Raw genomic sequence first — 57671 nt, forward strand, 5'->3', positions numbered from 1 at the left:
TGGTGATTTCTCCAATTGATTTTCCGGTGTAGCGGTTTCCGACGTCTCGGAAAACCAAGTAGTTCTCTCAAAGTTACTTTTATTAACGGCGCATGCCCTGTTTTCTTTAGAGAAAATTTTAGATTTTTTTGAAAATAATTCGTTTGGAGGGGTAATCGTGACAAAGCGGATAAAAAAGCAAAAAAACTTTCATTTTTCGCTAAAGCTTCTTTTCGAATTGTCGATACAGGCAGGTTTTGCGTTAAATTCGGGCAAGGCCGTTCATCAGCCAAGCAAGGTCAATGCTAGGTTTGGCGCTTGTTTTGCTTGCGCCAGAATAGAAGTACTGACCTGTTGTAAAATCTGCTGCTTCACCATTTGCGTAGTTTCTTTGGCATAGTCAGTGTCTTGGATACGACTGTTGGAAGCGGCTAAGTTTTCGTGGATATTATCTAGATTATTGATCGCATGATTGAAGCGATTTTGATATGCACCTAACTCCGCACGACTGCCATCTACCGTTTTCAAAGCATCATCTAAAATGCCGACCGCCATCTGAGCGCCACCGACCGTGCTAATATCAATACTATCTACCGTTCTATTTACGGTGACATACTTGCCAAGTTCTAACTCATCAGCCAGGCCACCACTGAAGGTTGGTCCAGGGTATTTTATGGCGTCCTTGTGGGACATGAGTAACTGCAGTTGCCCCTCTTCATTAACAGACGCTTTCACTTTATCGGTTTGCCCATTAATGTAAGTCGCGAGTTCTTCTATATCGTCGCCAGCTTTAGCTTCAATACGGATCTCCTGTTCTTCAAAATTGTTATCACGGTAGCTGATAACAATTTCATTATTTCCGTTTTGAACCGTCCAATCTGAACTGACTCTTTGATATGAGCTCATTGAAAAGCTACCTAAAGATTCCGGCTGCATGGTCCGCAGGCCAATTTGTACCGCTTCACCAGCCGTTGCACCGATTTGAAAAGACGATGTACCGAATGTGCCATTCAGCAATTTACGTCCGCCAAAGGAGGTCGTTTCTGCAATACGACTTAACTCATCATTTAAAGCAGAGACTTCTTCTTGCAGTGCAGTACGCTCCGCTTTGCTGTTTGAACCGTTAGCTGATTGAAGCGACAAATCACGCATACGTTGCATAATGTTAGTCACTTCATTCATCGCCCCTTCGGCGGTTTGCATTATAGAAATGCCGTCATTCGCGTTACGTACCGCGACATCCAAACCACGCATTTGCGATTGCAGACGGTTGGAGATTTGCAGACCCGCAGCGTCATCCTTTGCGCTATTAATACGCATCCCTGAAGACAAACGCTCCATGGATTGGTTCAGCATATCCGTTGCACTGGTCAAATGACGTTGTGCGACAAGTGCTGCAACATTGGTATTAACGGTGATCGCCACGAATAAAGAGTCCTAAAATTAAGGCTTTGAGTACTTATCGACCAAGTAACAGAAAAGTTTAGTGTTTTTTGAAAAGAGATTGGAATAGAAATAGAAAACAAAAGCCCTCCAATTGGAGGGCTTAAGAAATAAAGTCTGAGAACTTACTTGATGGCTAGCTCTGCGAGCATTTCTTGTGAAGGAGCGAAGAAGTACGCACCAGTTACCGCTTTTGTGAAACGAAGCATTTGGTCTGTTTTACCATCTGTCACGCCGTACATACTTTCTAGCATCACTTTAATGTTATGAAGTGTATTGCAGTAAGAAATAAACAGCAGGCCATGAGGCCCTGTTACCGTCCCGTATGGCAAGCTATGACGGACAATCTTGAGACCTTTTCCTTCTTCTTTAATATCAACGCGACCAACGTGTGATGCAGCAGGAACGTCTTCTAGCTCTATAGAGTCTGGTTTGGTACGACCAATCACTTTTTCTTGCGCTTTGACATTCAAGCGATTCCAAGCGGCAAGGTTATGTTCGAAGCGTTGAGCCATGACATAACTACCTCCAGCAAATGGGCCCTCTTTTACTAGAGCCACATCAGCGCGAGCCTCCCCTTTCGGGTTTTCTGTGCCATCAATGAAGTCTGTCATATCACGAGCATCAAGGTAACGGTACCCATATGTTTCGTCCACAATGGTGACATCTTGTGCCGTCTCTTCTAGGAACTTACGCAACACGTAAAAATGCAAGTCGTGACGAGTCGAGTGACAGTGAATCAGTACATCTACGTCTGTTGCTGGAGCAACGATGTCACCTTCGCCAAGTTGAGTAAAATCAATAAGCTCTTCTGGCGCGTCTACATTAAGGTGTTCCCAAAACGATTTTGTGAATGCGATAGAAAGCGTCAGCGCTGCACCCGGCTGGGTAATGTTTAACTCTTCCACCAACTTTGGCAGTGCTTTCAGTTTTTCTAATACGTTTTCACGGTTTTGGTTCACTTTGAGTTGAGTGTACAGTGCAAATGGCCCGGCTTCTGGCACGATCGCCGTTTGAGCTTGTGACATTGAGGTTTCCTCTATTACTTTGCCCCAGAGTGGGAAGTTATTGTTTTTAATTCTTTGAATGCTGCTGTTCATCGTGCGCTAATTGTGGCACATGAAAACAGTCTTTTACCCATCTTCCATTTAGAAGATAGATCATAAACCAAGCTAATAAGGTAATGGTAAGGGCGTTTGCCCAATTAAACACTCCATGTTCTAGGTACACATGATACATGGTCTGAGCAAGTTGAATACCGCACAAGATCAAAGTGATCTCGCGACCATAGCGAGTAATTCTGTTTACCCATCCTCTGTCGGGATGACGAAGCCCCATTAACCACATAAGAAGCAAACTTGGAATGCCCATCGCCAAACCTAAATACAACGTACTTGAATCTGGGTAAACAATAGCGAGTAGCTTACTGCCACTATCACGACTTACACCAGCCATGGCAAACACCACCCATGAACGCACAAGAAACATCCATCCCACCCATAAAATGATCGGCGCCTTTAAAAATCCATGGGCGTCATATTGGTCAAACGAATAGCGCACAACATCTTCTTCTTTATGTGATAAAAACGTCACTTTAACCTATCGTTTCAGAGTTGCAAGCCAACAAAGATGAGAACTGAAGTTCATTTCAGCACCTTACACAGGTAAACTAAACAAAGATTTACAGCGACGTTGATGAGAAACATGAAAAAAAGAACTCCTGCCACCCCTGTGCCTTCTCAAGAAACTCAAGCCGAAGCGATGAGAATTGCCAAATCTACGCAGAAACCGGGGCAAACCAAAGAGCAAACCAAGCTCATCGCTCAAGGTATCGAAAAAGGCATCGCGCAATATAAGAAACAACAAAAAGAGCGCAACCGCCAAGCCGATAAAGCGAAGAAAAAACAGCAACGTGAAAAACAACGTCAGCATGAAGAGATTATCGAACAAGACAATATCACCGACGATGCGCCAAACCATTCATCAAGCAAACTGCCTTGGACACTACTTGTCCTGAGCTGGATTGGCTTTGCTGCTTACATAGTATTGGGGAAATAGCTAATGAAACGCCTGTTACTTGGACTTTTTGTCGTGCTTCTAACGGGTTGCACGATGCCTTCTCACCTTACTCATGCTCAAAGTCAAGATGTTCATATTCGCATTGACGCGCAATTCGACCCTGAGCGATGCGAATACAAAGGCGAAGTCACCGGAAGTGAAGGCCATTGGTATAACTACATTTTCATGACTAATGACGCGATGATGCAAGGCGCGATGAACGATTTAAAAAACAATGCAGCGGCTATCGATGCGGACACCGTTTTTATGGTTTCCCCACAAGATTTTATCACTTCATTTAGCGTGCTGGGTTCCGCCTACCGCTGCAATGGATGAGGCCTGAATATGAAAAAAGCCAGCAATTGCTGGCTTATGCACGAAATCCAAGACTGCTAGCGATATCTCTCTCCCGCTCTAGAACCCATTGGCTATCAAAAGGCCCCCAATCTGAAAGTTGATAATAGCCGTCATTATGACGTCGGCCATCTTGAACGAATATGAGTTCAATGCCGATCCCAGGTAACGCCTTGAGTACATCTTGAATAGTACGACGAGGCCACCCCGTTTTTTCGATCAACTTTGGCACATTCGGCCTTTCTAGGTTTTCCACCAACAAGGCCAAATATAGCCGCCTTGCAAAAACAGGACTCAATTCCATTGACACCTCCTAAAATTGTGCTGATTCATTATTTCGTTTTTGCTCAGCGAGGTGTTGCGTTTGATCAATAACTCGACTTTTCCATTTGATTTAGACGAATTTTTATTCGATTTATAGCGCATTCATCGTAAATAAGTTATGTGACATTAGTTATCTCAATCTATCTGAAAATATTTTCCACCGCATTTTGTCAGTTTGATTGCTTCTTGATAGGATGCTTTAACAGCCCAAATCACTTAAGTGCGTCTTAACCGCGCCAGTGAAAAATAGAACAAAGAAAAAGGAAACACTATGTCGATTACCATGTTTGGTATTCCCAACTGCGATACGATCAAAAAAGCCAAGAAATGGTTAGAAGCCGAGGATATTGCTTACGACTTCCATGACTACCGTAAGCAAGGCATTGATGCAGAAATGGTAAGTGAATTTTGTCGCGCTTTAGGTTGGGAACAGGTGCTCAATAAACGTGGCACAACCTACCGCCAATTAGCGCAAGAGCAGAAAGACACACTTAACGAGGAAAACGCCATCGCTCTTTTGGTAGAAAACCCTGCGATGATTAAACGCCCAATTTTAAAAGTGAATGATCAACTTCATATCGGTTTTAAAGCTGATCAATACGCTAGCATTTTCAACTCTTAAATAAAGGAATACTCAAGGATGACAGACAGTCCAGTATTGGCACTTGCTAAAGATCTGATCAGTAGACAGTCCGTAACGCCGGAAGACGCAGGTTGTCAGGATTTGATGATCGAGCGCTTAAAAGCACTCGGGTTTGAAATTGAAGTGATGGTATTTGAAGACACCACGAACTTCTGGGCTCGACGTGGTTCAGAAGCGCCGCTATTTGCGTTTGCTGGCCACACCGATGTGGTACCAGCTGGCAAATTGGAACACTGGAATACACATCCGTTTGAACCGACCATTATTGATGGTTACTTGCATGGCCGCGGCGCAGCTGACATGAAAGGGTCGCTAGCTGCTATGGTCGTTGCTGTCGAACGCTTCATTGAAGAAAACCCAGACCACAAAGGCTCAATTGGCTTTTTGATTACGTCAGATGAAGAAGGGCCATTTATCAATGGTACCGTTCGCGTTGTAGAAACGTTGATGGAACGTGGTGAGAACATCGATATGTGTATTGTTGGTGAACCATCCAGCACCGACGTGGTTGGCGATGTAGTGAAAAATGGACGCCGTGGATCCATCACTGGTGATTTAACGGTAAAAGGAACACAAGGCCACGTGGCCTACCCTCACCTAGCCAGCAATCCAGTGCACGAGTCTCTACTCGCGATTCATGAACTCGCGACGACGGAATGGGACAAAGGGAATGATTACTTCCCACCGACCAGTTTCCAGATCCCGAATGTATCGGCTGGCACTGGTGCGTCTAACGTTATTCCTGGCGAGTTCCATGTTCAGTTCAACCTACGTTTTAGTACTGAGCTTAACAATGACGCAATTGTTCAGCGTGTTACCGAAACATTGGACAAGCATGAGCTGGACTACGACCTAAAATGGACATTCAACGGTGACCCATTCCTGACCGATACGGGCGCACTGCTAGACGCGGTTGTAGCTGCTGTGGCCGAAGTCAATGATACGAAGCCAGCGCTACTTACAACTGGCGGTACTTCTGATGGTCGTTTTATTGCTCGAATGGGAGGTCAAGTCGTAGAGTTAGGCCCTGTTAACGCTACGATTCATAAAGTGAACGAGTGTGTGAAAGTCGACGATCTTGAAAAGTTGACGGACATGTACGAAAACACGTTGAAACACCTATTGGCGAAGTAATCAGCGAGAACACAATGACACCAGAGCAACTCACCGGAATCACTGATTCTCATCTTCAATCCACACTAGTGGGGCAAAAAGCGTTTCTACTCCACCCTGAAGTGTCTGACGATCTGCTAAAGATGATTGAAGCGGCAACAGAAGCAGGTTTCAAAATGGAAATCGCCAGTGGTTTTCGTGACTTTAATCGCCAAAAAGCCATCTGGAACGGGAAGTTTTCTGGTGAGTTGCCAATTCTCGACATCAACTCCCGCCCTTTGAATAAAGCAGAGTTAAATGACGAAGAGAAATTGATGGCCATTTTGCGCTGGTCGGCATTGCCCGGAGGAAGTCGTCATCATTGGGGTTGTGATTTTGATGTCTATGCGCGCAATTTATTGCCTGCTGACACAAAACTCAAGTTGGAACCTTGGGAGTATCTCGAAGGCCACCAGCAGGCGTTCTACCAATGGTTAAAAGCCAACCTTGGTCGGTTCGGTTTCTTCTTTCCTTATCAGCACGATTTAGGTGGCGTTTCGATTGAGCCTTGGCACATTAGTCACCGCGCTGTCGGGCAGCAATGCCTCGAGCAGTTGACGCTTGATGTACTCAGAAGCCAGTTGATTAAACAAAATCAGACCGACAACATTGCAGGGATTGACGTCATACTGAATAATTTGGATAACGTCGTTGCCAAATTTATTCACAATATCACGCCGCCGGAGGCTCTATGATAGAAATACTAACCAATCCTTGGGTCATTATTATTGTAGTGTTGAGCGTGGTCATTGGTAATATTGCCGCACTCAAATATACCGCAAAAATGAAGTTTGGTCAGATGGATAAAAGCCGTAAGAACGATTTAGATAAGCTGAACACATTGGATAAACAGCGCTACGCTGAAGAAGATAAAAACAAAAACGAGCCTCGTTAGTTACTCACCAGCTTCATCTCGACACATTTAATCTAAACATCAAAAAAGGGACCACTAGGTCCCTTTTCTATCATTAAGTAAACACGCCGCGTTAAGCTCGCTTTGTTTACTGCTTCACTGTTGCAGCCAATACAGGCGCTAGTGATTTCAAAAACTCTTCTTCTACTGGCTTGCCAGAGGAGTCGGTGATATTGATAGACGTACGGTTGCCTAAATCACCAAGTAAGAATGTGTACTTACCAGCGGCTAACTCCACTGGTTTAACGCCGATATCGTTCCAGAATTCATCATCCGGAGATGCATATTTCGCAGTGATTGTGCCCTGAGACTGGCTACGCTCTTCAATCTTAAAGCCCATCTTAGGTAGAATATTAGGCAGACGCTGCCAAAGCATGTTGTATTGCGCACGCGCGATAATCACTGGAAGTCCGCTGCGGTCTTTACCCATTGTGATTGGGATCTGTTTAACCAACTCTTGCGCTTTACGCTGTGCTTCTTCACGCACTTCTTGGTCGTAGCGAGCGGTGACCAAGTTCGTCATGAACACATTGTAGCGCTCACGGTTGGTCGCCGTTACTTCTTTCACTTGATTGCCTTCACGCCAGTCAATAAGGCTCACCTTAAAGCCGTGTCGACCATTTGCTTCAGCGCGTACGATTTCATATCGGCTGCCAATTTCTAGCTCTTCATCTGGCGAATCCCAAGTCACCCATCCTGTCTCGATGCGAGAGTCTGTTTGGCTTTCAACTGGAATCTCGTTAGCCGCGACCATGTTTTGCACCGTTTGCCAAACTTTATCTAGTTCATCTTTACGAAGTAGCCAAAGTGTCACTTCACCATCACTACTGCGGTCTAGACGTGCACCGGGAATAAGCTCTAGGACTTGTTGAGGTGGACGAATGTCGACATCTTTACCGACACCACCAGCGTAGTTACCCTGAGGGATCTCGTAGTTAGGGTAAAACTGAGGCTGTGCACCCTGTGGGACATTCCACTCACCCAAATTTGGGGAGTTCAAATACTCGAAGTCATCTTTTGCTTGACGACGTTGATTGGCACCACCTGAACAGGCAGTCAATACGAATACAGCTAATGAACTTAACACTAACTGGCTTGAAAGCTTCATCTATACTCCTAAAACACCGAGGGCGCTTTGGCCCCCAGTATGAACTTCAATCCTAGTAACTCAATCTTAATAGCTCAATCTTAATAAATATGGGCGTCTGTTAGCGCCTGCTCGACGATCGGCTGCGATTTTTCAGAAAGCGTAGTTAAAGGAAGACGCAAACCACCTTCTTCAATCAAACCAAGCTTTTGCGCTGCCCATTTTACTGGGATAGGGCTTGCTTCGATGAAAAGGTTTTTGTGTAGAGTCATCAAGCGTTGGTTAATCGCTTCTGCTTCTTCGTACTTACCTTCACTTGCCAAATGGAACATGTCTGCCATGTCTTTAGCTGCAATATTGTTCGTTACCGAGATAACACCATTGCCGCCAAGTTTCACAAAATCCAGCCCTGTCGCATCATCGCCACTTAGTAAGATAAAATCTTCGCCACAAAGTTCACGATGAATTGCAATTCGTTCCAAATCGCCCGTTGCATCTTTTAGAGCCACGATATTATCAAGCTTTGACAAGCGTGCCACTGTTTCTGGCTGCATATCAACAGCAGTACGGCCTGGTACGTTGTACAAAATTAGAGGCACATCACTCGCTTCGGCAATTGCCTTGTAATGTAGAAACAAACCCTCTTGAGTTGGTTTGTTGTAATACGGTGTCACACTCAGGAAGCCAGCAATACCAGAATCAGCCAGTAATTTGCTAAATGTTACTGCCTCATGGGTTGCATTTGCACCCGTGCCAGCAATCACAGGGATGCGACCGTCGGCAAACTCAACAGTTTTATTAACGACCTTTACATGCTCTTCAATGGTCAGTGTCGCTGACTCACCTGTTGTGCCTACTGCCACAATACCGTCTGTACCCGCTTCAACGTGGTACTCTACTAGCTTTTGCAGACCGTCAAAGTCTACTTCGCCATCTGCTTTGAATGGCGTAATCAGCGCTACGATACTTCCTGAAAACATGTTTATCTCCCTCATTTAACTCTTTCTGCATGGTACTTTAATGCGATTGAAAAACACAAGAGCGTAAACTCGCTTACAAAGTACAAATGAATGAATAATTACCAGTTGTTAGAGGTCTAGCAACTTAATTGCTCTATTTGGTTTGATTAACGGCAATATTGATAATCGTGTTGGGCTTTCGAGTGACTTTAGAATCTATCAGTGATTTGGAAAATACTGAAGAGCACAAGCAAGGAAAATATACTCTTTGGTCTTGTTAGCCAAGTCAGCTCTAAGTGAATAAAACGGCCAGACAATAGGCGAGCGCATCATGCAAACGTTTTGTTTATCCTACAGCCTGCATTTACTGTTTATTTCCCACCACTCCCCTCAACATCCTCCTGCTTTTTATAGACTAAAAAAGAACTGGCTCGATATTTCTTCGCAATATCTGTGCTAACATCTCTCTATTGAAGAAAGGACAAGAAGCTCATTTATGAAGCAACATCTGGTACTTACAGCAGTTGGAACGGACCGTCCAGGCATTTGTAACCAAGTCGTACAGCTCGTTACTCAAGCTGGTTGTAACATAGTCGATAGCCGTATCGCTATCTTTGGCAGCGAATTTACGCTGATCATGCTCCTGACTGGGAACGCCAGCAGCGTGACTCGAGTTGAAACGCAATTGCCCCTGCTTGGCCAAGAACATGACCTTATTACGATCATGAAACGCACAGCGGCGCACGAACTGCTCGATAACAGCTACACCATGGAAGTGTTTATTGAGTCTGAAGACCGCCCTGGGCTAACTGAAAAATTTACTAAGTTCTTCGCTGATCAGCAGATTGGTTTAGACTCTCTTAGCGCGCAAACCATCAGCAAGTCGAAAATTCAACTCGATTCTGACCAGTTTCATATTGCGATTACTGCATCTGTAAGCGCGGATTTTAATTTGATGCAGTTACAAGAAGACTTCGATGAACTTTGTAAGTCGCTCAACGTACAAGGTTCTCTGAATTTCATTAAAAACACACTATAAAGTAAAGGAAATCAAAATGAATACGCTGACAGCAGGCTCGCCAGCGCCAGCCTTCTCTTTGCTCGACCAAGACGGAAATACCGTTTCTCTTGAAGACTTTAAAGGCAAGAAAGTACTTTTCTACTTTTACCCTAAGGCGATGACGCCGGGTTGTACTACACAAGCAAAAGGCCTTCGTGACATCAAAGCTGAACTCGATGCACATAACGTGGTGGTACTCGGCGTAAGCATCGACCCTGTAAAGCGCCTAGGCAAGTTCATCGAGCGCGATAATTTAAACTTCACTCTGCTTTCAGATGAAGATCATGCCGTTGCAGACCAGTTCGGCGTTTGGGGCGAAAAGAAATTCATGGGCAAAGTATACGACGGTCTTCACCGCATTAGCTTTCTGATCAATGAAGAAGGCGTGATCGAACACGTGTTTAACAAGTTCAAAACCAAAGATCACCACGAAGTCGTATTAAACTACTTAAACGAAAACGCTTAAACGCTATTGTTTTTCTACAAACAAAAAGCCCAGCAAACTGCTGGGCTTTCTTTTAACCATCGTACCTTTGGTAACAACTACTCTTGTTCGACAGGTTCGTTTTCTTCCGTGCTTGGTAATGCATGCCATACGGCTTTGACTAATGTCGCTAAAGGAATGGCAAAGAACACCCCCCAAAAACCCCACAGCCCACCAAAGACTAATACAGCCACAATGATAGCAACTGGGTGTAAGTTTACTGCCTCGGAAAACAGAACAGGAACCAAGACATTACCATCAAGCGCCTGGATAATACCGTAAGCAAGCAACAACCAATAAAACGGAGGCGTTAAACCCCATTGAAACAAACCAACGATGGCAACAGGCACAGTAACAGCCGCCGCACCGATATAAGGAATCAAAACCGATAGACCAACGGCTACGGCAAGCAACGCCGAGTAACGAAGATCTAAAAGGGCAAAAGTTACGTAGCTCACACCGCCCACGATTAAAATCTCTAACACTTTACCGCGAATGTAATTTGATATCTGCTCGTTCATTTCATGCCAAACTTTATTCGCCAATTTACGGTTTTTCGGCAGAATACCGCTTGCGATTCGCAGCATTTCTTCTTTGTCTTTAAGCAAAAAGAAGATCAGAAGTGGCACTAAGATCAAATATACCGCTAGCGTTGCAATGCTAACTAATGAAGCAAGCGACCCTTTGACGACACTTTCACCCAGCCCCAATGCTTGGTTTTTGGCGTTCGTCACCACGGTTTCTACTATTTCTAAATTGGCTAGTTCAGGGTGGCGCTCTGGCAATGTGACAATAAATTTTTGTAGCCCGTTGTACATGTTCGGAATATCGTTAATTAGATTACCGACCTGAGTCCAAATCGTCGGAACCAAGCCAAACAACGCAATTAACATTAACCCGACAAAGACCAAGATCACGATAATAACCGACAAAGTGCGCGGCACGCCCATACGACACATTTTGACAACTGGCCATTCAAGTAGATAAGCCAAAACGATCGCGACAAGTAATGGCGCAATCAAGTGTCCAAAGAAGTAAATGGTGATAAAGCCAAACAGCAAGATCGCGACGAGACTTACTGCGTGAGGGTCAGAGAAACGTCGTTTATACCAACGACTAACCATTTCAAACATCTTATGCGGATTCCTTATTGAAGACAGTCAATGTGTAGTGCTCTGATGTAGATTGGCAATCAACTGAGTACCCTTGGGCACTAAGATAGTTCACAATGTCTCGTTTAGAGCTGTTGTCCACCACTTGAATGACAAGTTGATGATACTGCTTTGCTTCTCCTTGAAAGACCTCAGCAGCATGACGCTTTGCAAGTAACAGTGCCATAGGACAACGTTGCTCACGCAAATCAAGTAACATGGATTCCATTGTATTGCTCTGCACTTATGATAGGGTTGTATTGTAACGGCTTTTTGAGCTGGTGCTAGCACTTCTGACATGATTTAACCACATGCTGAAATAGCTCGGATATAAAATAATTTACGAAACCAATTCATTTATTTCCGGTCTTACTGTTAGCTTATATCCTCACGGATAACCAAAACGTATGTGGCGCTGTTAATAGGCTCTCGACCTGTAACCACATGCTTATGTATTTTGGAGAACCTTTTAAACGTATGTTAAAACGCACTCGCTCGCTAGTTTGCTTATGTCTTGCTGCTGCCATCAGTTCGCCGACAACTTATGCCAATAGCATTGACTTGCCAGACATTGGCACAGCTGCTGGTGGTACGCTTTCAATAGACCAAGAGTTGATTTATGGCGACGCCTATATGCGTATGCTCAGAGCCAGTAAACCTATCGTTAATGACCCTGTCATCAATGAATATATTGACTCTCTTGGGCACAAATTAGTGGCCAATGCGAATGATGTAAAAACGCCGTTCCACTTCTTTATGATTCGCGACCGTAATATCAACGCATTCGCGTTTTTTGGTGGCTATGTAGCGCTGCATTCTGGGTTGTTTCTTCATGCTCGTTCAGAAAGTGAGCTGGCCTCTGTTGTCGCTCACGAGATAGCGCACGTCACACAACGTCACCTTGCTCGGAGTATGGAAGAACAAGCACGCCGCTCTCCGGCCACATTAGCCGCACTTGCGGGGGCACTACTGCTTTCAATTGCCTCACCCGAAGCGGGGATGGCTGCAATTACAGCAGCAACCGCGGGCAACATGCAAAGTCAAATCAACTACACTCGCGCGAATGAAAAAGAAGCGGATCGCTTTGGTATTTCGACACTAGCAAAAGCCGGTTTTGATGTTCAAGCAATGCCAAGGTTTTTTGGCCGTCTTGCTGATGAGTATCGTTATGCAAGTAAACCGCCACCAATGCTCCTGACTCACCCTCTGCCTGAAGATCGAATTACCGATAGCCGTGCGCGAGCAAGAACCTATCCTCCAATGCGTGTTGTGCCTTCAATAGACTATCATCTAGCTCGCGCGCGCATTGTGGCTCGTTACGCTGGCATTGATGGACAAGCCGCCCTGAGCTGGTTTGAGAGAACCCAAAAGAAAGCCTCTGCGGACATTACACCTGCTTTTGATTATGGTCGAGCACTCGTGCATTTAGACAATAAACGCCTATCTCAAGCGGAACCAATTTTGAAAAAGTTACTGGAACAAGACCCAAGTAACCCGTTTTACTTGGACGCTATGACGGATTTATATATCGAGAAGAAGCAGCCAGAAAAAGCGACCGAGATGCTCCGTAAAGCGTTATCTCGTAACCCTCAAAATAAAGTATTAACCATTAACTACGCCAATGCGCTACTTGAGGACAATAAAAACGATCAAGCCACGCGAGTTCTTCAAAGGTACACTCATGACTATCCTGAAGATACAAATGGCTGGCACCTAATATCGAAGAGCTACCACGCGCTAGGGCGTAGCGATGAAGAATTGGCTGCTCGAGCGGAAATTTTGGCATTGCGAGCAAATTGGAATAAAGCGATTCAATATTATAGTGAAGCAAGTAAAATGGCCAAGTTGGGCAGCTTAGAGCAAGCGCGATACGATGCCCGTATCGACCAACTCATGATCCAAAGAGATCGATTCATGGCATTACAATAACGAAATGGAGAAAACCATGTCAGTCGTGATTTATCACAACCCTCGTTGCTCAAAGAGCCGTCAAACACTTGAACTACTTGAGCAAAATGGTGTTACACCGGAAGTCGTCAAATACCTAGACACACCACTTAACGTGGATGAACTAAAAGCGCTGTACGCCCAGCTTGGCTTTTCATCTGTACGTGAAATGATGCGCACTAAAGAAAGTGAATATAAAGAGCTTGGCTTAGGCGAAGACTCCGTCAGCGATGAGCAATTATTCGAAGCTATGGCGAAAAATCCAAAGTTGTTTGAGCGTCCGGTTGTCGTTGCTAACGGCAAAGCAAAAATTGGTCGCCCACCAGAGCAAGTGTTGGATATTTTATAAATGGATTGCCAGATCCTTATTTTGTATTTCAGCCGTCATGGCTCGACAAAACAACTGGCAAGACAAATAGCAAGAGGAGTCGAATCGACTCCTCAATGCCAAGCAATTTTGCGTACAGTTGAAGAATTGTCACCTCACTCACACTCCCCTTCTGATCCAATTGTTACTCTAGAGGAACTAAAAACGTGCGACGGTCTAGCGTTTGGCAGTCCCGTCTGGTTTGGCAACATGGCTGCGCCTTTAAAGCACTTCTGGGATCAGACTACATCTTTATGGGTCAGTGGTGACTTAATCGATAAGCCTGCTTGTGTCTTTACCTCTTCGTCCTCAATGCATGGTGGTCAAGAAACAACGTTACAAAGCATGATGACCCCTTTATTGCATCACGGGATGATGGTTTTGGGCATTCCTTATTCCGAGCCAGAGTTACACACTACGCAGTCCGGAGGCACTCCGTATGGCGCCAGCAGTGTAGGCCATGAGGCAACCCTAAGCAGTGAAGAGATTCGCCTGGCACAACAATTAGGCAAAAGGCTGGCAACTGCAGCGTTAAAACTAAAAGTCTGTTAGTAAAATCAAGGATAGTTAATCGATGTCTGACTCTTTAGACCAAACACCACTCGGTACACAGGCTAAAACCTATCGTTACCTGGCTTTATTTGGCAACTTAGCCTTATTAGCCTGGGTCGCTATTTGGCAGCTTGCGTTATCCCCTCACCCTCACCTCAGCAGCACAACACTTGCTATTGCTTGGTGTATTCCGCTACTACTTCCGTTACCTGGTATTTTAGCTGGTAAGCCTTACACTCATGCTTGGGCTAACTTTGTTCTTATGCTGTATTTCTTGCATGCGCTGACCATCCTTTATGTGGATGGGGGTGAACGCTGGCTTGCGGCAGTGGAACTGATACTGACTTCACTCGGTTTCGCTGGCAATATTTTGTTTGCTAGAGCGAGAGGCAAAGAGCTAGGTCTTAAGTTGAAACGCCTCTCTCAAGTAGAAAAAGAAGAAAAAGCGAAATTCAATAAATAACGCCAATTGCAGTCAATCACTGATCATTGGTTCGAATACGAATTTAGAAAACAAAAAGAGTCGCTATTGCGACTCTTTTTTATGCTTACCACATTGGTCTTTGATCCTTGCGTTTCACGCCTGGAACGCTACGAAGGCGATTACGATGCCGAGCGCCACTCGTAGATCAAGTCATACTGTTCTCGGACAGGCTCCACAATCATCGGCTGAGTTGGCTGTGTTTCGTCACTTGCTTCTGCCACAACATTTACTGGTACTTCAGGCTGCGCTTCTTTTGGCGTCGCGGCGTCTTTTGCTTCATTACTCTGAACCAATGGCTCTTCTTCTTGAGTTGAAGCTGGGGCATCAACTTCACCTAAAGGATCTTCAAAAACCATTAATTGAGAAATAGAAGAAGCTTCTTTCTCAAAAGCTTGTTGTGATGCCAAAAGGTGGATGTTGAGCGTTAACTCGTCCCCTTGAACACGCTTAATCTCTGTACCCGCAACCGAATTAAGTTGTTTTAGCGCATTCTCTAAACGGAAGAAGTCCGTGGCAGAGGTTACATTAAGGACTTTCACTGCTAGCGCTTTTGAAGACTTTCCTGAAACCACAACTGCACTCTTACTTGCATAGTAGTCTGCGATGCCATCCACCATTTCTGCAATAGCATTAGCACCTGATGCAGACCCGCTACGCGGAGAACGTTGCGCCTCTACAATTCTCGTTGGCGACTGGTCGTAGAGTGTCCAACGAATTTGTTCACCTTGAGCTCGTACAACCAAAACGGCGTCAGCTGGGTAGCGCTGGCTAGCTTGACCAATTGGCTCAATAAAGCCGCCCCAAAGATCAGAGACATTAACACCGGTTACATCATCAAAATCCCCAACCGGGATAGTGATTGGTAGGCCTCTTAGTTTCGCTGCGCTACGAAGTGCTGCAACATTTGAAGATTCAGAATGTTCCCACGCAATGTTACGATCGTAACCCTGTTCTTCAACCATCCAAACTAAAATATTGGCACGATTTGGCGACCAAGATGGCAATTGTGCTTGTGTTAAAAGAGAGCTGATTTGGTCGTTGTTAAACAACATTTTTAAGCTCGCTTTTCCATCAACCTGCCCATAGCTCAGTTGAGAAATGTAACGCGCACTTGAGCTAAGTGCCTTTTTAATCACTGGATTGCTTAAAGAGGATTGAGAACCGGTCGCTCGAACAATCACATCCTGCATACCTTGTTGACGAGCCAAAGACTCACCGTCGTTCTGCTCACTGTCGATAACCACTTCGGCACGATAGATATCCACCTGAGTTAATGCATATACTGGTAGGGACAACCAACCTATCAGTAAGAGAGCTAAATAGCGCATAGTTTTTATAATCCTCTGAACAAGAACCCGAATAATAAGCAACTATCAAATCTTGAGCAAGGTAAGTACTGAGTAAATTGTCTGTATTATGACCAGCTTTGTTAACTCGGGCCTCAACCAGCGCTTCAGTGCTATTTTTTATAATAAACTCATTGCTTATTAAGCTATCTCAACAAGTTAGGCTGTCCATTTTTCATCTTCACGCAAGACACGTAAAAGAGGACAATTTGCAAGCAAGCAACTCTCAAAAGTGCTATTTATGGGAAAAATTCAATCGAAAGTTTGATCTATGCAACATTGCAAACGATTGCAAGATGATAGTATTCGCCGGATTTGTCTGCGTATCTTGAAAATAGGGAATTATTATGAAAAACGCGTTACAAGGCGCTCAAATGCTCTTTGTCGCTTTTGGTGCTTTGGTGCTTGTGCCGCTCCTAACTGGCCTTGATCCAAACGTAGCCCTCTTTGGTGCCGGTGTCGGTACTCTCCTCTTCCAATTAATGACTAAACGTTCTGTTCCCATCTTCCTTGCCTCTTCTTTTGCGTTTATTGCTCCTATTATGTTCGGTATCCAAACTTGGGGTATCGGTGCAACGATGGGCGGCTTGATGGCAGCGGGCTTAGTTTATGTGGCTCTAGGGGCGATGATCAAAGTGCGCGGTGTTGGATTTATCCATAAAATTCTCCCGCCTGTTGTCGTTGGCCCTGTGATCATGGTTATCGGCCTTGGCCTTGCCCCAACAGCAGTGAACATGGCGGTAGGTAAAACTGGTGATGGATCTGCACAGCTAGTTAATGGTGATGCTGCGATCATTATCTCGGCGGTCTCACTGCTCACAACCATTGTACTTAGCGTTTTTGCAAAAGGCTTTTTGAAGCTCGTTCCTATTGTTGGTGGTATTCTTGCTGGTTACTCTGTTTCTCTATTCTACGGTGTGGTTGATTTCACTCCCGTAGAACAAGCGGCTTGGCTAGCCATGCCAAACTTCACCGCGCCAGAGTTCAATATCAACGCAATTTTGTTCATGATTCCTGTCGCTATCGCACCTGCGGTTGAGCACGTAGGTGACATGCTTGCTATCTCAAACGTTACAGGTAAAAACTACCTGAAAAAACCAGGCCTTCACCGCACAATCGCAGGTGACGGGGTGGCAACTATCGCAGCTTCGATGGTGGGTGCTCCACCAAACACCACTTACAGTGAAGTAACAGGAGCGGTAATGCTAACCAAAGCATTTAACCCTGTGATCATGACTTGGGCAGCAATCACCGCAATCGTACTTGCATTGGTAGGTAAGCTAGGTGCGGTTCTTCAAACGATTCCAGTTCCTGTCATGGGCGGCATCATGATTCTGCTGTTCGGCTCCATCGCAACGGTAGGCCTCAACACACTGATCAAGAATAACGTTGATTTACATAAGTCTCGTAACCTAGTGATTGTTGCCGTCACACTTGTGTTTGGCATTGGTGGTATGGCTTTCGGTATTGGTGAGTTCAGTCTACAGGGTGTGAGCCTATGCGGTATCGTGGCAATTATTCTTAACCTTGTGCTACCAAACGATTTAGGTGAAAACCACGTTGTGGATAACGCACAAATGGAAGAAGAAAGCGCGAAATAGTTCGTTTGCGCCGCTTTATTAGGTGGCGTGTCTTACTCTTCTCCTCTTGTAGATACAAAAAAGGCTTGGTTTTCACCAAGCCTTTTTCTGTTCAGTCATAGTAATACATCAAAGAATTACTTAGTACCGAAGATCTTATCACCTGCATCGCCTAGACCCGGAACGATGTAGCCTTTGTCATTAAGCTTCTCATCGATTGCCGCAGTGTATAGCTCAACATCTGGGTGTGCTTTTTCTAGCGCTTCAATACCTTCTGGTGCAGCAACAAGTACCAGCACTTTGATTTGGTTACAACCTTTCTCTTTTAGGAGATCGATCGTAGCAATCATAGAACCACCTGTTGCAAGCATTGGGTCAACAACAAGCGCAATACGCTCCTCGATGTTTGAAGCAAGCTTGTTGAAGTAAGGAACTGGCTCAAGCGTTTCTTCATCACGGTAAATACCCACAACACTGATACGTGCGCTTGGCATGTGCTCAAGAACTCCATCCATCATGCCTAGACCTGCACGTAGGATTGGCACTACGGTTACTTTTTTACCTTTAATCTGGTCTACTTCTACCGGACCGTTCCAACCATCAATGGTCACTTTTTCTGTTTCAAAGTCTGACGTTGCTTCGTAAGTAAGTAGGCTACCGACCTCAGTCGCTAACTCACGAAAACGTTTTGTGCTGATGTCACCTTCTCTCATTAGACCAATTTTATGTTTTACTAGAGGGTGCTTTACTTCAACAACTTTCATGTCCATCTCCGGCTATAGTTGGCAATATTTAAACAAACCTTCAGATTATACATGATTTTCACAGGGATATCAGGATAAATCACTAAAGAAAAAAACAGACGCAAACGTTTGCCATCTATGTTTAAGCACTGTTAGAATAGCGCCGTTTTCATATCCAACTTAATACCGAGGACTTCCCTGTGAGTGGTAACAACTCTTCTCTTAGCTATAAAGACGCTGGTGTAGATATTGATGCAGGCAACGCGCTTGTGGATCGTATTAAGGGTGCGGTAAAACGTACTCGTCGCCCTGAAGTTATGGGTGGTATCGGTGGTTTTGGCGCGCTATGCGAATTGCCAACTAAATACAAACAACCTGTACTGGTTTCCGGTACTGATGGCGTTGGCACAAAACTTCGCCTAGCACTGGATATGAACAAGCACGACACGATCGGCATCGACCTAGTGGCAATGTGTGTAAATGATCTTATCGTGCAAGGCGCAGAGCCACTGTTTTTCCTAGATTACTACGCAACAGGCAAACTAGACGTTGATACCGCAGCGGATGTTGTTTCAGGTATCGCAGAAGGGTGTGTTCAAGCAGGTTGTGCCCTAATTGGTGGCGAAACTGCGGAGATGCCGGGCATGTATGAAGGCGAAGACTACGACGTAGCTGGTTTCTGTGTTGGCGTAGTAGAAAAAGAAGACGTGATTGACGGCACGAAAGTCGCTGCTGGTGATGCACTTATCGCTGTTGGCTCAAGCGGCCCACACTCAAACGGTTACTCCCTTATCCGTAAGATCCTAGAAGTATCTGGTGCAGATAAGAGCGAAGAGCTAGCAGGCCGCACTATTGGTGAGCACCTACTAGAACCAACAAAAATTTACATCAAGTCAGCACTTAAGATGATTGAGAAACACGACATCCATGCGATTTCTCATATCACTGGTGGTGGTTTCTGGGAAAACATCCCACGCGTACTGCCTGAAGGCACGAAAGCAGTTATCGATGGTAACAGTTGGGAATGGCCAGTTATCTTCAAGTGGCTACAAGAGAAAGGCAACGTCGACACACACGAAATGTACCGCACATTCAACTGTGGTGTAGGTCTAATCGTCGCACTACCGAAAGACCAGGCAGATGCAGCAGTTGCTCTTCTTAAAGAAGAAGGCGAAAACGCGTGGGTGATTGGTCAAATCGCACAAGCAGACGCGAACGAAGAGCAAGTTGAAATCCAATAATTTGCAAATCGAGCTCAAAAGATAAGAAGAATGAGGACACTAGATGACTAGGTCCTCATTTTGCTATCTAGAACACTAAAAACCATTCTATTAGTAGGTAGTTTAGAAGCTACATAACTCCAACCTACAATACCAAGGCGCTCTCGACATCATGAAAAACCATACCCTAAAAAACATTGTGGTCCTCATCTCGGGTAACGGAAGTAACCTGCAAGCTATCTTGGAAGCTTGCGAAGACAGCATGCCAAACGCACGAGTGGCAGCCGTGTTCTCTAACAAAGCAGATGCTTTTGGTTTAGAACGTGCAAAAAAGTTTGATGTGGACGGTCACTTTGTCGACCCTAAAGCATTCAGCTCGCGTGAAAGCTTTGATGCAGAGCTAATGAGTCAAATAGATGAATACCAACCAGACGTGATTATTCTTGCTGGTTACATGCGCATTCTGAGCAGCGCATTTGTTTCTCATTACATGGGTAAGATGATCAATATCCACCCTTCTCTTCTACCAAAATATCCTGGGCTACACACACACCAGAGAGCAATTGATGCTGGCGATAAAGAACATGGTACGAGTGTGCACTTTGTAACGGAAGAGCTTGATGGTGGCCCTGTCATACTGCAAGCAAAAGTTCCTGTGTTCGAAGACGATGATGCTAGTGTACTTGCGGCACGTGTTCAGGCGCAGGAGCACCGAATCTACCCTATGGTGGCTAAGTGGCTGGTAGACGAGCGGTTGATCATGAAAGATGGTAAAGCCTATTTAGATGGCGCAGAACTTGGCGCACACGGCTACGCCTCCGATGAGTAGTCCTGAATACCAAATTCCAAACACAAAAGAGCAGCCTGAAAGCTGCCTTTTGTTATTTTGAAACATATAAAACTGATTCAAGAAAACCATGGTGAGACTAGAAACCTAAAACCCAACATTCTAAAAAGTCCCATAACCACTTGAGTAACATAACACTCGGAAAGTAGATTCTGAATCTGGTTCGTTCTTCACCGTTCAGACTGACGAGGTGTTTTATGAGAAATTTCTATCAGTTACGTCTTTACAGCAAGCCTTAGCGAGACTAGGACTCTACTACCAGCACTCTAGAAAGTAAGAATGCTCATCCGTATCCGCCCTCGGTTTAAAACGCATAAAAATAAAGCTCGCGATTAAGCGAGCTTTATTTTTATATTCAGAGTAAGAGACCATCACTCTAACGGTTCGGTTGGCGCTTGATTGCCCGGCTTAGCCGCCGCAAAAGGCACATTTACCAGTTCAGAGGCATTATTTTTGACTAGTTCACCTAGGTGAAACAAGCCGTATTCGCCAGGTTTCATACGCTGCCAAGCTTCGTTGCCCGTCAAAGGTTGAGTTGCGATCACAGAAACGATGTCATGTGGCGTGGTTTCTTCTTGGAAGTTAATTTCCACATCTTCATCAAGCAAAGCAGCTTTTCCAAACGGTGCGCGTCTTGTGATCCAATACAAATGATTGGTGCAATACGTCATTACATACTCACCATCACTCAGAAGCATGTTAAATACACCCTTCTCTCTTAGCTCATCACAACATTTAGCAACATATAAGAATACCGACTCCATATCCTTTGGTGGCTCAGGATATCGATCTTCCATTTGCTTCAATAACCAGCAAAATGCCAGTTCACTATCTGTTTCACCGACAGGTCGATGTCGACCTGTATGCAAGTCTTGATAGCCAGAGAGTTGACCGTTATGCGCAAACGTCCAATACCTACCCCACAGCTCACGTGTAAAGGGATGAGTATTTTCTAAATTAACACCACCACGATTCGCCTGTCGGATATGACTAACGACCGCACGACTTTTGATGGGATAATTTTGTACCAACTCTGCTATTTTAGACTCACAACTTGGCTTGGGATCTTTGAAGGTTCGAAAGCCCTTCCCTTCGTAGAAGGTGATCCCCCATCCGTCACGGTGTGGGCCAGTTCGACCTCCACGCTGCATGAGCCCAGTAAAACTGAAACAAATATCTGTTGGAACATTGGCGCTCATACCGAGCAATTCACACATGGTTTAAAAAACTCCCTAACAACACAGCTCGAAACGGTGGCCGTAAAACGATTATTCCATCTCTTTTTCAATCAACTGGATGATGATATGAATAATCTTAATATGAATTTCCTGAATGCGGTCTGCATAACCAAAGTGTGGCACGCGAATTTCAATATCTGCAAGGCCTGCCATTTTGCCGCCATCTTTGCCTGTTAGCGCAATCGTCTTCATGCCTTTCGCTTGTGCTGCTTCAATCGCTTTCAGGATGTTACCTGAGTTACCTGACGTCGACAGACCAAACAGTACGTCACCTTTTCGACCAACCGCTTCTACATAGCGTGAAAACACGAAGTCATAACCAAAGTCATTACTCACACAAGAAAGGTGGCTTGGATCTGAAATAGCAATACCAGCATAGCCAGGACGATTTTCTCGGTAACGGCCTGTTAGCTCTTCGGCAAAGTGCATTGAATCACAGTGAGAACCACCGTTACCACATGACAATACTTTACCATCTTGCTTGAATGAGTCAGCAATCATTTTCGCCGCTGCTTCGATTTGCGCAATGTTATGGTCATCGCTTAAAAATTTGTTGAGCACTTCAGCAGCTTCGTTTAATTCACTTCTAATCAGATCATGGTACATAAGACGTTCTCTTTATTATTTCGGCTTCAGTCAGCTCTTGACTCACTGAGCAAATTGTTCTGATACCAATTTGGTATCGGACATTTCATAAACCTGAACTCGGGTTTGATTACTCTGAGTTTACCCACAAACGAGAATTAGTGTCGATAGTGAACCAACAGATTTAGATTAGTGATGGTAATAAACTTGTCAACTTGCTCATGAAACCATCACTCAAATCTCAACTTTAGAATTTTAACTCTACTTAGATCACTTTTTATCCAATCTTATGTTTTACATTTCCTTAATATTTTGATTACACTTAAACCAACTGGTTAGACCTCTTACCTAACATACAGACGTACAAAACTTATAAAGTCTGAAAAGGAAAATACATATGGACATCTTGCTCTCAATCATCACGATGGCGATCGTGCTAGGCATTACGCTCTACCACCGCATGTCTCTCGTGAAATCTATTAGCTTACTCACCGCAGCCATGCTGGCTCTTACAGTAGCTGGTACTGTCGGCGTTATTGGTTGGGCTATTTACGTTCTCGCCGCAGCTGTGCTCGCGGTTCCTGGCGTACGTCAGTCTTTAATTAGCCGCAAAGCGTTAGTACTTTTCAAGAAAGTGCTGCCAGCTATGTCTCAAACCGAAAAAGAAGCGTTAGACGCAGGTACCGTCTGGTGGGAAGCCGAACTATTTAAAGGCAAACCAGAGTGGCAAAAGCTACACGCAATTCAAGCACCTAAGTTAAGTGCGGAAGAACAAGCCTTTTTAGACGGCCCTGTGAATGAAGTGTGCGCCATGGTGAGTGATTTCCAAGTGACCCATGAACTCGCGGACTTACCGCCAGAAGTTTGGCAATACCTGAAAGATCATAAGTTCTTCGCCATGATCATTAAGAAAAAGTACGGTGGTCTGGAATTCTCAGCATACGCGCAATCACTAGTACTACAAAAACTAACGGGTGTTTCTGGCGTTCTATCGTCTACCGTTGGTGTTCCTAACTCTTTGGGCCCAGGTGAGCTACTGCAACACTACGGTACTGAAGATCAGAAAAATCATTACTTACCGCGTCTAGCTGAAGGTAAGGAAATCCCTTGTTTCGCCCTAACAAGTCCAGAAGCGGGTTCTGACGCTGGATCTATTCCAGATTACGGTGTGGTCTGTAAAGGCGAATGGGAAGGAAAAGAAGTACTGGGTATGCGCCTGACTTGGAACAAGCGCTACATCACCCTAGCGCCAGTCGCAACGGTACTAGGCTTAGCATTCAAACTTCGCGATCCTGAAGGTTTGCTAGGCGACAAAGAAGATCTTGGCATCACTTGTGCGCTTATCCCAACTGATGTCAAAGGTGTTGAGATTGGTAACCGACACTTCCCACTCAATGTGCCATTCCAAAATGGTCCAACGCGCGGTAAAGACATCTTTGTTCCTATCGATTTCATTATCGGTGGCGAAAAAATGGCGGGCCAAGGTTGGCGTATGCTGGTTGAGTGTCTGTCGGTTGGACGTGGTATCACGCTACCTTCAAACTCAACAGGTGGCATCAAAACTGCGGCAATGGCAACCGGTGCTTACTCACGTATTCGCCGTCAGTTCAAACAGCCGATCGGCCATATGGAAGGAGTTGAAGAACCATTAGCACGCTTGGGTGGTAATGCTTACGTGATGGATGCAGCAAGCAACTTAACCGTTGCGGGTATCGACTTAGGTGAAAAGCCATCAGTAATCTCAGCTATCGTGAAGTATCACTGTACGCACCGCGGCCAGCAAAGCATCATCGATGCAATGGACATCGTAGGCGGTAAAGGTATCTGTATGGGACCTTCTAACTTCCTAGCTCGTGGTTACCAAGGTGCGCCAATCGCGGTAACGGTTGAGGGTGCTAACATTCTAACACGCTCAATGATCATCTTTGGCCAAGGCGCAATCCGTTGCCATCCGTACGTTCTTGAAGAAATGAACGCGGCGTATTCTGAAGCAAGTAATGCTGTCGAGAAATTTGACAAAGCGCTTGCTGGTCACGTGAGCTTTACAATGAGTAACCTAGTGCGCAGTATCTGGTTTGGTTTGAGCGATGGTCTGGGCTCTTCATCACCAACCAAAGATGCAACCAAGCGTTACTACCAACAATTGAACCGTTACAGTGCAAACCTTGCTCTGCTATCGGATATCTCAATGGCAGTGCTAGGTGGCTCTTTGAAGCGTAAAGAGCGTCTATCAGCGCGTCTTGGTGACATTCTAAGCCAGCTATATTTGAGCTCTGCGACGTTGAAACGCTTTGAGCAAGATGGCCGTCCTGTTGAAGATTTGCCATTAGTACAGTGGGGCTTGCAAGACAGCTTGAAGCAAACTGAAGCGGCAGTTGATGAGTTCCTAGCGAACTTCCCGAACAAAGTGATTGGTCGTGCACTGCGCGTGTTAATCATGCCATTTGGCCGCGTACGTAAAGCACCAAGCGACAAGCTAGACAGCAAAGTCGCTCGTATTCTACAAACGCCAAGTGCAACGCGCTCGCGCATTGGTCGCGGTCAATACCTTGAACCAACCGAGCACAACGCAGCAGGTAAGATTGAGCTTGCGCTGTCAGTCATTCTTCAAGCTGAACCTGTGTTTGACAAAGTATGTAAAGCGCAAGGTAAGCGTCGCCCATTCTTACGTTTGGATATGATTGCTCAGGAAGGGCTAGAGCAAGGCTTTATCACGCAAGAAGAAGCCGATCTACTCAGAGAAGCGGAACAGCATCGTCTAGATACAATCAACGTTGACGATTTTGAGCCGGAACTGCTTGCCGCAAAGCCGCTATACCCTCAGATGGATAGTGTCGCGTAACTCTAGAATCTGAGACCACAAACGGGAGTATCAGCTCCCGTTTTTTATTGCTTCCAGAATCGCATTCATAACACCTCACACCACGAAGCCCCTGCGCAATCGCAATAAAAGCCACGCACTCCAATCTTTCCCCCGATTTCCAGTGATAACTAACTCACAGACGTTCCAACTAAGCGGTGTATACTTTAAGTAACTCACTCACATATATGGTAAATCCGTTGGCTAAAATATTACTCGCACAGTGGTTCCCAGGGCTTGTTCAGCTTAAGCATTATCAAAAAGAATGGTTTGTTAACGACTTTAGAGCCGCCTTTTCTGTTGTCGCGGTTGCACTGCCAGTTGCCATAGCTTACGCACAGTTAACTGGTGTATCCGCAATTGTCGGTCTGTATTCGTGTGTACTGCCAATGTTGGTTTACGCCATGATGGGCACATCTCGACAACTCATTGTCGGACCCGATGCAGCAACCTGTGCAGTGATTGCTGCTGTTGTGACACCACTTGCCGCAGGTGACCCCACAAAACATTGGCAGTTGGTTATGACCATGACAGCGATGACGGGGATTTGGTGTGTACTGGCAAGTCGTTTCAAGCTAGGGGTGTTTGCAGATTTCCTTTCTCGTCCGATTCTTTTGGGTCTACTCAACGGTGTTGCTCTCACAATTATCGTTGGTCAGTTTGCGAAAGTAGTCGGTTTGAAATACGAGCAACGTTATTTACTGGAACGTTTATGGGAAGCTCCACAACGATTAACCGAGCTTCATTGGCCTACTGTAACTCTGAGTATCGTGACAGTTGTCGTTTATTTGCTCACCAAACGCTACCGACCAACTTGGCCTGCTGCCATGCTGGCGATCCTCGTAACTACGGCGTCAGTTTGGTTTTTCCATTTACAAGAGATGGGCGTATCGGTTGTCGGACTCACTCAAGGTGGCTTCCCTCAGTTTCAAACTCCGGAATTTGAGCTAGGTGAAGTCCGTGAACTAGTGGTCCCGGCGCTCAACCTTGCGATTGTCAGTTTTGTTAGCATGATGCTCACCGCCCGCAGTTTCGCGGCTAAAAACGGTTATGATATTGATGCTAATAAAGAGTTTCAGGCGTTGGGTTTTGCCAACATTGCCTCAGCGTTTTCGCAAGGTTTCGCGATAAGCGGCGCTGACTCACGCACAGCCGTCAATGATGCAAATGGCGGTAAATCTCAATTAGTTTCGATTGTCGCCGCAATCACCATTGCCATTATTGCGGTATTTATTTACGAGCCTTTACAGTTCATCCCTATCGCTTCACTTGGTGTTGTATTGATCATTGCGTCCCTATCGCTGCTCGATCTTAAAGCAATTTGGAAATTAAAATCTCGTGACAAAGATGCATTTTATCTGGCCATCATTACTTTTATTTCTGTGTTGATCGTGGGTGTAATACCGGGGATCACTTTGGCGGTATTGCTAGGGCTGTTTCAATTTTTACGTATTGTCATGCGGCCGAGTGATCAGCTACTTGGCTTGGATGAAAAAGGCACCATTCGGACCATCGACGACTCAGGAAAAGCTTCGCCTATTCCTGGAATGGTGATTTACCGCTTTAACTCACCGCTAACTTACTTCAATGCTCCTTACTTTAAACGTAGAGTGTTAAAGCAGGCAGAGCATCACAAAGACGCAAGTTGCGTTGTCATCGACGCCGTATCGAGCTTTACTCACTTGGATCTCAGTGTGATGGCCACTCTGGCAGATATTCACAATACTTTGAAAAAGAGAGGCGTACGCTTAATCCTCGCAGGAAGGAAACGACGTCTTCGTCAATGGTGTGAGCTTACTGGTATCAGCACCAGTGAAGGAGGCATCTTACTGCGAGCTGATATGTACCTTGCCATTAAACTTAGTGGCTGTTACATCAGTGCTGTGGGTGAGGGACAAATTCCTACTGTTCAAAAAGAGCCTGATTTAGAGCAGCCACCCAAACCAATTCCAGAAGTGGCTTAAATACAAATTTAATATAGAAAACAGGAAATTAAACTCCTGTTTTCTAGTGCTTATCTTCACAGCTGAATACGTGTTACGCCTTTGGCTTAAACTTTTTTGTCATCCCTTGGCTTTTAGGAGCCACCAGCCTATAACCAAGCTTTTCGTAAAAAACTGGTTCATCAGCAATCATAGAAACGTAAGAGCCTTCAAGTGCAACAGAAGAAAGATAACCGTCGATGTATTCCATGACTTTTCTACCTAAACCGTTGCCTTGATAATCAGAATCAACGGCAACGTCGACAATTTCGAAGTTACACGCCCCGTCACCAACAACCCGACCCATTGCAATGAGCTTTCCTTCATCCCGAACAGATACGCCATATAACGAATTGGGTAGACCAATTTCAGCAGCTTTCAACGATTTGGGTGATAGCCCGGCTTTGACACGCATATCACAGTATTCTTTCGGGCTTGGCACATGCTCTTCATATCTTATTGTCATTATGTACTACTCCTTTGTATCACCTTGGAGCTTACATAACTAAACTGTATGAATAAACAGTTAAACGTTGGAAAGATGTTCCCATTAAGCACACAAAGTATCAGGTCTAGAAAAGAAGCCACCGACAACTCTGACGCCATAATAGATATAAGTTGCTCTGAAGCTAGACATTCCTTTTTCTAAACATGTTTCTCTCAACAACGTATCCGCATGCTTTCGAGCACTTTGTGGCAACACCTCTTCCCTCATGAGTTGGTAAAGAGCATCATGCACTAAAGAAGCTTTCATAATGTTTTTTGTGTCTAACGCTGGCCCACTCGCTCCATCCCATGCATAGCCCTTTTTAATCGTTAACACGCCTTGTTTGGACAAACTAAGAAAAGGGCTGTCATACGCGTTACTCACTGAAATGTGAGTCTCAATCTTTTCTTCAGAATGGAGAGTGTATTTATACTTCTGACGCTTTTTGTATTTCATAACCTAACCGCCTAACTAACTTCAGTGGGAGGAACGGAGATGACTCTCAAATTAGAGTTTCTCAGAGAGTTTTTTCAAGTAGGACTTAGCAAGCTCATGGTTATCTCTGCTCAACCACTTAATACAATCAAAGAGTTCCCAGATCAGGCCTTGATCACCACTGGTATAAACTGGGAAATCTTCATGCTTTGGCGCAGGTTCATCAGTAACCATGCCCGCAATCACATCAGCTTTATCAAATAAAGTCTTAAATGGCTTAGAAAGTTTGAAGGGGTCACAGAGATCTAAACAATGAATCTCTGCACTGGTTAGGTCATTAAAAATGTATTTTTTGAAACACGCATTTTCGTTGTGCTCTCCCTCAAAGCGATAAAAAATGTCTTTATTAGCTTCAAACTGGGTAAAGCAAGGCTCTGAGGCTTTATGGAAGTTGTTTTGAGTAAATACAACAACATCAGCGTCCGAAATACGGTCACCTTGTCCTGATGACAAGGAGCCAAGCAATACCGCGGCAACAACGTCTTTTTCAGAATAAAAGGCATCATAAGCTGACTCAACCAAGGCCTTTTGTCGTGGTAAATGTTCTAGTCCTAACTCTCCAATTGTCATAACTCACTCCGTCTATACGCACTAAAATCAAGTCGAAACGTAAAGAGTATCATGCGAGCTTTATTATGATTAATCAACGTTAAATCATGGTGTTACTTTAAAATAAAATGATTAATGACCATGAGAAATATCAAATTTTGTCTCAAACTTAAACTGAAAAAAACGGAGCCGATTGGCTCCGTTTCTCGCTTTATGTGTTACTACTATTTCTTTGGCACTTCTAACTGCATCTCTGGCATGGCATCGCGCTTCGCTTTAATTTTGCGCCAGACTATCCATGCAATGATCACAATCAGCAGCATTATCACGTTACCCACCGCGATAATAATCATGCTGCGCTTACGCTCAGCCTCCCGCTCAGCGATAATTTGCTTTTCCATTTCAATACGGCGCTGCTCGGCTAATTCAGCTTCTTTTGCAATTCGAGCAGCTTCTAGATCAACTTCATCAACAACACTGAAGGTTTGCTCTGGAATAGGAAACACCAACGGACGCTGGGTTGCAAAATCAGTGGCAAAGATCTCGCCGCGCCATGCGTACTTACCAAGCTCAGCATCGTTATTGAGGTTCAACGTAACTCTCATTCCATCTTTAGAGACCTGTCCTTGGCGGTAACTAATGAAACCATCGGGAGCGTCCTTTTTCACTGTGACTGCAATAGAGCCTGGTGCAATCATACCTTGCTCGCCACTCACCACTAATTGGTGTGGCTTATCGGGATTACGAGCCTGAATAAAAGTACGAGAAATTGGGTTCGGATAAACCAAGATGACTTGTTCTTGCGCTCGTAAGAATACGCCATTGCCAGACGTGATGCGCGCGCGGTACTTACCAGGCTCAACGTCTATTGGGAGCTGAACCGTAAACACACCATCCCCTGCTTTTTCATCCAAGCCGCGGCCGTCATCAGAAAACTCACCCACAACCATCGGCACTGGACGAGCTTCTTTGATCAGCTCATCTTCATTTTCGACAAACTTGGTAAATGTCACGCGCAGATTCACGCGATCAAGGAAGTCGCGCAGTACAAGAGGTTTGCCGTCGGAGGTCAGGCGAGCTGTAAACTTAAGCGCTTCCCCATTATATAATCGGTTTGGGAACAGGTCCGTACTGAGCTTTAGGTGAGAAATTAAGCGGATGTTATTTTTAGGCGTAACTTTCCCCACAGCCTGCCATGGACCTGGCATCGGGTTATCAACGGAAATAATATCGAGTGAGGCTTCTTGATACCAACGTACATTGTCGTAAGAGCCCCAAGCATAGTATTTTTTACCGTCAGGACGGACTAAAACAACTGGCTGAGAACTTTGCTCACGATAAACCAAAAACGTGATCTGCTCGATGGTTGGATCAACTCGAAAGCGATTGTCTAACAAAGACATTGTAGATTCACTAGCAGCACTCGAGAGACTACTCCATATCGCTAAAAACGCGACCAACAAAGCCCTCAACATAGCTTCTCCTATTGATGCCAAATACAGTCGTTCACCAACTCTAATCTTTTTTGGTGAGCTTCTAGTTCATCGGCACTTGCGCGCAAAACCTTTAGCGCTTTTCTTCCTTCAATACGACGAATGGTTTCTACCCCACCCTCTTGTTTATTCGCGTTAAATTCTAGACTCGTTTGACCACCCGTCATAAAGAGGTAAACGTCGGCTAGAATCTCCGCATCAAGCAAAGCTCCGTGGAGTGTACGGTGCGAGTTATCAATACCGTAACGTTCACATAAGATATCAAGGTTGTTTCGCTTACCAGGGAAGATTTTCTTCGCCATAGCAAGGGTATCGGTCACCTTGCAGTAGTCGTCCGTTTTGCCGATGTTAGGATCGAGCATGCCAAACTCGTAATCCATAAAGCCGGTATCGAAGGGCGCATTGTGGGCAACAAGTTCGGCGCCTTTAATAAACTCAAGAAACTCTTGGTGCACGCTCGCGTATTCCGGCTTATCAACCAAGAATTCATCCGTAATACCGTGAACTTCAACCGCTTCTGGTTGGATTTCACGATCGGGTTTTAAATAGACGTGGAAGTGACGACCAGTCAGCTTACGGTTGATGATCTCCACGGCACCGATTTCAATAATGCGGTGTCCCATGTAGTGAGGACCACCCTCGCGGTTCATACCTGTGGTTTCGGTATCGAGAACGACAATGCGGTTATATTCAGAATTGCTGCTGGTATTCATAAGGTTATGTATGTCAGACTATGCTTTATTAAATGTTTCGGCTAATAGTACCAAAAAATATGACCAAACACGTTGAGATTTTCACTGACGGTTCTTGTTTAGGTAACCCAGGACCAGGTGGTTACGGCATTGTATTGCGTTACAAAGACGTAGAAAAGACGCTTTCCAAAGGCTACACGTTAACCACCAACAACCGCATGGAAATGTTGGCGGCTGTCGTCGCGCTACAGACGTTAAAACAACCTTGCAAAGTCACTTTAACGACTGACAGTCAATATGTGCGCCAAGGTATTACTCAGTGGATCCATAACTGGAAGAAGCGTGGCTGGAAAACAGCGGATAAAAAACCCGTGAAGAATGCCGATCTATGGCAAGCTCTAGACAAAGAAGCCGCACGCCATCAAGTTGAATGGCACTGGGTAAAAGGCCACGCTGGTCATCGTGAGAATGAAATTTGTGATGAGCTAGCCCGTACCGCCGCAGAAAACCCAACCGAGGAAGATACTGGTTACCAACCCTCTTAACGAGATTCTTTCCTCATAGTATTGCCCTCTCGATTCATCACCCCTAGTGGTGTGAGCTTTTTCTTCAAACGCCAATGCGGTTTGATAGGCTTGAGAGGGTATGTTCGTTTCCGTGCCACAATGTAATACAAACTCCCTGCAGGTGACGCCCAATCACCGAGACTGTTTTCCAACCATGTCCACATCGTGCGGTAGCGCTTCATCGGAAACAGCGCGTAACGATCGCAATGAATCACTTGATAATTAAGTAACCCTAACCAGTCGTTGATGCGGTTCGACGTAAACATTCGTCCACTCCAAGGCAAATTATGTTTACGCCAAGGAAGCAAACTCGCTAATCCAGTCAAACTTAGTGGGTTAAATCCAGTGATTATCAAATAACCATCATCCATCATCACTCTATCGACTTCCCGTAGCAAACGGTGTGGATCGCTTGCATAGTCGAGCTGATGAGCGAGAATCACAACATCAAAGCTTTTTTCCAAAAAGGGTAATTCGTAACCATCTGCAATCACATTATGCAACGGGTTCTGGATATCTACGTTGACTTGGTGTTGAATGTTACAATTACAGCTGGTTAGCTCACAGCTCAACCCGCCCAGTTTGAGCATATGGTAACCGAAGAGTTTCGGACACCATTCATCAAGTCGGGTCTGGATTGACTCAAGCACCCACGGACCGTTGTTCATTGCTGACCAAGTCGACGGGTGTGGTATAGTTTTGTTGCTGAGTGCTGGTTTCATTAACCACCTGACTAAAATGGGTGACGGAGAACGAATCGTGTTAGAGATCAAAAGCATACCCGCATTTAATGATAATTACATCTGGCTGATACAAAATAGCGATAAGCGTTGCGCAGTCGTTGATCCGGGCGATGCGAAGCCAGTATTAGAATTTCTGCAGGCTAACGAATTAACTTTAGAAGCGATTTTAATTACGCACCACCACAACGATCACATTGGTGGCGTTCCAGACTTAGTGCGTGCATTTCCTAACGTCGCCGTTGTGGGCCCAAAATCAGAGCCAATTCCAACCCTAACGACACCAATGGAAGAAGGCGACAAGCTAGAGTTGTTTGGTGAGATTTTCTTAGTACTTGGGTTACCCGGTCATACTTTGGGCCATATCGGTTACGTTGGAGACGGAAAACTGTTTTGCGGTGATGTGCTCTTTTCCGCTGGCTGTGGTCGTATTTTTGAAGGTACGCCTGAGCAAATGTTTGAATCACTGAGTAAACTAACGTCTCTACCAGAAGAAACTCAAGTCTTCTGCGCACATGAATACACGGCGAGTAACGTGGCGTTTGCTCTAGCGGTTGAACCTGACAATGAGCAACTTCGCCAATATCGCGACGATGTAAACCGACTGCGAGCACTCAACATTCCGACACTTCCAACAACAATACGCAAAGAAAAGTGGATTAATCCGTTCTTGCGAACCTCTAACCCTGACGTGGTTCAATCTGTTGCTAGTCGCATTAAAAATAGCGATCCATGCTCGGTTTTTACTGCTTTACGCGAGTGGAAGAACGAATTTTAACCATTTTCTGCTTGTAAGTTTGCAAGACCCCAGTATTATCAGGGGCTGATTTTTCGAGAAGCGCCACTGGCGCTTCTCTTACGTTTGGGGTTGATATAAATCTATTTGAATTTCTCCCCATTGCATAATTAGAAGCTCTTTGCCTCTATAAATTAGTTAGTGTTTAAAAGATGTCTATTATCTTGCGACTGCCACGCACATTACGTTGCGCGACAGGCAGGTGAAGATAAACAGGCCCTAAATAGGCTGAATCCATGCGTTTGAAGTATACTTGGGCGTTGGCGTTGTTATTATCTGGCTGTCAATTGACTCAGTCAGATTCAACGTCTTCTACACCAGAAACCAATAAATCTGAGCAGACTGCAAAGCAAAATGCAGTAAAAGCTCAACCGGGCAATAAATCGTCACTAGCAAAAAAATCCGCTAACGACGCGCCTAAAGTTCTCTCCCCCCAAGAACAAGAAGATGTGTGGCAACGTATCGCCATGCAGCTGGACATGGATATCCCAAACCACAAGAAAGTGGACTACTACCGTACGTGGTATTTAAAGCACCCAAATCACCTTTACACGGTATCTAAGCGTGCGACTCCTTTTCTATACATGATCACAAAACGTATCGAAGAGCGCGGACTCCCAATGGAGCTTGCATTACTTCCTGTAGTGGAAAGTTCATTCGATGCCTTTGCCTACTCACATGGTAGCGCGGCTGGGTTGTGGCAATTTGTCCCAGGCACCGGAAAAATGATGGGATTAGAGCAAAACTACTGGTATGACGGTCGCAGAGATGTGGCAGCAGCAACGGATGCAGCGCTGGACTACCTAGTACAACTAAACGAGCGTTTTGATGGTAACTGGGAACATGCAATCGCCGCTTATAACAGCGGTGGAGGCCGAGTTTCTAGCGCAATTCGTAAGAATAAAAAGCTCGGTAAACCTATCGATTTCTTCTCATTAGACTTACCAAAAGAGACCAGCAGTTACGTTCCTAAGCTATTGGCCTTGGCTGACGTTATCGCAAACCAAGACAAGTACGGACTTAATATTCCTGCAATTCCAAACAAGCCTGTTCTAACGCTTGTTGATCCAGAAGAGCAGTTAGATCTGGCTATTGCCGCAGATTATGCCGGCATTAGCGTAAAAGAGTTGCAGAGTTACAACCCAGCATACAACCAGTGGTCGACAGCGCCTGAGGGGCCGCACCAACTTTTGATTCCCGTAGAGAAAAAAGAGACTTTTCTCACCAAGGTGGAGAAAAATCGCGGTAAAGGGATGAAGGTCGCTCGCTACAAGGTGAAATCTGGCGACTCTTTAAGCGTGCTAGCTAATAAATACGGCACAACCACGAAAGTCATTCGACGTGCCAACGGCCTATCGAATAACAATATTCGTATTGGTCAATACCTGTTGATTCCGACATCAACAAAAGACGATGCAAAATACGCATTAACGGCACAAAACCGATTAAACAAGACTCAATCTCGTGCTCGTGGTCAACTCAAGCTCACCCATGTCGTTCAGTCTGGAGAAAGTTTGTGGTCAATCGCACGTAACAATAAAGTGTCGTATAAATCGTTAGCTAAATGGAATGGTATGAGCCCTAAAGATCCATTGCGTGTGGGTCAAAAGCTAGTGATATGGAAGGACTCAGACAAAGGTTCTGTGATCCGTACCGTTTTCTACAACGTTCGCTCTGGCGACACCATTAGCGGCATTGCAAGCAAGTTCAAAGTAAAAACGAACGACATCGTGAAATGGAACTCGCTACACAAGAAAAAATACTTACAACCAGGTCAAAAGCTTAAGTTGTACGTTGACGTAACGAAGGTAAGTGTATGAACCCATCAAGCAATCCACTTGTGATGCTGTTGGACATTTTTCGTTCTCCAACATCTTGTTTTCTCGCGCTTTATCAACGCGGTGGATGGGGATGGCAACCGTTCATCTTCCTGATGCTTAGTCCGTTTTTATTCTGGGGTGCTTACTTTTCGAATGTCGATTTCACGTGGCTCAGTGACCAACTTGCTGCGCAATTTCAGCAAATCGACCCGAAGCAGATTGAGCTATTAGAACCAAACACGCTAATGGCAAGCGCGATCATCAATGATGTATTCAACCGCTTTGCCACCTTACTATTGCTCGCGCTTTGGTTCTTTCTTGCAACAAAGGCAAGCAAACAACAATACGGTTACTGGAAATGGTTTGCCGCATCGTGTGCTATCTTATTCCCAGCAGTATTGGGCGATGTAGCAAGTTACGCGAGCTTGCTACTCAAGCATGGTCAGGTAATGACTTACGCTGCCGATTTAAATAGCCTCAATGGTCTATTAAAGCTGCCTCTTACTAACGAATGGTCTCATTTCGCTAGCTCGTTACCTTTGCTTCTGCCTTGGTACATTGTGCTCGGCTACGGCGTTGTACTGACGTGGACGGAGTTTGAACGTGGCCAAGCTTTGGTGATTGCAAGCCTGCCATGGGTATTCTTCTACGTTATTTGGGCACTTTATATTGTGGTAACCTAAGCTAGTCATTTAACGTAAATGACAATAACAATGGGTTATGATCGGAAGCGTCGCTCTGCGGCGCTTTTGCGTACTTAAGCGTCAGACCTCGGTAAAACACATGGTCCAGTGGTAACCCTGTTATAAATTGGACTCGATGATCCGGCAAGAACGTCACCTCTTGTAAGTCCGCAGCCTTTAAGGCCTGCCTCATCGCATTAACGCGAGATTTACTCCAGCTATTGAAGTCTCCAGCAAATAGAATTGGCCCCACATGATGCTTTAAAAGCATTTCAAGCGCCGTTAACTGAGATATATACTCTTTTGTACCTACGGTGAAGTTAATCGCATGTACATTCACCACTGCGAGTTTCTCGCCATTACTCAAGTGATACTGGCTATATAATGCAGACTTAGGTAAGCGAAGCCACGGCTCTTTAGAGGTGTAAGCGCAGGCTTTTTCTGGTTGCCCTTGAGCAATACTAATTACACCGGCACCGCTACCCAGCGCCTTAAAAGCACTCACTTGATTACTAACCCAGCGACCATCCACCAACCACTGTTTAAATGATGGTGTCATGCTGGCTTCTTGCAATAACAGCAGCTGCTTATCAGCAGAGAATTCATTGAGTGCACTTTGCCAATTCGTTCGGTTCTGTTTGTAGATATTCCAGACAAGTACATTGATTTCACCGCCCTGATCCAGAGCTTTTGAGCCGCTAAATTCGATACACCTAATATCCTGCGTCAACTCTGAGCCTGTTTGAGTAATGATTTGCGGCTGATCTGGTACGGTGAAAATAACCTGGAAGCCGACCAATACCGCCATAATAAGAAAAGCTAACGCCAGAAAAAAACGCTTAAACATACGACAAACCTGAATGTAGGCACCCGAAATCTAGAACAACCAATCTCGGGTTAAATGATTTCACTAATAAGCAAACAACAAAAAAGGAGCCACTTGGCTCCCTTTTAGCATAATAAATACGAAACAGGTGACAAGAAACCTTAGATCGCGTCTTCGTCTTCTTCACCAGTACGAATACGAACCACACGCTCAATATCAGTGACGAATATTTTACCATCACCAATCTTACCAGTTTGCGCGGTTTCAATGATTGTCTCTACGCATTTATCAGCCACATCTTCCGTTACAACGATTTCGAGCTTCACTTTAGGTAGAAAGTCCACCATATACTCTGCACCACGGTAAAGCTCTGTGTGACCTTTTTGGCGACCAAAACCTTTCACTTCAGAGACGGTCATCCCTGTAATGCCAACTTCAGCTAGCGCTTCTCGAACATCATCCAGTTTAAATGGCTTGATAATCGCTTCAATTTTTTTCATGTTCATCCCTTAAGCTTCAATCGATTGCGCTTATTATCGTTTAGCGTTTCGCAACATTCAATGTTTGTCTCTGCTCCACCAGCGAAAATCCAGGCTGAGCAAATTAACATAGCGAATATCGTGAGTTGATAAAACCCAATGAGGACTGCTCAATGCCCAATCGTCCAAGCTTTACTTCAGGCTCACGTTTACTTCAAACTTGCGTAGTAAGCCGCTAGGTTAGCGATGTCTTCATCAGACAACAATGAAGCTTGAGCTTGCATCACAGCAGCAAGTCCACCTGTTCGCTCTTTATTTTTATAAGCTTTAATTGAACTGATAATATATTGCTCATTTTGCCCTTTCAGATTTGGGTAACCCGGAATGACAGCAATACCATCAGCGCCATGACACGCAGCGCATACTCCCGACTTTGCTTGACCTGCTGCAGCATCTCCCGCAGCTAGAGCTTGCCCACTGAACATGGTTAGCGCCACCATTGCGCCCATGATTGTTTTCTTCATTGCTTCACCTAATCAATTATTATTTAAGGATTTTTATATTTTATAATCGACATTGTGGCATGAATTTTCATTACCTGCGCCAAATAAGTTCACAATCTTGACCATTAAACGCCTGATCAACGAACAGATCTGCCACAGCAACGACTCGGTCTTGATACATCAAAATCGGAATTTGACGACGCAGCCAGCTTGGCACATTGTATTCTTGGAACAACTTCTTCAGTTTTCGACTGTGATTACGCGTGGTTGGATGCGCTGATAAGCCTTCCGGATTAAAGGTCACGCGAAGCAATTCTGGCTGACTCGGAAGCGCAATCGTTGCGTTGCTAGAACTCGTCGTTAAGGTCAGCTCCCCTAGCCGCTCTGGAAGCGATAAAACGGTATCGACTTGAATCGTACTTTGCCACTCAGTGACGTCAGCGATTTCCGTTACCCAATAGAGACGATTTCGAAAACGGCGCACTTCACCTTGTTTAAGTTGTAGTTTGGGGTTGGCATCTTGCTGAGCTAATGCGACTTCATTCCAGATAAGATTGAGTTGTACCTGAGTCGGCATACTAGTATTAAGCTTAGCCAGCCACATACGAATCAAGCGCGCACGCGCTAATCCACTGTGCTTAGCCAGTTCTTCAATACTCAAACTTAGATCCGTTTGTAAAGCGCGTTCAAACACCGCGCTCAATAGTTCATCCAATAGCGCTTCTTGTTGAGCACATAAACTTGCACTGCGCTGAACCGCTTGATGGATACTCGGCCAGCGACCAGACAATTCAGGAATAACACAATGACGAAGAAAGTTACGATCATAACGGGTATCTTGATTGCTTTCGTCTTCCACCCACTCCAAGCCTAATTTAGTAGCGGCTTCTTCGATGGTCTTCCGCTTGATAGTAAGCAATGGTCGAACTAGAGATCCGCAAGAAAACGGCATACTCTCCGCCATCGAAGATAACCCTTTAGGCCCGCTGCCGCGCTTAAGCGCAAGGAGAAAAGTCTCTATTTGATCGTCGGCATGTTGACCAGTCAACAGTATATCGCCTTCTTGAATGTACTTAGTTAAGGCTTGGTAGCGAGCTTCACGAGCAAGAAGTTCAATACTTTCACCATTGCTGATGTCTAAGCTCACTCGCTCGATCGAGCACGATATCCCCACTTGTTGTGCCCAAAGTAAGCATTTATCGGCCCAATTATCGGCATTCGAGCTTAAACCATGGTGCACATACACAGCGTGACACTCTACAGGGTGCGCTTGTTGGTAGCGACTGAGTAATTCGAGTAAAAGACGTGAATCCACTCCTCCGCTAAACGCCAAGACAACCTTAGTGCCTAATTGATAGTAGCGGCCGAGAACTTGAACAAAATGCGGGTAAAGCGATTCCATAAGCGATCCGATAGGTACAAAAAAAGGGCTGGACTCTCATCCAACCCTTTCTATTTTAACTGTTATCACTTGAGATATCAGCTAACGCTTAATAGCAATCACCGAAATTAACAGTAACCGTAGCTCATTAGACGCTGGTAACGACGCTCACGTAGCGTCTCTTCATCCAGTTGTTCTAGATCTTCTAGCTGACGAAGTAGTGTCGCTTTCATATTCGCTGCCATTTGAACATGATCGCGATGAGCGCCGCCTAGTGGCTCTTCAATGATTTCGTCGATCAGTTCAAGCTCTTTAAGACGCGGAGCAGTTAGACCCATTGCCTCTGCCGCTTGTGGCGCTTTGTCTGAATCACGCCATAAGATTGAAGCACAACCCTCAGGAGAAATTACTGAGTACGTAGAGTACTGAAGCATGTTCACGTAGTCGCCTACACCGATTGCTAGTGCACCACCAGAACCGCCTTCACCGACAACGTTACAGATTACTGGTACTTTAAGACCAGACATCACTTTTAGGTTTTTCGCGATAGCTTCAGATTGACCACGTTCTTCTGCGCCCACACCTGGGTATGCGCCAGCCGTGTCAATAAATGTGATGATCGGCATGTTGAAACGCTCTGCCATTTCCATCAAGCGTAGAGCCTTACGGTAGCCTTCTGGTTTCGGCATACCAAAGTTACGTTTCACCTTTTCTTTGGTCTCACGACCTTTTTGGTGACCAATGATCATCACAGGGCGGCCTTCAAGGCGAGCCATGCCACCCACAATCGCTTTGTCGTCTGCAAACGCGCGGTCACCCGCTAATTCATCAAACTCCTCAAAAGCGTGTTGGATGTAATCCAGCGTGTAAGGACGTAGTGGGTGACGAGCCAGTTGAGCTGTTTCCCATGCGCCTAGGTCACTGAAGGTTTTTTTCTTCAGTTCTAAGCTTTTCTTCTCAAGCTGTTCGATTTCTTTATCCAGGTCAATCGCAGAATCACCACCGTGACGAGAGACATCACGTAATGCTTCAATTTTCGCTTCTAGTTCTGCAATTGGCTTTTCAAATTCAAGAAAGTTTAGGCTCATCTATGAATCCTTGTTTACTCAGCGTCTAACATATTGCGCTGAATTTTTAGTTAAATTCGAGTTCTACCTGGCTTTTGCCAAGCAACTGTTTTAAATCGTCGAGTAATGTATCACTTGGCGTAACTCGCCACTCGGTGCCCAATGTTAACCGCGCTCTGGCGTCGGCACGCTGGTAGTATACATTGACGGGTACGGTTCCGGCTTTGTGCGGTTCTAAAATACGGCTGAACTGCTCAAAAAACTGATCGTTGATCTGATTTGCATCTATCGATACCGACAAACCACGAGCGTATTTCTCGCGCGCACTGCCGAGATCCATAACTTCACGCGCCGACATTTTAAGGCCACCGTTGAAGTCATCAAAGCTGACCTGTCCAGAAACGACCAAAATTCTGTCTTTTTCGAGAAGTTCAGCATATCGATCCAGCGCATCAGAGAACAACATCACTTCCATGCGGCCACTTCGGTCATCCAGTGTCATAATACCAATTCGTGTACCACGCTTGGTCGTCATTACACGAGCGGCAATAACCAGTCCGGCTACCGTGACAGATTGATCACGGCGAGTGGGCGTTGCGTCTTTTAGTCGACAACTGGTGTATTTGTTTAGTTCCTTTACGTAGGCGTTAATTGGGTGCCCTGTCAAATATAGACCTAGGGTATCACGCTCGCCCTCTAACCACACTTTTTCTGGCCAAGGCGGAACCTGCGTATACTTATGCTCTACTTCTTCAGGCGCATCCGTTAGCACACCAAACATATCCGTTTGACCAAACGCTTCAGCTTGGTGATGTTGACTTGCTGCTTTTACCGCATCATTGAGTGACGCCATCATCGCCGCGCGGTGTGGGCCTAGTCGATCCAACGCGCCCGCGTAAATCAGCTTCTCTATCACTCGTTTATTGACGCGTTTTAGATCAACTCGAGCACAGAAATCAAACAGGTCTTTAAAGTGACCACCTTTATTTCTCGCCTCAAGAATCGCATCGATAGGGCCCTCACCAACCCCTTTTATCGCACCAATACCGTAAACAATTGCGCCATTTTCATCAACATTAAAGCGATATAGGCCAGAGTTGATGTCTGGTGGCAGCACGGTAAGCTTCATACGGAAACACTCATCGACCAAGCCAACGACTTTTTCCGTGTTATCCATATCGGCTGTCATTACCGCAGCCATAAATTCGGCAGGATAATGTGTTTTCAGCCAAAGAGTTTGATAAGAAACCAATGCATAAGCAGCAGAGTGCGATTTGTTAAAACCATAACCGGCGAACTTTTCTACCAAGTCGAAGATTTTCATCGCCAACTCGCCATCGATACCGTTCTTTATCGCACCTTCTTCAAAGATAGCACGTTGTTTTGCCATCTCTTCTGGCTTTTTCTTACCCATTGCACGACGGAGCATGTCCGCACCACCTAGCGTATAACCCGCTAAGATCTGCGCAATCTGCATTACCTGCTCTTGGTACAGGATGATGCCGTAGGTTGGATCAAGCGTCTCTTTTAGCGACTCGTGTTGCCACTTTTCATCTGGATAAGAGATCGCTTCTCGACCATGTTTACGGTCGATAAAGTTATCTACCATGCCCGATTGCAAAGGACCCGGACGGAAGAGTGCTACCAATGCGATAATGTCTTCGAAACAGTCTGGCTGAAGTCGTTTGATCAGCTCTTTCATGCCTCGAGATTCAAGCTGGAATACTGCTGTCGTTTCAGAGTTTTGCAACAAACGGAAAGAGGCAGGGTCTTCTAACGGTATGGATTCAATTTGAACCGGTTCTTTCCCTTCTCGCTCTAGGCGTGGGTTAATCAGTCCTAACGCCCAGTCAATAATGGTTAAGGTACGTAAACCCAAGAAGTCAAACTTAACTAGGCCAGCGGTCTCAACATCGTTTTTATCAAATTGAGTAACCGGAAAGTGACCTTCAGCGTCTGCATAAATTGGCGCAAAATCGGTAATTGTCGTAGGTGAAATTACAACACCACCAGCGTGTTTACCGGCGTTTCGCGTACAGCCTTCCAAAATATGACACATGTCGATGAGTTCTTTAACTTCCTCATCGGCCTCATACAATTCAGGTAGTGCAGGTTCAGCTTTAAACGCTTTATCTAGCGTCATACCTGGATCGGGCGGGATCAGCTTTGAAATACGATCAACAAAACCAAATGGGTGGCCCAATACGCGGCCAACGTCACGGATTACCGCTTTTGCCGCCATGGTACCAAACGTGATGATCTGAGACACCGCGTCACGACCGTACATTTCCGCAACGTGGTCAATAACCTGGTCACGTTTATCCATACAGAAATCGACGTCGAAATCGGGCATCGAAACACGTTCTGGGTTCAAGAAACGTTCGAACAGCAAGTCGTATTCTAGTGGATCCAGATCGGTGATTTTTAGTGCGTAAGCCACCAAAGAACCAGCACCGGAACCACGTCCAGGACCGACAGGAATTCCATTATCTTTTGACCACTGGATGAACTCCATTACGATCAAGAAGTAACCAGGAAATCCCATTTGGTTGATAACATCTAGCTCTATCTGAAGACGTTCATCATATTCAGGGCGGCGACGTTTTCTCTCTTCCTCATCTGGAAATAGGAACTCTAAACGCTCTTCCAACCCCTCTCGGGATTTCATGACTAGGAACTCAGTCTCTTTCATCCCTTCGGTTGGGAAAGCTGGTAGGAAGTACTCACCTAAGCGCACAGTCACGTTACAACGCTTCGCTATCTCGACACTGTTTTCTAACGCTTCAGGAATATCAGCAAACAGCTCACACATTTCTTCTTCTGTACGAAGATATTGCTGCGGACTGTAGTTTTTTGGCCTACGCGGATCTTCTAATGTGTAACCATCGTGAATCGCTACGCGTATTTCATGAGCATCAAATAGGTCTGGACTCAGGAATACAACTTCATTGGTCGCCACTACTGGCAAGTCTTGCTGCTCTGCCAATTCAACCGCAAAGTGAAGATAAGTTTCTTCATCTGGACGACCGGTACGAAGTAGCTCAAGATAAAAGCGATCTGGAAAATGCTGTTTATAAAAATCAACACACCCCTGCACTATTTGACGGTTGCCTTTCAAAAGGCCGCGACCAATTTCCCCGCTTTTACCGCCGGATAATACAATCAAGCCTTCAGACATTTCAGCCAACCAGGCTTTATCAATCACTGGGTGGTGTTGAACATGTCCACGTAAGTACGCTTTTGATATCAATAACGTCAGGTTCTTATAACCTACATTATCCGCCGCAAGCAAAGTCACTTGTGTCAGCTCTTCACCAAACTCGTCCGACTGCATTTTAAAGTCAGCACCAATGATCGGTTTAACACCACTGCCATGCGCCGCACCGTAAAACTTCACCAAACCACATAGGTTGGTAAAGTCGGTCAACGCCATTGCGGGCATACCGAGCTCAGCAACTTTCTTTACGATTGGCGGAACTTTGTTGAGGCCATCCACCATCGAGAAGTCACTATGAACACGCAGGTGGATGAATTTGGGATCTGACATTAACAGGTACCGTGTAACTCTATTTTGTTGGGGATTCTAACCTAAAGAGGTTGGGTTTATAACACCAATTAGATCGTTTGATTATTCTATGCCTAACGCTTTTTTTACTGGCTTGAAACTCTTGCGGTGTTCACTGATCACTCCGTGTTGCTCAATCGCTTCAAAGTGCGCTTTAGTTGGGTAACCTTTGTGCTTCGCGAAGCCAAATTGTGGATGAAGTTTATCCAACTCTTCCATCTCTTGGTCACGCACGACTTTGGCAATAATTGAAGCCGCACTGATTTCGGCAACACGTAGATCGCCTTTTACTACAGCTTGAGTATCCATAGGCAGCTCCGGACAACGGTTACCATCAATCAACACCAAATCAGGTTGAACCTGTAACCCCGCCACTGCACGCTGCATCGCAACCATAGTCGCCTGCAAAATATTTAGTTGATCGATTTCTTCAGGAGAACAACGCCCGACCGCCCACGCCAATGCTTTTTCTTTGATTTCAGGAAGCAGCGCCATACGTTTCTTTTCGGTCAATTTTTTCGAATCGTTCAACCCTTCAATAGGATTGTTAGGATCAAGGATAACCGCAGCGGTGACGACGTCTCCTACCAAAGGGCCACGTCCTACCTCGTCGACTCCGGCCACAAGCTGATAACCTTGCGGATATTCAAACGGAGGGAGTTCAACTTTGGTTTTGGTCGCTTTTGGTTTAACAGCCATGATAAATCTCTATTTCTCAATCAGTTTTAGAACCGCGTTTGCGGCTTGTTGGTCCGCATCTTTACGAATCCAATGATGCATTTCCGTAAACTTATCTAACATCGGTTTATTGTCGCTTTCCAATAAGCGAGAAACCTCAGTAAACAAATTTTCTGGTGTGCACTCATCTTGTAGATATTCTTTGACGAGCTCATCATCCGCCAAGATATTCGGCAATGACACATACTTCGTTTTCAATAGACGTTTAGCTAAAAAAGCAGTAAATGCATTCACACGATAACCCACCACCATTGGACGCTTGAGAAGCATACACTCCAACGCTACGGTACCGGAGGCCAACATCACGGCATCGGATGCGGTGATGACGTTGCGTGCGGTATCATCAACTAACTTGAAGTCCAACTCTGGCGCTAGCTCTTTCCATGCATGTTCAAACTGCTCACGGCGTTTTTGATTAACAAGCGCGACAACAAACCCCAGCTCTGGAAATTTTTTATGGAGTAACTTGCAGGTTTCAATAAATGGCTCTGAGAGCATTTTTAACTCGCTACCACGACTGCCTGGCAGGGCAGCAAGCCACTTTTTATCTTGTTCTAAACCAAGCAACTCACGTGCAGGCGCTTGTTCTGATTCTAGTGGGATGGCATCAGCCAAGGTATGACCAATGAACTCGCAAGGTACATTAAATTTGTCGTAGAATGCTTTCTCAAACGGAAGAAATGCTAGCACCAAGTTCGTTGCCGCTTCTATTTTAAAGATGCGCTTCTGACGCCAAGCCCAAACAGACGGACTCACGTAATGAACGGTTTTAATGCCCGCTTGCTTGAGGTCAAGCTCCAAGCGTAAGTTGAAGTCAGGAGCATCGATCCCTATGAAAACATCAGGCGGATTCTGAGTAAAATACTGAACGAGCTCAGCTTTCACTTTAAGAAGTCTCGGTAAGCGGCCTAAAACCTCGACTAATCCCATCACCGCAAGCTCTTCCATATCAAACAGAGACTCGCAACCTTGGGCTATCATTTTCGGACCGCCAATGCCTACGAACTCTGCGTCTGGATATTGCTGCTTTACTGCTTTGATAAAGCCTTCACCTAGCGTATCGCCAGACAATTCTCCGGCAATGATGCCAATACGTAATGGTCTTTCCATATCTACTTCGCTATTTTTCCTGTGCGCTATGGATAACGGTTTGCCTTATCCATAAAACACAAAAAGATCGTAACCTCAAATTCGGTCACGATCTTTTTATTTATTGGTTCATTCGCCAATTAACGAATAATGCCACGTTCCGTCGTTTCCAGAATATCTGAGAAACGCTTCACTGCTGGCCACTCTTGAGCCATTTCAGCTAGAATAGGCTTCACTTCTTCTAGCGTCTTACCTGAACGGTAGATTTCTTTATACGCTTTTTGTAGCGCACGAATCTCTGGTTTCTCAAAGCCATTACGCTTCAAGCCAACAAGGTTCAAGCCGAAAGGTGTGGCGTGGTTACCTTGCGCGAGTACGTAAGCTGGGACATCTTGCACCACTGCTGAACAGCCGCCAATGTACGCGTAAGCGCCCACTGTACAAAACGGATGAATCGCAGACAGTGCCATCACACCGGCATAATCATCAACAGTAACGTGACCACCAAGAATAGAGTTATTACCGATATGAGTGTGGTTACCAATAACAACATCATGCGCAACGTGTGCATTCACACACAATAAGTTGTCATCACCAATGATCGTGGTTGCTTTGTCTTGCACTGTGCCGCGGTGAACTTGGACCGCTTCACGAATGACGTTACGGTCACCGATAACCACAGTTGTGTCTTCACCACCGTATTTTTTGTCTTGGTTTTCTTCACCAATGACAGCATGTGGGAAAATACGGTTATCTTTGCCAATAGTTGTGTGACCTTTGATCACAACGTGAGACATCACTTCTGTGCCTTCACCAATTTCAACCGTAGAGGTGATGTACGTAAAAGGACCTACTGTTACGTTAGCACCAATTTTGGCGCCCTCTTCTACCACCGCTGCCGGGTGGATTTTAGCGGTTTCATGAATCATATTAAAACTCTCGACGAGCACACTTCAGTTCTGCAGAACATACCACTTCGCCGTCAACTTTTGCTACACCGCTAAATGCAGCAATGCCGCGACGTTCTTTCAGAAATTCTACCTCAATAACCAATTGGTCGCCCGGAACCACTGGTTTACGGAATTTCGCGCCGTCTACGCTTGCAAAGTAGTACAGTTCATTTTCTGTTGGTGCACCAAATGATTTAAATGCAAGTAAGCCTGTTGCCTGAGCCATTGCTTCTAAAATCAAAACACCTGGGAATACTGGTAGTTGAGGAAAGTGACCTGTGAACTGAGGTTCGTTAACCGACACGTTTTTAATCGCGTGAAGGTACTTCTCTTCTTGGAAGTCTATCACTCGGTCGATCAATAAGAATGGGTAGCGATGAGGTAGTAGCTCTTGAATTTCAGAGATGTTCATCGTTTTCTTTTCAGTAGTCAAAGTCGTCTTCCTATATCAATTTTTTGCCGCCAAGATGGCAAACGTGGCAACAGGTCGTAAAGCCGAATCGCTTTGCAATATACTAGCAAAATACGCACCATCTTGGAGTTAAATCTACTTAGAGCGCGTCATTATAGAAGAAAAAGACCCGCATTTCGCGAGTCTTCGTACAGAATATGGAACTAGAGCCTGTTAGCTTTCACGTTAAATACAGAGCGAAAGATAACTTGTTCTAAATTTCTTCTTTCTGTTCCAGCTGTTTTTCAACCGCTTTCAGGCGCTTATTCATCTCATCAATACGGTGAACTCGAGTTGCAGTTTTACGCCACTCTCTGTTCGTTTGTAGTGGAATACCTGATGAGTAAAGGCCTTTTTCTTCGATACTGCGCATTACCATGCCCATACCTGTAATCGCCACACCATCTGCGATAGTGATATGGCCATTCAGAACAGACGCGCCGCCAATCTGGCAGTACTTACCAATTTTTGTACTGCCCGCGACAATAGTACCACCAGGCATCACGGTACCATATCCGATCTGCACGTTGTGCGCGATTTGAAGTTGGTTATCCAGAATGACATTGTCTTCAATGATAGTATCTTCGAGTGCACCGCGGTCAATCGTAGTACAAGCACCAATCTCAACGCGGTTACCGATACGCACTGAACCAAGCTGAGGAATTTTAATCCACTCGCCTTTGTCATTCGCGTAACCGAAGCCATCAGAGCCAATGACGGTACCCGATTGAACGAGACAGTAATCACCCAATGACACTTCATGGTAGATAGTGACATTAGCCCAAAGCTTGGTGTTATTCCCTAGCTTGGCGTTCTTACCGATAAAACAACCAGCACCAACACTTACGTTGTCGCCGAGTTCCACGCCCGTTTCAATCACAGCGTTAGCGCCGATTGTAACGTTCTCACCCATCTTAACGTCAGCGGCAATCACAGCACTTGGTGCAATATCGTCTGCCGGTTTTGGTGTGGTATCCATCGCTTGGACCACACGAGCAAATGCGACATAAGGGTCTGAAACCACTAGCGCATTTCCAACGCATTGATCTTTATGCTCAGCCTTTACCATAACAACGGTAGCTTGGCACTCAGAAAGGTGTTTTGCGTATTTTGGGTTAGACAAGAAGGTTACGTCACCTTCTTGTGCTTTATCCATTGGAGCAACACGGCTTACAACGAGAGACTCGTCACCAAACAGCTCACCCCCGGTAATTGTCGCCAATTCGGCTAATGTTAATGTCTTCATAACTTCTTATTTTAGAGCTTTAATTACGTCTTCAGAGATATTGTATTCTGGCTTGCCGTACTGCAAAGCAGAGATATCAATCACAAGATCGTAACCATTTTTGTCTGCGACTTTCTTAACTGCATCTTGAATCGTTTTGAAAAGCTTCGCTTTTTCTTCAGCTTCACGACGCGCACTTGCTTTTTCAAGTGCTTGTGCTTTCACTTTGTACTCGCTGTCGAGCTTCGCGATATCGATACGTAGCTTTTCAACTTCGTCTTGACCCAAAAGCTCGCCGTCACGTTGTAGCTTCTCAATCTTTGTTTTAGCTTGTGCTTGGATTGACTTCAGTTCATCAGCTTTGCTTTTGAAGTCTTTCTGCATTTTTTGTAGTACAACTTCACGTTGAGGAAGAGCTTGAAAAACTTGAGCTGTATTTACGTAAGCAATTTTCTGTGCAGCTTCTGCCGCATTTGCAAACATTGAAGAGCTCAGTACAAGAAGGCCAATCCCAGCCGCTTTGATCATTTTATTCAAAATATTTTCCTCTTTAGAAAGTTCTACCGATAGTGAATGTGAAGAACTCTTCATCATCGCCATCAAATTTCTTAATTGGTTTCGCTAGTGAGAATACTAGTGGCCCCATTGGAGACATCCACTGCAACGCCGCACCGTAAGAAGAGCGGTAGTTGGTTGGGTCTGAGTAATCGTAGTAGTAACGGTCACCATATTCCGCACCTGAATCGCGGTAGTCAAACTCCGTATCCCAAACACTTGCCATATCAAAGAAGATACTGGTACGAATTTGGTTTTGTACTTCTTCTGATGCAAATGGTGTTGGGACAATCAACTCAACACTTGCTAGCGCTACGGCGTTACCACCAACAGAGTCATCTGTTGCTGTATCTGCGCCATTGTTTGAACCAGATGTATCACGGTAAACCGCTTTAGGACCAACAGAGTTTGAGCCAAAGCCACGAAGCGATGTAAAGCCACCTGCGTAGTAGTTTTCGTAGAATGGGAACAAGTTATCGTTACCATCCGTTTGACCGTAACCATTACCGTAACCTAAGCGGCCACGGAACAAGAGGGTAAACTCGTGCTTTTTAGTCAATGGCACATACTGGCGAACATCGTACTGCATTTTGAAGTATTGAACGTCAGAGCCAGGTACGGTCATTTTATAGAATGCACGCTGATGGTTACCTGCCGTTGGGAAGTAGCCACGGTTTAAGTTATTACGTGTCCAAGAGATATTGAAGTCGAAGTCGTTTGTGTTCAACGCTCCACTAGAATCAATGTTGTCTGCTTGTGCTCGTAAGAACTGCTCTACCTGCAAGTAAGGCGATAAGTTACCGATCTTGTTGTGCGTATAACCGACACCGAATTCAAAACGGTTCAACTCATCGAATGGGAAGCCCCACGTTAAGCTCGCGCCATAGCTTTCGTTGGTATAGTCAACGATATTGGCTTCTTTCGCTTCAAATTCGTTATAGAAAACCTTACCACCCAAGCTTACACCGTCTAAGTTCCAGTACGGATCACGGTAATCAAGACTGATGTTTTTCTGGTAGTCATTCATCATCGCGTTGATACCAACACGGTTACCACTACCAATGAAGTTATCTTGTTGCAGGCCAACCTGGAAGCTCACACCCGATTCTGTGCCGTAGCCAACACCGAAGTTAACGCTACCAGAGTTTGCTTCTTTGACAGAGTAAACTAGGTCAACTTGATCATCACTACCAGGAACTCGAACCGTCTGTACTTCAACATTTTCAAAGTAGCCCAACCGATTTAGACGAGTTTTACCCGTTTCAATCGATTTCGAGTTCAACCAACTGCCTTCCATCTGACGCATTTCACGACGAAGGACTTCATCTTTGGTTGAGTTATTACCCGTGAAGCGAATGTCACGAACATAAATTCGGTTACCCGGATCTACGTTAACGACCAAAGAAACTTCTTGATTCTCGTCGTCAAACTCAGGAATGGTATTCACTTGAGGATAAGCATAACCGGACTCACCAAGCACACGCTTAATCCCTTCTTCCATTGAAGTAACCAACGAGCCGTTGTATGTCTCATTGTCTTCAAATGGAACAAGTCTTTCGAACGTCGCTTCCTCACCAATCAAATCACCGCGGAACTTCACGTCCTTAACGGTGTAAACCTCGCCCTCTTCTAGACCAAGAGTAATGTATACCCCTTTCTTGTCAGGAGAGATTGCAACTTGTGTCGAATCAACGTTAAATTTTAAGTAACCACGATCCAGGTAGAATGATTTGAGTGCTTCAATATCACCTGCAAGGACTTGCTTTTGATACTTTTCATCAGAAAGGAAATTCCACCACGGCACATCAACATTTAAGTTAAAGCGCGAAAGCAGCTCTTCATCACTGAACACTTCATTACCGATAAAGTTGATTTGCTGAATTTTTGCCGACACACCTTCAGTAAAGACAAACTTAAGGTCAGAACGATTACGTGGTAGTGGAGTAACCACCGCTTTTACTGTTGCGTTGTATTTACCTACGCTGTAGTAAAAGTCTTCTAAGCCTTTTTCAATGTTGCTTAGCGTGGTGCGGTCAAGCGCTTCACCTTCACGAACACCAGACGCGTTCAGGTTTTCTTGTAGCTGCTCGTCCTTGATTGCTTTGTTACCTGAAAAAGAGATGCTTGCAATGGTAGGACGTTCTTTGACTTGAACCATCAGAACACCACCGTCACGCAACACTTTCACATCTTCAAAGTTACCAGATGCATACAGGGCGCGGATAATTTCTGCAACATCGCCTTGGCCAATGGTATCACCGACACGTACAGGCATTTTCAACAATGCAGCACCCAGTGCTACACGCTGCAATCCATCGATTTCAATATCTTGAACTACGAAGTTCTCTGCTCCATTTGCAGATACACTGGTCGCCAGTAAACTTGCAAATAGAATTCGCTTAATCGCCATACTTGTTCTAATTATTCCTTGCTACTGCTTTTGTCTCTGAACTATCACAGACGAGTAAAATCATTAAATAGCGCTAACGCCATGAGCGAGAAGATGATCGCACCACCAATTCTAAAGCCCATTTCCTGCACTTTCTCAGGAACAGGGCGTCGAATGACTGCTTCAATTGCAAAAAACAACAAATGACCGCCATCCAACATTGGTAAAGGAACGAGATTAATAATACCTAGGTTAACACTAATTAGAGCGAGAAAACCTAAAAAGTAGACCAAACCATAATCTGCTGTCGCGCCTGCGCCTTTGGCTATTGATATTGGTCCACTCAGATTATTCAGACCAACGTCTCCAACAATCAGCTTCTTAAGCATGCTGATTGTCAAACCAATGACTTGGCCAGTTTTGTCTACTGCTTTACCTATTGACTCGAATACACCAAACTGAAGATCGAAGCGATAACTTTCTGGCCATTCTGCGACTTTAGGTGCAATACCTGCAAAACCAACGACTTCTTTGTTAGCTAGCTCACGGCTACCGGGCGTCAGCGTCAATGTTTGCTCATAACCCTGACGCAACACCGTCAATTCAAGCGGTGTATCAGGATTAGAACGAACCGCTTCAACCACTTGCTTCCATTCGGTCACGCGTTGTTGACCAATTGCGACAACCTCATCACCTGGAAGCACACCGGCTTTTTCCGCCGCTCCACCTTGCGAGACCTGCTCGATAACTCGATACACCTCCGGTGTATACGGAGCAAAACCTAACGATTGCATCGCTGACTGAGTTTCTGGGTCGAACTTCCACTCACGTAAATCGAGCGTTTTCGTTACTTCTGAACCAACTTCATTCGCTGACGTTAGTGTTACCGTCATCAAATCATCGCCAATATGAGAAATCAATCCCATATTTACTGATTCCCAATCCGGAGTTTTGATACCAGATATCGATTTAAGTTCCATTCCAGATTCAATTCCAGCTTCCGCAACAATCGAATTGGGCGTAACTTCACCAATTACAGGCTTAACAGCCGGGATACCAATTAGAAATACCAGCCAATAGGCAAAAATTGCGAAAAGAAAATTAAAGATGGGGCCAGCCGCAACAATAGAGGTTCGCTTCCATAACGGCTTCTTATCAAACGCTAGGTGCTTCTCATGTTCTGGCACCTCATCGACACGGCTATCAACCATTTTCACATAGCCGCCGAGAGGGATCATTGAGATGCTGTACTCCGTTCCGTCTTTGCCTACTTTACTCCAAATAGACTTGCCGAAACCGATTGAAAACTTTTCAACTTTAACGCCGCAACGGCGAGCAACCCAAAAATGCCCAAATTCGTGCACGGCAACAAGAATGCCCAGTGCGACGATAAAAGAAATGAGATTCCACAATATACCAGTCATCAGCTACGCTCGCGTATGGTTTCTAGGGCAATAGTTCGTGCCATTCTATCTAGCTCGAGCAAGCTTTCCAAGCTATTCGCATTCTCAGCTTTGCAGCTTGCGTTGATTTTATTCAACACAGACTCATTGATGCGAGCAATATCGGTAAAACCTAGTCTGTTATTTAAAAATGCATCAACAGCGACTTCATTAGCTGCATTCAATGCTGTTGTTGCGTGTTGACCTTCATAACAGGCATCAATTGCGAGTTTTAAACATGGGTAACGAGCAAAATCAGGCTGCAAAAACGTCAGCTCACCAACTTTCGTGAAGTCTAGCGGCTTAACCCCAGCTTCCACTCTTGACGGGTATGACATGGTGAGCGCAATTGGCGTCGCCATATCCGCTTCTCCCATTTGTGCCAAGACCGAACCATCACGATACTGAACCATAGAATGAATTACCGATTGAGGATGAATAACCACCTTCAGTTGTTCGCGAGCAGCATTAAATAGCCACTTAGCTTCGATATACTCAAGGCCTTTGTTCATCATCGTGGCAGAATCAACAGAAATTTTTGGCCCCATCGACCAGTTTGGATGAGCAATCGCCTGCGCGGGTGTCACCTGCTCCAGTTCTGCGATGTCAGTGTAACGGAAAGGACCACCAGATCCAGTCAACAAAATATGAGAAATGCCATGTTCTTGTAAATTGCAACGACCTAGATTGGTTTGTACTTGCTGTGGTAAACATTGGAAAATGGCGTTGTGTTCACTGTCGACGGGAAGTAGCTCTGCGCCAAATTCTTCTACAGCATCAATAAATAGCTGGCCTGACATTACAAGTGCTTCTTTATTTGCCAACAAGACTCGCTTACCTGCTTTCACGGCAGCCATAGTAGGCAATAAGCCGGCTGCTCCTACAATAGCAGCCATTACACTGTCGACCTCGTCCAGCGAAGCAATATGGCATAGCGCATCAACACCACCTAGCACTTCGGTACTTGGTGAAACCGAGTGTAGCTCAGCTTGAAGTTGAGATGCCGCAGCTTTATCTGCCATGACCGCATACTTAGGTTGCCAATGACGACATAAACCGATCATCTTTTCAACGTTAGTGCTTGCCGCTAAGGCAACGACAGAAAACAGATCTGGGTTTTGTTCGACCACTTTAAGCGTGCTTGCACCAATTGATCCAGTAGCACCAAGAATCGTTAACTTTTGCATGTTGTAAGACCGTTAGAAAGCTCAGGAGCGACGACGCCGCTCCTGATAAATTAGAATACGTAGTAAAGAAGAGCAAAAACTGGGAATGCTGCGGTTAGGCTGTCGATACGATCTAGCACACCACCGTGCCCTGGGATAATGTTACTGCTGTCTTTAATGCCTGAGACACGTTTGAACATACTTTCAACCAGATCACCAAGCACTGAAATAACGACAGTAACCAGCGTAATTAGCACCATATGGACAGGGCTAGTGAACTGGATATCGAACCAATCAGCAAATGCCCACGCTACGATTAATGCCGTGATAATGCCACCAATTAGCCCTTCAATGGTTTTATTGGGGCTTACATGAGGAGCCATCTTACGTTTGCCTAAGCTTTTACCTGCAAAGTAGGCGCCGCTATCTGCAGCCCATACCAAGAAACAAACGTACAACACAAGCTTTGCGCCGTGGTATGGATCTACAGTGATGTCATACGCTCTGAGAATAATCACACTCCAAAGGAATGGGATTAATGTCAGAAAACCAAATACATGACGTAAAACAAGATTACTTTGCCAAGATTTCGTCGTTTTGGGGTAAGTAATCGCCATTAAGCTAGCAATAATCCACCAAACAAAACCAATACCCAAGACGACATAATGAGGTGTCGTTAAGTGATTGAGGCTATATGCATCAGGCGAGATGTATAGAAAACTAAGTCCGGTAATAATGATTGCCGGCACAAGGGCAGCAATGCGAGAGTTGCTTCCTGTAAACTGAGTCCACTCCCAAAAACCTAATAGCGTTATTGCAGTTAAAGCGGCAATAAAGCCCATTAGCGGTAATTTAAAAATGCCTAAAATAACCAGGGGAGCTAAAATTAGTGCTGTTATTATTCTCTGTTTCAAACTAACTAGTCCTTATTGAGCTGCCATCAATGCCTTTATTTGTTCACCTGTACAGCCAAAACGACGTTCTCGGTTGATAAACCAAGTCACAGCTTCTACCAAACTGTCTTCATCGAATTCTGGCCAGTACTCTGGTGTAAAGTACATTTCTGCATAAGCCATTTGCCACAACATAAAGTTGCTGATGCGGCACTCTCCACTGGTGCGAATTAAAAGATCCACTTCCGGTAGGTCTGCCATGGTCAAATGCTCAGTGATTAGCTGCTCATTGATATCCTCTACACGAATTTCACCGTTACGTGCTTTTAGCGCTAACGTTTTAGCAGCTTCTGTGATGTCCCATTTACCGCCATAGTTGGCTGCAATGTTGATCACCATACCCGTGTTATCTGCCGTTAGGTTTTCTGCTTCTACAATTTTCTTTTGTAGACGCTCACTAAATCGACTGGTATCACCGATCACGCGCAACCGTAAGTTATTTTTGTGTAGTTTTTTTACTTCACTAGACAGGACCGTGATAAACAGTTCCATCAAAAGACCCACTTCTTCCTCCGGACGACGCCAGTTTTCACTACTAAAAGCAAACAGCGTCATGGCTCTAATGCCTAGTTTTGAAGCAGCAGCCACGGTCTTACGAACGGCACTAACGCCTTTTTTATGACCAAATACGCGAGGTTTTCCTTTGGACTTAGCCCAACGGCCATTACCGTCCATAATGATGGCAATATGCTTAGGAAGGGAATCAGAGAAGGCTTGAGAATTTTGCATAGGGAGTTAATTGAGTTCCATCAGTTGGATAGACTAACATAAAAAAACGCTGAGCTGTGAGCACAGCGTTTTCCAACAGTGATGTGTGTGGGAGTATTAAACTTCCATCAACTCTTTTTCTTTTGCAGCAAGAACTTCATCGATCTTCTTAACTGCAACGTCAGTTAGCTTTTGAATTTCGTCTTGTGCTTTACGGTCTTCATCTTCAGAGATTTCTTTATCTTTTAGAAGCGCTTTAAGATCGTTGTTTGCGTCACGACGGATGTTACGAACAGCAACACGACCACCTTCAGCTTCACCACGAACGATCTTAACTAGGTCTTTACGACGCTCTTCCGTTAGCGGTGGAAGTGGAACGCGGATGATAGTGCCAGCTGACATAGGGTTTAGACCAAGGTCAGACGTCATGATCGCTTTTTCTACTTTCGGCGTCAGCTCTTTATCAAAAACCGTGATTGCAAGTGTACGCGCATCTTCAGCAATAACGTTTGCTACTTGGTTTAGAGGTGTTGCTGCACCGTAGTATTCTACAGAAATACCAGATAGTAGGCTTGGGTGTGCACGACCTGTACGAATTTTAGAAAGGTTGTTCTTAAGCGCTTCAACGCTTTTATCCATGCGCTCTTGCGCGTCTTTTTTGATTTCGTTAATCACAGTTTCACCTTAAAAATGTCATCTTTCCTGAAGAAAGCCTAAAACGGTTGAGCAAAGCAAGCACCACCCTAACGCTTTGGAGTGGCACCTTAAGCCAAGCTTATTCGTTGATGAGCGTGCCTTCTGCTTCGCCCATTACCACGCGACGTAGTGCGCCTGGCTTGTTCATATTAAATACGCGGATTGGCATTTTGTGGTCACGAGCTAGCGTAAACGCCGCCAAGTCCATAACTTTCAGCTCTTTATCCAGAACTTCTGCATAAGATAGCTTATCATACAGCTCTGCGTCTGGGTTTGCTACAGGGTCAGCAGTAAATACACCATCAACTTTCGTCGCTTTTAGTACAACATCCGCTTCAATTTCGATACCACGTAAACAAGCAGCAGAATCCGTTGTAAAGAACGGGTTACCAGTACCAGCAGAGAAGATGACAACTCGGCCTTGGCGAAGCTCACGGATCGCATCAGCCCAATTATAGTCGTCACATACGCCTTTTAGAGGAATGGCAGACATAACGCGCGCATTCACGTATGCACGGTGAAGAGCATCGCGCATCGCTAGGCCATTCATTACTGTAGCAAGCATACCCATGTGGTCACCAACTACGCGGTTCATACCAGCTTCAGCAAGGCCTGCACCACGGAACAAGTTACCGCCACCGATAACTACACCAACCTGAACACCCAGTTCAACCAGTTCTTTAACTTCTTGTGCCATGCGATCAAGGACCGCAGGATCAATACCAAAACCGTCTTCACCTTGAAGAGCTTCACCACTCAGTTTTAATAGAATACGTTGATACGCTGGTTTAGGGTTCGTAGTCATGGAGTTTACCTTCCAAAGAGAGTTGTTGATTAACAGTCATGAATAGACACAACTTCAGTTATGGCTATTCATCACGGCTAATCGTTCACTGCTCATAAAAAGACCGCAGCCTTGGCTACGGTCTAATCTTTATACAGTCTCTAAGGATTAACCTTTTTGAGCTGCTGCAACTTCTTCAGCGAAGCTCATTTCTTCTTTCTTCTCGATACCTTCACCTACTTCTAGGCGAACGAACGTAGAAACTGAAGCGCCTTTTTCTTTCAGCATTTCGCCTACAGTTTTCTTAGGCTCCATGATGAAAGCTTGACCTGTTAGAGAGATCTCGCCAGTGAATTTCTTCATGCGGCCAACAACCATCTTCTCAGCGATTTCAGCAGGCTTGCCTTCGTTCATTGCGATTTCAACTTGAACCGCTTTCTCTTTTTCTACTACGTCAGCTGGTACGTCTTCTGGGTTAACGAACTCTGGCTTAGAAGCAGCAACGTGCATTGCAACGTGCTTAAGAGTTTCTGCGTCGCCTTCACCAGCAACAACAACACCGATTTTCTCACCGTGACGGTAAGAAGCGATTGCAGTGCCTTGAACGTATTCTACGCGACGGATAGTGATGTTTTCACCGATTTTAGCTACTAGAGCTACACGTGCGTCTTCGAATTGTGCTTGTAGTTCTTCAACAGAAGCTTTTGAAGCTAGAGCTGCAGCTGCAACTTCTTCTGCGAATGCAGTGAAGTTACCGTCTTTAGCAACGAAGTCAGTTTGGCAGTTAACTTCAAGAAGAACAGCAACGCCGTTTTCTTCTTTGATGATGATTGCGCCTTCAGCTGCAACGTTACCAGCTTTCTTAGCTGCTTTCGCTGCGCCAGATTTACGCATGTTTTCAATTGCTAGTTCGATGTCAGCGTTTGCTTCTACAAGCGCTTTCTTACATTCCATCATGCCAGCGCCAGTACGCTCGCGAAGTTCTTTAACTAGAGCAGCAGTTACAGTTGCCATTCTGTCTTCCT

Annotated in this window: 60 protein-coding genes; 21 read left to right on the forward strand and 39 right to left on the reverse strand. The window is 45.1% G+C overall.

The annotated features are described in order from the left end of the window. The 4 genes from R7D93_RS11100 to R7D93_RS11115 all read right to left on the reverse strand — a co-directional run. Window positions 1-272 (reverse strand): hypothetical protein (locus tag R7D93_RS11100; RefSeq protein WP_225474167.1); only part of this gene is annotated, 272 nt, incomplete at its 3' end. Then, a complete protein-coding gene (locus R7D93_RS11105; protein WP_225496580.1) occupies window positions 265-1404 on the reverse strand; it encodes a flagellin in 1140 nt (379 codons plus the stop codon). The genes R7D93_RS11100 and R7D93_RS11105, both read right to left, overlap by 8 nt. 143 nt (window positions 1405-1547) lie before the next feature. Next, window positions 1548-2450 carry a Dyp-type peroxidase gene (locus R7D93_RS11110; RefSeq protein ID WP_033907102.1) on the reverse strand — a complete coding sequence of 301 codons (903 nt, stop codon included), beginning with the start codon at window positions 2448-2450 and terminating at the stop codon, window positions 1548-1550. A gap of 46 nt (window positions 2451-2496) precedes the next feature. Next, window positions 2497-2982, reverse strand: a complete 486-nt coding sequence (locus R7D93_RS11115; protein WP_025768263.1) for a DUF2919 domain-containing protein — start codon at window positions 2980-2982, stop codon at window positions 2497-2499. A 144-nt stretch (window positions 2983-3126) separates the two neighbouring features. Between R7D93_RS11115 and R7D93_RS11120 the strand changes: the two genes are divergently transcribed. Both R7D93_RS11120 and R7D93_RS11125 read left to right on the forward strand, forming a co-directional pair. Further along, the gene (locus R7D93_RS11120) at window positions 3127-3480 is read left to right on the forward strand and encodes a DUF2956 domain-containing protein (protein WP_005380437.1); all 354 of its coding nucleotides are present in this window, start codon (window positions 3127-3129) and stop codon (window positions 3478-3480) included. Between the two features lie 3 nt (window positions 3481-3483). Beyond that, a complete protein-coding gene (locus R7D93_RS11125) occupies window positions 3484-3816 on the forward strand; it encodes a DUF4156 domain-containing protein (RefSeq protein WP_005380435.1) in 333 nt (110 codons plus the stop codon). A 34-nt stretch (window positions 3817-3850) separates the two neighbouring features. On the opposite strand, the gene R7D93_RS11130 is transcribed toward R7D93_RS11125, so the two are convergent. Continuing rightward, window positions 3851-4138, reverse strand: a complete 288-nt coding sequence (locus tag R7D93_RS11130; protein ID WP_005380433.1) for a winged helix-turn-helix domain-containing protein — start codon at window positions 4136-4138, stop codon at window positions 3851-3853. A gap of 291 nt (window positions 4139-4429) precedes the next feature. On the opposite strand from R7D93_RS11130, the gene R7D93_RS11135 reads away from it, so the two are divergent. The 4 genes from R7D93_RS11135 to R7D93_RS11150 are packed head-to-tail and all read left to right on the forward strand — an operon-like array spanning window position 4430 to window position 6848. After that, window positions 4430-4780 carry an ArsC family reductase gene (locus R7D93_RS11135; RefSeq protein WP_005380431.1) on the forward strand — a complete coding sequence of 117 codons (351 nt, stop codon included), beginning with the start codon at window positions 4430-4432 and terminating at the stop codon, window positions 4778-4780. An 18-nt stretch (window positions 4781-4798) separates the two neighbouring features. Continuing rightward, a complete protein-coding gene (dapE, locus tag R7D93_RS11140; protein ID WP_005380429.1) occupies window positions 4799-5935 on the forward strand; it encodes a succinyl-diaminopimelate desuccinylase in 1137 nt (378 codons plus the stop codon). A 14-nt stretch (window positions 5936-5949) separates the two neighbouring features. Next, complete coding sequence (locus tag R7D93_RS11145; RefSeq protein ID WP_213868591.1) at window positions 5950-6648, forward strand: M15 family metallopeptidase; 699 nt, start codon at window positions 5950-5952, stop codon at window positions 6646-6648. Next, window positions 6645-6848, forward strand: a complete 204-nt coding sequence (locus R7D93_RS11150) for a DUF2897 family protein (RefSeq protein WP_005380425.1) — start codon at window positions 6645-6647, stop codon at window positions 6846-6848. The genes R7D93_RS11145 and R7D93_RS11150 overlap by 4 nt, the downstream gene beginning before the upstream one ends. Window positions 6849-6954: 106 nt before the next feature. Here R7D93_RS11150 and bamC read toward each other — a convergent pair whose 3' ends face one another. After that, window positions 6955-7974 (reverse strand): outer membrane protein assembly factor BamC, encoded by a 1020-nt coding sequence (bamC, locus tag R7D93_RS11155; protein ID WP_005380424.1) that lies wholly within the window; start codon window positions 7972-7974, stop codon window positions 6955-6957. An 80-nt stretch (window positions 7975-8054) separates the two neighbouring features. Continuing rightward, a complete protein-coding gene (dapA, locus tag R7D93_RS11160) occupies window positions 8055-8933 on the reverse strand; it encodes a 4-hydroxy-tetrahydrodipicolinate synthase (protein ID WP_005380422.1) in 879 nt (292 codons plus the stop codon). A gap of 475 nt (window positions 8934-9408) precedes the next feature. Here dapA and R7D93_RS11165 point away from each other — a divergent pair, with 475 nt between their 5' ends. Next, window positions 9409-9951 (forward strand): glycine cleavage system protein R, encoded by a 543-nt coding sequence (locus R7D93_RS11165; RefSeq protein WP_005380420.1) that lies wholly within the window; start codon window positions 9409-9411, stop codon window positions 9949-9951. A 16-nt stretch (window positions 9952-9967) separates the two neighbouring features. Next, entirely contained in the window at window positions 9968-10438 is a 471-nt protein-coding gene (bcp, locus tag R7D93_RS11170) for a thioredoxin-dependent thiol peroxidase (protein ID WP_151515043.1), read from the forward strand. A gap of 77 nt (window positions 10439-10515) precedes the next feature. Here bcp and R7D93_RS11175 read toward each other — a convergent pair whose 3' ends face one another. Continuing rightward, complete coding sequence (locus tag R7D93_RS11175; RefSeq protein WP_005389843.1) at window positions 10516-11589, reverse strand: AI-2E family transporter; 1074 nt, start codon at window positions 11587-11589, stop codon at window positions 10516-10518. 1 nt (window position 11590) lies between these two features. After that, complete coding sequence (locus tag R7D93_RS11180) at window positions 11591-11827, reverse strand: sulfurtransferase TusA family protein (protein WP_005380414.1); 237 nt, start codon at window positions 11825-11827, stop codon at window positions 11591-11593. A gap of 257 nt (window positions 11828-12084) precedes the next feature. Between R7D93_RS11180 and R7D93_RS11185 the strand changes: the two genes are divergently transcribed. The 4 genes from R7D93_RS11185 to R7D93_RS11200 are packed head-to-tail and all read left to right on the forward strand — an operon-like array spanning window position 12085 to window position 14936. Continuing rightward, window positions 12085-13536, forward strand: coding sequence for a tetratricopeptide repeat protein (locus R7D93_RS11185; RefSeq protein ID WP_005394337.1), 1452 nt, complete (start codon window positions 12085-12087; stop codon window positions 13534-13536). A 16-nt stretch (window positions 13537-13552) separates the two neighbouring features. Continuing rightward, window positions 13553-13903 (forward strand): arsenate reductase (glutaredoxin), encoded by a 351-nt coding sequence (gene arsC, locus R7D93_RS11190; protein WP_005380410.1) that lies wholly within the window; start codon window positions 13553-13555, stop codon window positions 13901-13903. Then, on the forward strand, window positions 13904-14473 hold the full coding sequence (gene wrbA / locus R7D93_RS11195; RefSeq protein WP_005380409.1) for an NAD(P)H:quinone oxidoreductase: 570 nt from the start codon (window positions 13904-13906) through the stop codon (window positions 14471-14473). A gap of 22 nt (window positions 14474-14495) precedes the next feature. Further along, window positions 14496-14936, forward strand: a complete 441-nt coding sequence (locus R7D93_RS11200; protein ID WP_005380407.1) for a DUF2069 domain-containing protein — start codon at window positions 14496-14498, stop codon at window positions 14934-14936. A 140-nt stretch (window positions 14937-15076) separates the two neighbouring features. On the opposite strand, the gene R7D93_RS11205 is transcribed toward R7D93_RS11200, so the two are convergent. After that, window positions 15077-16285 carry a DUF2066 domain-containing protein gene (locus tag R7D93_RS11205; protein WP_033907510.1) on the reverse strand — a complete coding sequence of 403 codons (1209 nt, stop codon included), beginning with the start codon at window positions 16283-16285 and terminating at the stop codon, window positions 15077-15079. Between the two features lie 365 nt (window positions 16286-16650). Here R7D93_RS11205 and R7D93_RS11210 point away from each other — a divergent pair, with 365 nt between their 5' ends. Further along, on the forward strand, window positions 16651-17904 hold the full coding sequence (locus R7D93_RS11210; protein ID WP_225496582.1) for a uracil-xanthine permease family protein: 1254 nt from the start codon (window positions 16651-16653) through the stop codon (window positions 17902-17904). 116 nt (window positions 17905-18020) lie between these two features. On the opposite strand, the gene upp is transcribed toward R7D93_RS11210, so the two are convergent. Continuing rightward, on the reverse strand, window positions 18021-18647 hold the full coding sequence (gene upp, locus R7D93_RS11215) for a uracil phosphoribosyltransferase (protein ID WP_005380401.1): 627 nt from the start codon (window positions 18645-18647) through the stop codon (window positions 18021-18023). Window positions 18648-18826: 179 nt separating this feature from the next. Between upp and purM the strand changes: the two genes are divergently transcribed. Then, complete coding sequence (gene purM / locus R7D93_RS11220) at window positions 18827-19867, forward strand: phosphoribosylformylglycinamidine cyclo-ligase (protein WP_005389861.1); 1041 nt, start codon at window positions 18827-18829, stop codon at window positions 19865-19867. Between the two features lie 151 nt (window positions 19868-20018). Continuing rightward, window positions 20019-20675: a phosphoribosylglycinamide formyltransferase gene (gene purN, locus R7D93_RS11225; protein WP_225496584.1), complete on the forward strand. Its 657-nt coding sequence runs from the start codon at window positions 20019-20021 to the stop codon at window positions 20673-20675. Between the two features lie 389 nt (window positions 20676-21064). Here the strand turns inward: purN and R7D93_RS11230 are convergent, their stop codons facing one another. Together R7D93_RS11230 and lpcA are read right to left on the reverse strand one after the other, a co-directional pair. Further along, entirely contained in the window at window positions 21065-21910 is an 846-nt protein-coding gene (locus tag R7D93_RS11230) for a class II glutamine amidotransferase (RefSeq protein WP_005380394.1), read from the reverse strand. Between the two features lie 51 nt (window positions 21911-21961). Then, a complete protein-coding gene (lpcA, locus tag R7D93_RS11235; protein ID WP_005380392.1) occupies window positions 21962-22537 on the reverse strand; it encodes a D-sedoheptulose 7-phosphate isomerase in 576 nt (191 codons plus the stop codon). Window positions 22538-22913: 376 nt separating this feature from the next. Between lpcA and fadE the strand changes: the two genes are divergently transcribed. After that, the gene (fadE, locus tag R7D93_RS11240; RefSeq protein WP_225496586.1) at window positions 22914-25358 is read left to right on the forward strand and encodes an acyl-CoA dehydrogenase FadE; all 2445 of its coding nucleotides are present in this window, start codon (window positions 22914-22916) and stop codon (window positions 25356-25358) included. A 206-nt stretch (window positions 25359-25564) separates the two neighbouring features. Continuing rightward, on the forward strand, window positions 25565-27340 hold the full coding sequence (locus tag R7D93_RS11245) for a SulP family inorganic anion transporter (RefSeq protein ID WP_225496588.1): 1776 nt from the start codon (window positions 25565-25567) through the stop codon (window positions 27338-27340). 73 nt (window positions 27341-27413) lie between these two features. Here R7D93_RS11245 and R7D93_RS11250 read toward each other — a convergent pair whose 3' ends face one another. The 5 genes from R7D93_RS11250 to dnaQ form a co-directional block, all read right to left on the reverse strand. Then, complete coding sequence (locus R7D93_RS11250) at window positions 27414-27824, reverse strand: GNAT family N-acetyltransferase (protein WP_017633770.1); 411 nt, start codon at window positions 27822-27824, stop codon at window positions 27414-27416. Between the two features lie 84 nt (window positions 27825-27908). Then, complete coding sequence (locus R7D93_RS11255; protein ID WP_017633769.1) at window positions 27909-28301, reverse strand: DUF1353 domain-containing protein; 393 nt, start codon at window positions 28299-28301, stop codon at window positions 27909-27911. A gap of 51 nt (window positions 28302-28352) precedes the next feature. Beyond that, window positions 28353-28910 (reverse strand): hypothetical protein, encoded by a 558-nt coding sequence (locus R7D93_RS11260; RefSeq protein WP_225496590.1) that lies wholly within the window; start codon window positions 28908-28910, stop codon window positions 28353-28355. Between the two features lie 203 nt (window positions 28911-29113). Beyond that, a complete protein-coding gene (locus R7D93_RS11265) occupies window positions 29114-30364 on the reverse strand; it encodes a TIGR03503 family protein (protein WP_149191551.1) in 1251 nt (416 codons plus the stop codon). Between the two features lie 8 nt (window positions 30365-30372). Further along, window positions 30373-31095: a DNA polymerase III subunit epsilon gene (gene dnaQ / locus R7D93_RS11270; protein ID WP_005380385.1), complete on the reverse strand. Its 723-nt coding sequence runs from the start codon at window positions 31093-31095 to the stop codon at window positions 30373-30375. Between the two features lie 59 nt (window positions 31096-31154). On the opposite strand from dnaQ, the gene rnhA reads away from it, so the two are divergent. Continuing rightward, window positions 31155-31619, forward strand: coding sequence for a ribonuclease HI (gene rnhA, locus R7D93_RS11275; RefSeq protein ID WP_225496591.1), 465 nt, complete (start codon window positions 31155-31157; stop codon window positions 31617-31619). Here the strand turns inward: rnhA and R7D93_RS11280 are convergent. Continuing rightward, complete coding sequence (locus tag R7D93_RS11280) at window positions 31616-32362, reverse strand: class I SAM-dependent methyltransferase (protein ID WP_012841508.1); 747 nt, start codon at window positions 32360-32362, stop codon at window positions 31616-31618. The two genes, rnhA and R7D93_RS11280, sit on opposite strands and share 4 nt — an antisense overlap. Before the next feature lie 37 nt (window positions 32363-32399). Here R7D93_RS11280 and gloB point away from each other — a divergent pair, with 37 nt between their 5' ends. The 3 genes from gloB (at window position 32400) to R7D93_RS11295 (ending at window position 35679) form a co-directional block, all read left to right on the forward strand. Beyond that, window positions 32400-33158 carry a hydroxyacylglutathione hydrolase gene (gloB, locus tag R7D93_RS11285; RefSeq protein WP_005380380.1) on the forward strand — a complete coding sequence of 253 codons (759 nt, stop codon included), beginning with the start codon at window positions 32400-32402 and terminating at the stop codon, window positions 33156-33158. Between the two features lie 254 nt (window positions 33159-33412). Then, window positions 33413-34996, forward strand: a complete 1584-nt coding sequence (locus R7D93_RS11290; protein ID WP_005391819.1) for a LysM peptidoglycan-binding domain-containing protein — start codon at window positions 33413-33415, stop codon at window positions 34994-34996. Continuing rightward, window positions 34993-35679, forward strand: a complete 687-nt coding sequence (locus tag R7D93_RS11295; RefSeq protein ID WP_005380375.1) for a YIP1 family protein — start codon at window positions 34993-34995, stop codon at window positions 35677-35679. The genes R7D93_RS11290 and R7D93_RS11295 overlap by 4 nt, the downstream gene beginning before the upstream one ends. A 1-nt stretch (window position 35680) precedes the next feature. On the opposite strand, the gene R7D93_RS11300 is transcribed toward R7D93_RS11295, so the two are convergent. The 20 genes from R7D93_RS11300 to tsf form a co-directional block, all read right to left on the reverse strand. Continuing rightward, a complete protein-coding gene (locus R7D93_RS11300; RefSeq protein WP_213867012.1) occupies window positions 35681-36526 on the reverse strand; it encodes an endonuclease/exonuclease/phosphatase family protein in 846 nt (281 codons plus the stop codon). A 140-nt stretch (window positions 36527-36666) separates the two neighbouring features. Continuing rightward, a complete protein-coding gene (gene glnB, locus R7D93_RS11305) occupies window positions 36667-37005 on the reverse strand; it encodes a nitrogen regulatory protein P-II (protein ID WP_005380372.1) in 339 nt (112 codons plus the stop codon). Window positions 37006-37193: 188 nt separating this feature from the next. Continuing rightward, entirely contained in the window at window positions 37194-37508 is a 315-nt protein-coding gene (locus R7D93_RS11310; protein ID WP_017636043.1) for a c-type cytochrome, read from the reverse strand. 70 nt (window positions 37509-37578) lie between these two features. Beyond that, window positions 37579-38889: a tRNA lysidine(34) synthetase TilS gene (gene tilS / locus R7D93_RS11315; RefSeq protein ID WP_225496601.1), complete on the reverse strand. Its 1311-nt coding sequence runs from the start codon at window positions 38887-38889 to the stop codon at window positions 37579-37581. Between the two features lie 107 nt (window positions 38890-38996). Continuing rightward, window positions 38997-39956 (reverse strand): acetyl-CoA carboxylase carboxyl transferase subunit alpha, encoded by a 960-nt coding sequence (accA, locus tag R7D93_RS11320; protein WP_005380365.1) that lies wholly within the window; start codon window positions 39954-39956, stop codon window positions 38997-38999. 46 nt (window positions 39957-40002) lie between these two features. After that, entirely contained in the window at window positions 40003-43482 is a 3480-nt protein-coding gene (dnaE, locus tag R7D93_RS11325) for a DNA polymerase III subunit alpha (RefSeq protein WP_225496604.1), read from the reverse strand. A gap of 81 nt (window positions 43483-43563) precedes the next feature. Further along, window positions 43564-44199 carry a ribonuclease HII gene (gene rnhB / locus R7D93_RS11330; RefSeq protein ID WP_225496606.1) on the reverse strand — a complete coding sequence of 212 codons (636 nt, stop codon included), beginning with the start codon at window positions 44197-44199 and terminating at the stop codon, window positions 43564-43566. Between the two features lie 9 nt (window positions 44200-44208). Continuing rightward, entirely contained in the window at window positions 44209-45348 is a 1140-nt protein-coding gene (gene lpxB, locus R7D93_RS11335; protein WP_213868605.1) for a lipid-A-disaccharide synthase, read from the reverse strand. A 119-nt stretch (window positions 45349-45467) separates the two neighbouring features. Beyond that, complete coding sequence (gene lpxA, locus R7D93_RS11340) at window positions 45468-46256, reverse strand: acyl-ACP--UDP-N-acetylglucosamine O-acyltransferase (protein WP_005380357.1); 789 nt, start codon at window positions 46254-46256, stop codon at window positions 45468-45470. 1 nt (window position 46257) lies between these two features. Next, complete coding sequence (fabZ, locus tag R7D93_RS11345; protein ID WP_005380349.1) at window positions 46258-46710, reverse strand: 3-hydroxyacyl-ACP dehydratase FabZ; 453 nt, start codon at window positions 46708-46710, stop codon at window positions 46258-46260. A gap of 232 nt (window positions 46711-46942) precedes the next feature. After that, on the reverse strand, window positions 46943-47974 hold the full coding sequence (gene lpxD / locus R7D93_RS11350) for a UDP-3-O-(3-hydroxymyristoyl)glucosamine N-acyltransferase (protein WP_213868607.1): 1032 nt from the start codon (window positions 47972-47974) through the stop codon (window positions 46943-46945). A gap of 6 nt (window positions 47975-47980) precedes the next feature. Beyond that, window positions 47981-48490 carry an OmpH family outer membrane protein gene (locus R7D93_RS11355; protein ID WP_005391804.1) on the reverse strand — a complete coding sequence of 170 codons (510 nt, stop codon included), beginning with the start codon at window positions 48488-48490 and terminating at the stop codon, window positions 47981-47983. A 13-nt stretch (window positions 48491-48503) separates the two neighbouring features. Beyond that, complete coding sequence (gene bamA, locus R7D93_RS11360; RefSeq protein ID WP_005391802.1) at window positions 48504-50918, reverse strand: outer membrane protein assembly factor BamA; 2415 nt, start codon at window positions 50916-50918, stop codon at window positions 48504-48506. 44 nt (window positions 50919-50962) lie between these two features. Further along, window positions 50963-52321, reverse strand: coding sequence for a sigma E protease regulator RseP (rseP, locus tag R7D93_RS11365; protein WP_005380334.1), 1359 nt, complete (start codon window positions 52319-52321; stop codon window positions 50963-50965). Continuing rightward, complete coding sequence (ispC, locus tag R7D93_RS11370; protein ID WP_213868608.1) at window positions 52321-53526, reverse strand: 1-deoxy-D-xylulose-5-phosphate reductoisomerase; 1206 nt, start codon at window positions 53524-53526, stop codon at window positions 52321-52323. Before ispC ends, rseP begins: the two co-directional genes overlap by 1 nt. 50 nt (window positions 53527-53576) lie before the next feature. After that, window positions 53577-54419, reverse strand: coding sequence for a phosphatidate cytidylyltransferase (locus R7D93_RS11375; protein WP_130545981.1), 843 nt, complete (start codon window positions 54417-54419; stop codon window positions 53577-53579). A gap of 12 nt (window positions 54420-54431) precedes the next feature. After that, window positions 54432-55187 carry an isoprenyl transferase gene (locus tag R7D93_RS11380; protein WP_005380331.1) on the reverse strand — a complete coding sequence of 252 codons (756 nt, stop codon included), beginning with the start codon at window positions 55185-55187 and terminating at the stop codon, window positions 54432-54434. A 96-nt stretch (window positions 55188-55283) separates the two neighbouring features. Further along, complete coding sequence (gene frr, locus R7D93_RS11385) at window positions 55284-55841, reverse strand: ribosome recycling factor (RefSeq protein ID WP_005380330.1); 558 nt, start codon at window positions 55839-55841, stop codon at window positions 55284-55286. 100 nt (window positions 55842-55941) lie between these two features. Next, entirely contained in the window at window positions 55942-56667 is a 726-nt protein-coding gene (gene pyrH / locus R7D93_RS11390) for a UMP kinase (protein ID WP_005380329.1), read from the reverse strand. Window positions 56668-56814: 147 nt separating this feature from the next. Continuing rightward, on the reverse strand, window positions 56815-57660 hold the full coding sequence (gene tsf / locus R7D93_RS11395; protein ID WP_005380328.1) for a translation elongation factor Ts: 846 nt from the start codon (window positions 57658-57660) through the stop codon (window positions 56815-56817). Between the last annotated feature and the right edge of the window lie 11 nt (window positions 57661-57671).

The organism is Vibrio sp. YT-15 (genome assembly GCF_033337445.1).
GTDB lineage: Bacteria > Pseudomonadota > Gammaproteobacteria > Enterobacterales > Vibrionaceae > Vibrio > Vibrio alginolyticus.

What these genes read in the sequence shown, in the direction of transcription:
- R7D93_RS11260 (WP_225496590.1), bottom strand. Translation starts at nt 28,910, where the DNA reads ATGACAATTGGAGAGTTAGGACTAGAACATTTACCACGACAAAAGGCC.
- lpxD (WP_213868607.1), bottom strand. Translation starts at nt 47,974, where the DNA reads ATGAAGACATTAACATTAGCCGAATTGGCGACAATTACCGGGGGTGAG.
- bamA (WP_005391802.1), bottom strand. Translation starts at nt 50,918, where the DNA reads ATGGCGATTAAGCGAATTCTATTTGCAAGTTTACTGGCGACCAGTGTA.
- R7D93_RS11130 (WP_005380433.1), bottom strand. Translation starts at nt 4,138, where the DNA reads ATGGAATTGAGTCCTGTTTTTGCAAGGCGGCTATATTTGGCCTTGTTG.
- dapE (WP_005380429.1), top strand. Translation starts at nt 4,799, where the DNA reads ATGACAGACAGTCCAGTATTGGCACTTGCTAAAGATCTGATCAGTAGA.
- R7D93_RS11265 (WP_149191551.1), bottom strand. Translation starts at nt 30,364, where the DNA reads ATGTTGAGGGCTTTGTTGGTCGCGTTTTTAGCGATATGGAGTAGTCTC.
- rnhB (WP_225496606.1), bottom strand. Translation starts at nt 44,199, where the DNA reads ATGGCTGTTAAACCAAAAGCGACCAAAACCAAAGTTGAACTCCCTCCG.
- lpxA (WP_005380357.1), bottom strand. Translation starts at nt 46,256, where the DNA reads ATGATTCATGAAACCGCTAAAATCCACCCGGCAGCGGTGGTAGAAGAG.
- upp (WP_005380401.1), bottom strand. Translation starts at nt 18,647, where the DNA reads ATGAAAGTTGTTGAAGTAAAGCACCCTCTAGTAAAACATAAAATTGGT.
- bamC (WP_005380424.1), bottom strand. Translation starts at nt 7,974, where the DNA reads ATGAAGCTTTCAAGCCAGTTAGTGTTAAGTTCATTAGCTGTATTCGTA.
- bcp (WP_151515043.1), top strand. Translation starts at nt 9,968, where the DNA reads ATGAATACGCTGACAGCAGGCTCGCCAGCGCCAGCCTTCTCTTTGCTC.
- R7D93_RS11295 (WP_005380375.1), top strand. Translation starts at nt 34,993, where the DNA reads ATGAACCCATCAAGCAATCCACTTGTGATGCTGTTGGACATTTTTCGT.
- R7D93_RS11145 (WP_213868591.1), top strand. Translation starts at nt 5,950, where the DNA reads ATGACACCAGAGCAACTCACCGGAATCACTGATTCTCATCTTCAATCC.
- ispC (WP_213868608.1), bottom strand. Translation starts at nt 53,526, where the DNA reads ATGCAAAAGTTAACGATTCTTGGTGCTACTGGATCAATTGGTGCAAGC.
- R7D93_RS11310 (WP_017636043.1), bottom strand. Translation starts at nt 37,508, where the DNA reads ATGAAGAAAACAATCATGGGCGCAATGGTGGCGCTAACCATGTTCAGT.
- pyrH (WP_005380329.1), bottom strand. Translation starts at nt 56,667, where the DNA reads ATGACTACGAACCCTAAACCAGCGTATCAACGTATTCTATTAAAACTG.
- R7D93_RS11255 (WP_017633769.1), bottom strand. Translation starts at nt 28,301, where the DNA reads ATGAAATACAAAAAGCGTCAGAAGTATAAATACACTCTCCATTCTGAA.
- R7D93_RS11125 (WP_005380435.1), top strand. Translation starts at nt 3,484, where the DNA reads ATGAAACGCCTGTTACTTGGACTTTTTGTCGTGCTTCTAACGGGTTGC.
- lpcA (WP_005380392.1), bottom strand. Translation starts at nt 22,537, where the DNA reads ATGTACCATGATCTGATTAGAAGTGAATTAAACGAAGCTGCTGAAGTG.
- R7D93_RS11185 (WP_005394337.1), top strand. Translation starts at nt 12,085, where the DNA reads ATGTTAAAACGCACTCGCTCGCTAGTTTGCTTATGTCTTGCTGCTGCC.
- R7D93_RS11290 (WP_005391819.1), top strand. Translation starts at nt 33,413, where the DNA reads ATGCGTTTGAAGTATACTTGGGCGTTGGCGTTGTTATTATCTGGCTGT.
- R7D93_RS11300 (WP_213867012.1), bottom strand. Translation starts at nt 36,526, where the DNA reads ATGTTTAAGCGTTTTTTTCTGGCGTTAGCTTTTCTTATTATGGCGGTA.
- R7D93_RS11280 (WP_012841508.1), bottom strand. Translation starts at nt 32,362, where the DNA reads ATGAAACCAGCACTCAGCAACAAAACTATACCACACCCGTCGACTTGG.
- arsC (WP_005380410.1), top strand. Translation starts at nt 13,553, where the DNA reads ATGTCAGTCGTGATTTATCACAACCCTCGTTGCTCAAAGAGCCGTCAA.
- dnaQ (WP_005380385.1), bottom strand. Translation starts at nt 31,095, where the DNA reads ATGAATACCAGCAGCAATTCTGAATATAACCGCATTGTCGTTCTCGAT.
- purN (WP_225496584.1), top strand. Translation starts at nt 20,019, where the DNA reads ATGAAAAACCATACCCTAAAAAACATTGTGGTCCTCATCTCGGGTAAC.
- fadE (WP_225496586.1), top strand. Translation starts at nt 22,914, where the DNA reads ATGGACATCTTGCTCTCAATCATCACGATGGCGATCGTGCTAGGCATT.
- tsf (WP_005380328.1), bottom strand. Translation starts at nt 57,660, where the DNA reads ATGGCAACTGTAACTGCTGCTCTAGTTAAAGAACTTCGCGAGCGTACT.
- R7D93_RS11200 (WP_005380407.1), top strand. Translation starts at nt 14,496, where the DNA reads ATGTCTGACTCTTTAGACCAAACACCACTCGGTACACAGGCTAAAACC.
- R7D93_RS11150 (WP_005380425.1), top strand. Translation starts at nt 6,645, where the DNA reads ATGATAGAAATACTAACCAATCCTTGGGTCATTATTATTGTAGTGTTG.
- glnB (WP_005380372.1), bottom strand. Translation starts at nt 37,005, where the DNA reads ATGAAAAAAATTGAAGCGATTATCAAGCCATTTAAACTGGATGATGTT.
- R7D93_RS11210 (WP_225496582.1), top strand. Translation starts at nt 16,651, where the DNA reads ATGAAAAACGCGTTACAAGGCGCTCAAATGCTCTTTGTCGCTTTTGGT.
- R7D93_RS11230 (WP_005380394.1), bottom strand. Translation starts at nt 21,910, where the DNA reads ATGTGTGAATTGCTCGGTATGAGCGCCAATGTTCCAACAGATATTTGT.
- R7D93_RS11120 (WP_005380437.1), top strand. Translation starts at nt 3,127, where the DNA reads ATGAAAAAAAGAACTCCTGCCACCCCTGTGCCTTCTCAAGAAACTCAA.
- lpxB (WP_213868605.1), bottom strand. Translation starts at nt 45,348, where the DNA reads ATGGAAAGACCATTACGTATTGGCATCATTGCCGGAGAATTGTCTGGC.
- rnhA (WP_225496591.1), top strand. Translation starts at nt 31,155, where the DNA reads ATGACCAAACACGTTGAGATTTTCACTGACGGTTCTTGTTTAGGTAAC.
- dnaE (WP_225496604.1), bottom strand. Translation starts at nt 43,482, where the DNA reads ATGTCAGATCCCAAATTCATCCACCTGCGTGTTCATAGTGACTTCTCG.
- rseP (WP_005380334.1), bottom strand. Translation starts at nt 52,321, where the DNA reads ATGACTGGTATATTGTGGAATCTCATTTCTTTTATCGTCGCACTGGGC.
- tilS (WP_225496601.1), bottom strand. Translation starts at nt 38,889, where the DNA reads ATGGAATCGCTTTACCCGCATTTTGTTCAAGTTCTCGGCCGCTACTAT.
- R7D93_RS11250 (WP_017633770.1), bottom strand. Translation starts at nt 27,824, where the DNA reads ATGACAATAAGATATGAAGAGCATGTGCCAAGCCCGAAAGAATACTGT.
- R7D93_RS11245 (WP_225496588.1), top strand. Translation starts at nt 25,565, where the DNA reads ATGGTAAATCCGTTGGCTAAAATATTACTCGCACAGTGGTTCCCAGGG.
- R7D93_RS11205 (WP_033907510.1), bottom strand. Translation starts at nt 16,285, where the DNA reads ATGCGCTATTTAGCTCTCTTACTGATAGGTTGGTTGTCCCTACCAGTA.
- R7D93_RS11135 (WP_005380431.1), top strand. Translation starts at nt 4,430, where the DNA reads ATGTCGATTACCATGTTTGGTATTCCCAACTGCGATACGATCAAAAAA.
- R7D93_RS11180 (WP_005380414.1), bottom strand. Translation starts at nt 11,827, where the DNA reads ATGTTACTTGATTTGCGTGAGCAACGTTGTCCTATGGCACTGTTACTT.
- dapA (WP_005380422.1), bottom strand. Translation starts at nt 8,933, where the DNA reads ATGTTTTCAGGAAGTATCGTAGCGCTGATTACGCCATTCAAAGCAGAT.
- accA (WP_005380365.1), bottom strand. Translation starts at nt 39,956, where the DNA reads ATGAGCCTAAACTTTCTTGAATTTGAAAAGCCAATTGCAGAACTAGAA.
- R7D93_RS11110 (WP_033907102.1), bottom strand. Translation starts at nt 2,450, where the DNA reads ATGTCACAAGCTCAAACGGCGATCGTGCCAGAAGCCGGGCCATTTGCA.
- wrbA (WP_005380409.1), top strand. Translation starts at nt 13,904, where the DNA reads ATGGATTGCCAGATCCTTATTTTGTATTTCAGCCGTCATGGCTCGACA.
- R7D93_RS11175 (WP_005389843.1), bottom strand. Translation starts at nt 11,589, where the DNA reads ATGTTTGAAATGGTTAGTCGTTGGTATAAACGACGTTTCTCTGACCCT.
- R7D93_RS11380 (WP_005380331.1), bottom strand. Translation starts at nt 55,187, where the DNA reads ATGCAAAATTCTCAAGCCTTCTCTGATTCCCTTCCTAAGCATATTGCC.
- R7D93_RS11165 (WP_005380420.1), top strand. Translation starts at nt 9,409, where the DNA reads ATGAAGCAACATCTGGTACTTACAGCAGTTGGAACGGACCGTCCAGGC.